Genomic DNA, 57,259 nt, shown 5'->3' on the forward strand with positions numbered 1-57,259 from the left:
CGGGGGAGCCCAGGACCCGGCCGCGGCCGGGGCGGGAATGATGGGCGGCATGGGCATGATGGGCGGCGGAGCGGCAGGCGGCGGGCAGGGATCCGGCGAAGACCAGCAGCGCACGTCCAGCGGATACCGCGTCGACGGCGGCCTGTTCGACACCGCGACGACGACGGGCAGCCGGATCAGCGGGTCGCTCGACGACGACGGCGTCATCGGCTTCCGCTAGCGGTCAGGGGAGGGGATCAGTGAATCCTGAGGAGGATCTCGCCAGACTCCGGCACAAGCTGGCCGGGCTGGAACGCGAGAACGGCGACCGGATGTACCTGGTCGACAACCGGGCGAGCAAGGCGCTCGAGGAGACCAAGGCGGCGGGCGACAAGCTCAAGCAGGAGACGAGCGCGGCGTTGTCCGCGCGGCTCGAGCAGAAGCGGCGCGCGCAGGCGGCGGGCGGCTGGGCGACCGAGTCGACCCTCGGCGACAAGGTCGAAGACGACGGCGACTTCGGGTTCGAAGAGGACGAGACGGAGAACGAACGCCGGGCCGGGTACCGGACGGCCGACGAGCCGCCGATCTCCTTCCGGCCGCCGGTGCCCGCGCCGCAAGCTCCTCCGCCGCCACCCCCGGCTCCGGTTCCCGAGGAACGCCCGGCCGGCCGGCATCGCCGGGCGGCCGCGCGGGGTGACGACGACGATTTCGCCAACACCGACTGGCTGGCGACCTGAGCCGTCAGGTTCGCAGCGTCACGATGGCCCGTTCGACGCCGTGGAAGACGGCGTGCGTCTTGTATCGCACGTCTTCCACGACGTGGTCGGGCGTCAGGATCTCCGCGAGGGCGTGCAGCGCCACTTCGCCCTCGGCGACCGCGACTCGCGAGCCGGGGCAGGTGTGCCGTCCGAGACCGAACGCGAGTTCGGCGCCAGGGCCGAGGGGGATGGCGAGTTTGTCCCCGGTCGTGAAACCTCTGCCCGCCAGGGAAAACGGCGCGATCACGCGGCGGGCGGCGAAGCGGGTCGGCGCGATCTCGTGGATCAGGCCGCGGACGTCGTCGAGGGCGTCCGGGCGGCGTAGGAGTTCGAGGCCGGCGAGGGCGAGGAAGTTCATGGAGTTCTCGTACGCCGCGTGGGCGAGCATCACCGGCGTGATCATCAGTTCGTCTTCGGTGATCCGGCCCGCTTCGTGCGCTTCGCGGAGCAGCGCCAGCCCGCCGCCTTCGACGGCTGTCGCCTTGAGGAAGAACATCGCGACCCTGAGCGCCGCGGTGTCGGCTCCGGCCGGGCTGCCCGACCAGACGTCCAGGTTCGCGGCCGTCTCGGACAGGTTCGTCAGCAGCTTCTCGCCGAGCGGCTCGACCGCGCCGAGTACCGCCTCGGTCACCCTCGCCGCCGCCGGCCTGGCGAAATCGGCCACCAGGTCGAACCGGCCGAGCGACTTTAGCCCCCTAATCGTGACGCGGAGGTCGGTGAGCACCCCGTCCGGCAGGGGCTCCACCAGGGCGATGACCTCCTTGACGACGGCGCGCAGCCGTCGGTGGTCCGCGCCGTCCATCAGCAGGAGGTTCGGGGTCTCGGCGGCGGCCCCACCGGGGTTCGAGCTGAGCTCGCGGTCGCGAAGGGCCTTGACGCGGTCCGCCGGATCGTCCAGCACGAAGAAGTCGTCCACGTTCGTATGATGCCCATGCCGCGGCCGGAGAAGGTGCCAGTGTCCACAAAAGAAGTGCCCGAGGAAGTGCTGAGGACCCCGCTCGTGTGGCGCCTGCTCGAACGCGCCGACGTCGAGCGCCCGGCCTACACGCACCTCGACTGCTCGAACCGGCACGAGCTCGTCGAAGACACGCTGACCTGGGCCGAACTCCTCGTCCAGGTCCGCGCGGTCGCGGCGAAGCTGCGCGAGCTGATCCGGCCTGGAGACCGCGTCGCGATCACGGCGCGGCAGGATCTCTCGTACGTCGTCGCGTTCTTCGGCGCGCTGTACGCCGGAGCCGTCGCGGTGCCGTTGTCCGCACCGGACGTCCGCGCGCACCGCGAACGGCTCGTCGGGGTCCTCAACGATTGCGACGCCGACATCTGGCTCACCTCGGAAGCGCTGGTCGAGCGGCTCGGGGAGTTCGCCGCGGCCGAGGCGGTTCCGGCGCCGCGCGAGATCGTCGCCGTCGACACCCTGCCGCTGGATCCGGCGGACCGGTCCCAGCCCGCGGCGGTTTCGCCCGAGGACCCCGCCTACCTGCAGTACACGTCCGGTACGACGCGCTCACCGGCCGGTGTGATCATCACGCATCGGGCCCTTTCGGCGTCGTGCTGGCAGATCTGCGACGCCTACGACGTCGGCGAGCACACCACGTGCGTCGGCTGGATCCCGTTCTTCCACGACATGGGGCTGGCGCAGCTGATCGCGGGGACGATGCACTCCGGCGGCCGGACGGTGTTCATCGCGCCGCTGGAGTTCATCCGGCGCCCGGAGCGCTGGCTGCTGCTGATGTCGGCGTATCCGAACACGCTCACGGCGGCCCCGAACTTCGCGTACGACCTGGTGACCGAGGCCGTGCCCGAGCCGGTGCGCGCCGAGTACGACCTCTCGACGGTGTCGATCGCGCTCAGCGGCAGCGAACCGGTGCGGGCGGCGACCGTCCGTGGTTTTCTCGCCGCCTACGAACCCCACGGCTTCCCGAGGGGCGCGTTGCGGCCCTCCTACGGTCTGGCCGAGGCGACGGTCTACGTCGCCAGCGGCGATTCCGGCGGCCCGGTGGTGACCGAGGTGGACGGCAGGGAGGTCGTCGAGATCGGCTGGCCACGGGGGCAGCGGGTCCGCGTCGTCGCCCCCTCGGATCGCGATTTGCCCCCTAATGTCGACCTGGGCGGGACGGGCGAGATCTGGGTCAAGGGGCCCAACGTGGGGGCAGGGTACTGGCGGCGCCCGGAGCTGACCGCCGAGGTCTTCGACGCCGAACTCGACGGGGAACGCGGCTGGCTCCGCACTGGTGACCTGGGGACGATCCGGGACGGCAGGCTCTCCGTGACCGGGCGGCTGAAGGATCTGATCATCATCGACGGCCGGAACCACAGCCCGCACGACATCGAAGAGACCGTCGCCGCCGCTCACCCCCTTCTCGGGCCCGAGCGGGTCGCCGCGTTTTCGGTCGACCTTGACGACGGCGAGGGTGTCGTCGTGGTCGCCGAGCGTGCGCGGAAGGCGCTCGACTTCGACGAAAGCGAGATCGCGCGGGCGGCCACCCGTGCCGTCGCCGAGCGGCACGACGTGCGGCTCAAGGCCTTCTTCCTGGTGAAACCCGGCGGCCTGCCACGGACCTCCAGCGGCAAGGTCGCCCGTTCCGCGGCCAGAACGCGGTATTGGGCCGCGGATGGGACAGAATCCCCCCATGGCAGCTGACGGGAGCGAGTACGTCGACGAGATCAAGGCCCTCGTCTGCGAGACCTTCGACGTCGATCCGGACACCATCGACGAGAACACGCCCTTCGCCGAGATGGGCGTCGACTCCCGGCGCCGGGTCCGGCTCCTGGCGACGGTCGAGGTGGAGTTCGGGATCGACATCGACCTCGACGAGCTGGACCGCCTGGTCGACATCCGTGGCGCGGCGACCGTTCTCGCCGAGGCCGTCGAGGCGGGCGCGAAACCACGAAAACGCGGTCTACCAGGCTTCTTGCGCCGAAATCGTTTGAGTTAGCAAAGGTGTGAATGTTCCTGCGGCCTCGATGACCGGTGGGTACATTCTTGTGTGCATATGCGATGGCACCTGATGCCGCCGGCGTGCGTCGTAGGTAGGACAACGAGGCGGATACAGCGGGACGAAGGGGGCACCGGTCATGCCGGACGGGGGCTACAAAGCCGATTCAGAGGCGATGCTCACGGCATCGACGTCGTTGGATCGCGCGGCCGAGAACACGACGTCCGAGGCGGGGAAAGTAGGGCCGACCCAGGTACAGCCCGCTGACTTCGGCCGGGTGCACAAGGACTACCAAAAGGGCTACGCCACCGGGATCCTCGCCATTTCCGACGCGATGAAGGGTTACGCGGGCCAGCTCACCCAGCTCGCCGGCGGGGTCAGCACCGCGTCGACCCGCTACTCCTCATCCGACCAGGCGAACGCCGCCGCCGCCAACAAGGCAGGTACCCAGTAATGGCACGGCCCACGCCGCAGCAGATCGCGGAGCTGCAGAAGGATCCGTACATCACCCAGGGGACCAAGGACGCCCTCTGGTTCGGTGGGGAAGAGGCATACAAGAAGGCCATCGCCGAACGCGACGCGAACGCGGCCGGGGACAAGAAGCAGAAGGCCGCCGCCGAAAAGGCGGACAAGGACCTCGACTCGATGGCCCGGCCCGCCGCGGGCGGCTCCACCACCAAATCCGACCAGGTGCTCGACCTCGGGAACCCGGCGCTGGACTTCTTCTCCGAGTGGGCGGACCAGGTCTGGAACAAGATGCCGGACAAGCCGTCCGACATCAATTACAAGACCGACATCTGGGACCGGTTCCACGAGAACCGGGAGATCAATTTCCAGAAAATGTTCGACGAGGTCGAAGATGTCGCCGATGCCAAGAAGGCCGTCGAACAGACCCGGACCGACGCGACTTCGGCGCTGACCACCCTCTTCCACGACTGGAAGGGCGAGGGCGCGACCGCCGCGAAGGTCAAGTACGAGCAGCGGATCCAGCCTGACGCGCAGGAACTCATCGCGCAGATGGACGGTGTCGTCAAGCTGGTGCCGTCGACCATCGACAAGATCTACAGCGCACTGAAGCTGAAGGTCGACGAAACGCTGAAGCTGCGTGTCGACAAGGTCGCCACCGCTCCGCTGTATATCGCGAAGCAGGTCGTCGACATCGCGAACGGCAAGGTCGATTCCAAAGAAAAACTCATGGACGTCGCGTACTGGCTCGACTCCGCGTGTCCTGGCAACAATCTCGCCGAACGGCTGCGTCACGACGACTGCAAGCTGAACGACGAGAACAAGGAATACGCGATCGGCGCCGCGAAGCAGTGGCTGAAGGGATCTTTCGCCACCGAGTTCGGCGAGCGGTACGAGAACTTCAAAAAGCTCTGCAAGAACGCGACCGACACGATCAACACGCAGTACCACGAACTTTCGCGGTTCATGGAGGACTACACGAACCCGTTCCCCGCACCGGGCGCGGCGAAGCCGCCGGCTGAGAAGCCGCCCGGCGAGAAGACGCCAGGCGGGAACCAAACCCCGCCCGGTGGCGGTGGCGGGACGCCGCCCGGTGGCGGCGGTGGCACTCCGCCCGGCGGAGGTGGCGGCACACCGCCGGCGGCGGAAGTCCCGAAGCCCGAGGACAAGCCCGCCGAAGGCACGAACCCGGTCACCGGGAAGCCGCTCGAGCTCGACCCTGAGACCGGCAAGCCGTACCCGATCGACCCGGCGACGGGTGAAGCGATCAAGGACGGCCTGGACGGTCAGGACACCATGACCGTCCAAAAGGGCGACAACAAGATCGAGATGACCGAGCCGGATAAAGACGGCAAAATGGACATCAAGGTCGACGACGGCAAGGGCCACGAGAAGGACTACAAGCTCGACTTCGACGACCCGAAGGGCGAAGGCGGCAAGCCCGGCGAAGAGGGCAAGGACGGTAAGGACGGCGACTTCGGCCCGAAGGGTGCGGTCAAGGAAGGCGAGCCCGGCGCCGACGGCGTCTACCGGCCAGGCCCGGACGGCAAGATCCACATCCAGGACGGCAACCTCAAGATCACCGCCGAGCAGCCGCAGGGCCCGAACGGCCCGACCGTGGTGACGGTCGACGACGGCAAGGGCGAGCCGACCACCTACACCCTCGACGAAAAGGGTGAGAAGAAGGAGCTCAAGCCCGGCGACGTCCTCGACAAGGACGACCTGAAGAACGGTCTCGACGACCGGAATCCCGGCAACCCGCAGCCAGGGCGGATGGACGACGTCCGGCCGATGCCCGCACCGGCCGAGGGCGGGGGCTTCAGCGCTCCCGGCGGTGTCGATGCCGGAGTCGCCGTCGGTGGTGGTCCTGAAGGGACCGCCGTGCCCGCGGGGGCCGAGGCCTCCGGCGGCGGCGGCGCGTCGGGCGCCAGTGGCGAGGGCACCGTGCCGACCGCGAGTGGCGGCGGAGGGGGCAGCTTCGAAGGCGCGCTCGGCGGGCTCGGCGACGGTGGTTCGGCGGGGGCGCTGAACGAAGCGGGTTCACTGGAAGCCGGCATGCAGACCGGCGGTGGTGCGCAGCCCGCCGGGGCCGAAGGTGGTCTCGGGATGGCGCCCGGCGGTATGGATCCGGCGCCCGCTGGTGCCGGCGCCGGTGCTGCGGGGGCGTCCGCCGGAATGGGCGGCATGATGGGTGGAATGGGTGCCATGGGTGGCGCCGCGGGCGGCGGTGGCGGGGGCGACACGCAACGCGGGTCGAGCCAGTACCGCGTCGAGGGCGGCATTTTCGAGACCAGTGGCGCGGGCGGCCGGATCAGCGGGTCGCTCGACGACGAGGGCGGCGACCGTTCGATCAGTTACGAGCGATGATCGATAGCCGGGGAACGAGGGAGGACCGATGAGCGCTGTTGACCGGTTGGCGGCCGCCATGTCCAGGCAGGACGCCGCCATCACGGAGCAGTTGGAGCAGCGCGGGCTGCGGGAGCGGCATCTCGCCGACGCCAAGGCCCAGGCGGTGGAGACCATGCAGAAGGACGCCGCCGTCCACGACAAGTACGCCGCCCACATGCAGGAACTGGGGAAGCGGAGCAAGGAGGCGGGCGGCTGGCTGACCGGCAAGACGACCGCCGACCGCAGCCACACGATCGGTTTCGACATCGAGGACGACGACAAGCCGGACGCGCGGTTCGCCGAGTTCGCCGCCCGGCCCGCTCCCGACGCCTCGCGTGCGGCGCCTCCGCTTCCGCCGCCCCCTCCGGTCGCTCCGGGTGTGCCCGGAATGCCGGCGACGGTGGACGTGCCGCCTGCGGTGCCGCCGGCCGTCCCGGGTGCCGGGGCGCCCGACGCGGCTGGTGCGCCTGCTGCGCCTGCTCGTCGTCGAGGTCGTCATGCCCGCGACGACAAGGGTTTCGACGACGACGACTTCTCGAACAACTCGTGGATGGTCGACTGATCCACTTCGGCGCACTTGGGGCCCGGTTCACCAGAACCGGGCCCTTCTCTTTGCCCACTTCCCTGCCCGTGCGTGTCGACTTTCGCGGGCTAACCGTGCTCCGGTGCCGCGGGGCTCGGTCGGGTGCGTGTCGACTTTCGCCCCCTAATCGCGACGCGTAGGCATGCTAAGTAGCCGGGGCAGGTGGCGGGTCGGATCGCGGTTAGCCCGCTAAACGCGAGGCGGTGCGGCAGCGGGTCAGGCGGCGGGTTCGTCCTGGAGCTCGATCGGGGCGCGCTTGACGTCGGCGTCCAGCAGTGGCTGGTACTTGGTCGTCCCGGCCAGGTGGGTGAGGAAGAACGCGGTGAACAGCGCCCTCGTCAGTTGCTGCGTCCCGCGGTGCGGCTTCCCGTGCAGCAGGAGCTGGCTCCAGTGCCTGCCCTCGGTGACGCCGAGGTGCGACGACTTCCCGAGCGTCCGCAGCTGCACCGGCCCGCCCCACGCGTCCGCGATGGCCTCCGCGTGCCCCACCGGCGGCGCCACCAGATCCTCGCCCGCCGCGAGGTGCAGGCCGGGCACGGTCACCGACCGTGCGGACACCGTCGCCGGCGGCAACGTCTGCGCGGGAGTGATGGTCGCGACAGCCTGGACCCGCGGCCGATCGGAGCCTTCCTCCGCCGCCTGCGCGGCAGCGAGGACCGCCGAACCGCCGCCGGTCGAGTGCCCGGCGAGGCCGAGCTTCGCGGGGTCGACGCTGATGCCGTCCGGCCCGAGGCGGACCGTCGTGATCAGGTCGAGAGTGGTGAGCAGGTCGCCGGCCAGCAGCCGGTGCGACGGCAGCGGTCCGCGCTGGGTGGCCGGGGCCGCCGCGACGATGCCCCAGCTCGCGAGATGCCTGAGCAGGTGCCGGTAGCTCCCGGTGGGCTGCAACCACCCATGCCCGAACGCGATCGCGGGCAGACCGAGCCCCGAGCGGGGCGTGAACACGACACCGGGGAGCCCGACCAGGGCGAGGTTGCCGCGCAGAACCTCGTGCGGACCTGGGTGGGACAGCTCCGCGAGCAGCTGCTTGGGCTTGCTGGCCATGCTCGTGACCTTACTGCCCGCACCCTCGTCCGGCCCGCGCGCCGCCCCGCGGGTCGACTTTCGCGGGCTAACCGTGACGCCGAGCTCGCGTTTAGCCCGCTAAACGCAGGTGCGGGCGCCCGGGCGAAGGGCCTGAAGTTCCCTCGTTAGGCTGGTGGCCGTGTGTGGAATCGTGGGATACGTCGGACACCGCCCGGCCCTGGACGTCGTCATCGGCGGACTGCGCAGGATGGAATACCGCGGCTATGACTCGGCGGGTGTCGCCGTCCTCGACGGCGTCGGGGCGCTGAACGTCGAGCGCAAGGCAGGCCGCCTGGCCAACCTGGAGACCCAGCTCGACACCGTCGGCAGGGACGCCTTCACCGGCACGGCCGGGATGGGCCACACCCGCTGGGCCACCCACGGCGCCCCGGTCGACCGCAACTCGCACCCGCATCGCGACGCCTCCCATCAGGTCGCCGTCGTGCACAACGGCATCATCGAGAACTTCGCCGCCCTGCGCGCCGAACTCGAGGCCGACGGCATCGAGATGGCGAGCGACACCGACTCCGAGACCGCCGCGCACCTCATCTCCCGCGCCTACACCGAGGGCGACACGAAGGGCGACTTCCCGGCCAGCGTCGCCGCGGTCTGCCGTCGTCTCGAAGGCGCGTTCACCCTGGTCGTGACCATCGCCGACCAGCCGGACACCATCGTCGCCGCCCGCCGTTCCTCGCCGCTGGTCGTCGGTGTCGGCGAGGGTGAGCACTTCGTCGCCTCCGATGTCGCCGCGTTCATCGAGCACACGCGTGAGGCGGTCGAGCTCGGCCAGGACCAGCTCGTCGTGATCACCCGAGAGGGTTACGAGGTCACCGACTTCCACGGCGACGCCGCCCAGGCCAAGCCGTTCACCGTCGACTGGGACCTTTCGGCCGCGGAAAAGGGCGGCCACGAGTACTTCATGCTCAAGGAGATCGAGGAGCAGCCCGAGGCGCTGGCGAACACGTTGCGCGGCCACTTCGACGGCGGCCGGATCATCCTCGACGAGCAGCGCATCTCCGACCAGGACCTGCGTGACGTCGACAAGGTCTTCGTCGTCGCCTGCGGTTCCGCGTACCACTCCGGCCTGGTCGCCAAGTACGCGATCGAGCACTGGTGCCGCCTCCCGGTCGAGGTCGAGCTGGCCAGCGAGTTCCGCTATCGCGACCCGGTGCTGGATCGCGCGACCCTGGTCGTCGCCGTCTCCCAGTCGGGCGAGACCGCGGACACCCTTGAGGCCGTCCGCCACGCTCGTGAGCAGAAGGCCCGCGTCCTGGCCGTCTGCAACACCAACGGCGCGCAGATCCCGCGCGAATCCGACGCCGTCCTCTACACGCACGCCGGTCCGGAGATCGGCGTTGCCTCGACCAAGGCGTTCCTCGCGCAGATCGCGGCCAACTACCTGGTCGGCCTGGCGCTGGCGCAGGCCCGCGGCACCAAGTACCCGGACGAGGTCGCCCGCGAGTTCGCCGAACTCGAAGCCATGCCCGCCGCGGTGCAGAAGGTTCTGTCCACTGTGGACCAGGTCCGTGACCTCGGCCGCCGGATCGCCGACTCGAAGGCCGTGCTGTTCCTCGGCCGTCACGTCGGTTTCCCGGTCGCCCTCGAAGGCGCGCTGAAGCTCAAGGAACTGGCGTACATGCACGCCGAGGGTTTCGCCGCCGGCGAGCTCAAGCATGGCCCGATCGCGCTGATCGAAGAAGGCCTTCCCGTCGTCGTGGTGATGCCGTCGCCCAAGGGCCGCGCCGTCCTGCACTCGAAGCTGGTGTCGAACATCAGCGAGATCCAGGCACGCGGCGCCCGCACGATCGTGATCGCGGAAGAAGGCGACGAGACCGTTCGCCCGTTCGCCGACGAGCTGATCGAGATCCCGGCCGTGCCCACGCTGCTGCAGCCGCTGGTTTCGACGGTGCCGCTGCAGGTGCTGGCCGCGGAGATCGCCCGCACGCGCGGGTACGACGTAGACAAGCCGCGTAACCTGGCGAAGTCGGTCACCGTCGAGTAAGGACCGGAGGCGTCGTGCAGGGAATCTGGACCACGGAACGGATTCGCGCGGCGGAGGACAGGCTGCTCGCCGTCACGCCCGACGGCGAGCTCATGCGACGCGCGGCCTTCGGCCTGTCGGTGCATGCCGCCGAGATGCTCGCCGAACACACGGGGTCGGTGTCCGGGCGGCGGGTGACGTTGCTGGTCGGTTCGGGCGACAACGGCGGTGACGCCTTGTGGGCCGGTGCGTTCTTGCGCCGTCGCAATGTGGCCGTCTCCGCGATCTTGCTGAAGCCAGAACGCGCGCACGGCCAGGGTTTGGCCGCGTTGAAGCGATCCGGCGGCAAGGTTGTGTCCGTTGAGGACGGTCCACAGTGGATTCAAAGGGCCGACCTCGTTGTCGACGGGATCGTCGGTATTTCGGCGCGAGGGCCCTTGCGGGCGGACGCCGCCGCGCTGCTGGAGCACGTGAGTTCGCCGGTGCTGGCCGTCGATCTGCCGAGCGGGGTGGATCCGGACACCGGCGCCGTCGACGGTCCTGCCATCGTCGCCGACCGCACGGTCACCTTCGGCGCCCTCAAGCCCGTGCACGCCCTCGCGCCCGCGTCGTGCGGCGAAGTCGCCCTGGTGGACATCGGGCTGCGGCCGGAGCTCGGCGAACCCGATCTGGAGCGGCTCGACACGGCCGATGTCGCCGCGGCGTGGCCCGTCCCCGGGCCGGGCGACGACAAGTACAGCCAAGGCGTGGTCGGGGTGGCCGCGGGATCCGCGACCTACCCCGGGGCGGCTGTGCTCGCGGCCGGTGCCGCCGTGCGGGCGACGTCCGGGCTGGTGCGCTACGCCGGGCACGCCGCCGACGTGGTCCGCGGGCGGTGGCCCGAAGTGATCGCGACGGGCTCGGTGACGGACGCCGGCCGGGTGCAGGCGTGGGTCGTCGGGCCGGGGATCGGCACCGGCAACGAGGGCCGGGACGTGCTGCGGTTCGTGCTCGGCCGGGGGGTGCCGGTGTGCGCGGACGCCGACGCGACGACGATCATCGCGCATTCGCCCGACGTGCTCGACGCGCGCGATCCGGACACGCCGCTCGTGCTGACGCCGCACGCCGGGGAGTTCGAGCGGCTGATGGGTTCGCCGCCGGGGGCGGACCGGGTCGCGGCGGCGCGGTCGGCCGCGCGGAAGTACGACGCCGTCGTGCTCCTGAAGGGGCACTGCACCGTGGTCGCGGCGCCGGACGGGCGCGCGCTGGTGAACACGCCGCGAGGGTCGTGGCTCGCGACGGCCGGTTCGGGCGACGTTCTGTCCGGTCTGGTCGGCTCGCTGCTCGCCGCCGGGCTCGATCCGTGGCTGGCGGCAGGGGTCGCCGCGCACGTCCATTCGCTCGCCGGCTCGCTCGCCGCTGACGGCGCTCCGACCTCGGCTTCCGGCATCCTCGACGCCGTCCCCGATGCCGTCCGGGCCGTCCGCTCGCACACCCTCTGACCAGGGCCCCGTGTCGACTTTAGCCCCCTAATCGTGCTCTGACGGCGCCCGCCCGCAGAGCACGATTAGGGGGCGAAACGCAAGTGCGTCGGCGCGGGCGGCAGGTGAGGAAAAGTGGGAGAGTTATCGAGTTACGTGTTAACTCGGGGCGAATAATCTGGTAAGAAGCAGGTGTGAGCGCCGACACCCACCCCGCCGGGACCGCGATGTCCCAGGTCGTGAACGGTGTCGCCCATGTCTAAGACCAGGCCATCGGACGCCGCCGTCGAGCACCGGCGCCAGGAGATCCTCGACCACGTCATCGCCACCGGTGAGGTCCGCATCGACGACCTCACCACCCGGTTCGGCGTCAGCCTGATGACGATGCACCGCGACCTCGACGACCTCGCCGAGCGCGGCCTCCTCCGCAAACTGCGCGGCAAGGTCGAGGCCTACCCGGCGACGACCATGGAGTCGGCCGCCCGCTTCCGCGACACCTTCAACCAGACCGCGAAGGAAGCGCTGGGCGAGGCCGCCGCGGCGCACGTCCAGTCCGGCCAGACGGTCTTCGTCGACGACTCGACGACGCTCTTCCCGCTCGTCCGCCGCCTCGGCGCGATCGAAGACCTGACAGTCATCACCAACTCGCTCGAAGCCGCCCGCATCCTCGGCCCGGCCAAGAGCGTCGAAGTCGTTCTCGCCGGCGGCCGCTATCACCACGAGTTCGACTCGTGCGCCGGGCCGGACGTCCTCGCGTTCCTCGAGCGCACCCACGCCGACATCGGGTTCGTCTCGGTCGCCGCGGTCGCGGTCGGCCGCCTGTTCCACCCCGTCCAGGACTACGCCGCGCTCAAGAAGACCGCGCTGCGCACCGCCAGCCACAACGTCCTGGTCGTCGACAACTCCAAGTTCGGCCGCACCGCCACGTTCGCGCACGGCGACATCGGCGACTACGACCTCCTGATCACCGACGACCTGACACCGACCGAGGAGATCGAGGCCGCCCTGAACGCGGGAACGGCCATCGAACAGGTCGAGTGCGACCCAGAGGGGCCGGAATATGAAATCTGACCTGGTCGCCGGAATCGACTCGTCGACCCAGTCGACGAAGGTCGTCGTCTGCGACGCGGCCACCGGCGAGATCGTCCGTACCGGCCGTGCTTCGCACCCCGACGGCACCGAAGTCGCCCCCTCTGCGTGGTGGGACGCGTTGCGCGAGGCCACCGATGGCCTGCTCGACGGGGTCGGTGCGATCGGCGTCGGCGGTCAGCAGCACGGCATGGTCACCCTCGACGAGGACGGCGAGGTCGTCCGGCCCGCGTTGCTGTGGAACGACACTCGGTCCGCGAAGGCGGCCGAAGACCTCGGAAGTGAACTCGGCGCCGAGAACTGGGCGAAGTCCGTCGGCTCGGTCCCGGTCGCCAGCTTCACCGTCACGAAACTGCGCTGGATGGCGGAGAACGAGCCCGAGCTGGCCGATCGCGTCGCCAAAGTCCTGCTCCCGCACGACTGGCTGACGTGGCGCCTGCTGGGCCAGGGCGCCGAGCCGGTCACCGACCGCGGCGACGCGTCCGGCACCGGCTACTTCTCGCCCGCCGGCGGCACCTACCGCCAGGACCTCCTCGCGCACGCCTTCGGTGGCCGCACCCCCTCGCTGCCCAAGCTCCTCGGCCCCGCCGAGGCCGCGGGGCACACGCCGGACGGGATCCTGGTCTCGGCCGGAACCGGCGACAACATGGCCGCCGCACTTGGCCTCGAACTCGTCCCCGGCGACGTCGTGGTCTCGCTGGGCACCAGCGGCACCGTCTTCGGCGTCTCCGAGACCGCGAGCGCCGACCCCACCGGCATCGTCGCCGGATTCGCCGACGCCACCGGCCGGTTCCTGCCGCTCGCCTGCACCCTCAACGCCGCCCGCGTGCTCACCGCCACGGCCGCGATGCTCGGCGTCGAACTCGCGGAGTTCGACAAGCTGGCACTCGCCGCCGCTCCTGGCTCCGGCGGCCTCACCTTCCTGCCCTACCTCGACGGTGAGCGGACGCCGAACCTCCCGGACGCCAAGGGCACGCTCTTCGGCCTGACCCGCGCGAACATGACGCCGGAGAACCTCGCCCGTGCCGCCGTCGAAGGCATGCTGTGCGGTCTCGCCGCCGGTCTCGACGCCCTGCGTGAACAGGGGCTCGAGGTCCGCCGCGTGCTCCTGATCGGTGGCGGCGCGCAGTCGGCCGCCGTCCGCGCGGTCGCGCCGGTCGTGTTCGGCGTGCCCGTCGTCATCCCCGAAGTCGCCGAGTACGTCGCGGTCGGCGCCGCGCGGCAGGCGGCCTGGGCCCTCGCTTCCAGCAAGGAACCTCCCCGCTGGCAGGAAGACCACGGCAAGACCCGGCTCGAGCTGGCCGAACCGACCGAGGCGGACCGCGCCGAGGGATACCGGATCCAGCAACGGCATCTCGAGGCCCGCGAACTCGGGCACGGCATTCCCGCGAAACCGAAAGAGGACTGAACCGATGGCCACGATCACCTACGACAAGGCGACCCGGCGCTACGCCGGTTCCGAGCGGCCCGCCGTGGACGCACTCGAACTCGAGATCGCCGACGGCGAATTCCTCGTGCTGGTCGGGCCTTCCGGCTGCGGCAAGTCCACCAGCCTGCGGATGCTCGCCGGTCTCGAGGACATCGACGAGGGCGCCGTCTGGATCGGCGACCGCGACGTCACGCAGCTGCCGCCGCGCGCCCGCGACATCGCGATGGTGTTCCAGAACTACGCGCTGTACCCGCACATGACCGTCGGCCAGAACATGGGCTTCGCGCTGAAGATCGCCGGCCGTCCGGCGTCGGAGATCAAGCAGAAGGTGCTCGACGCGGCCAAGCTGCTCGACATCGAGCAGTACCTCGACCGCAAGCCGAAGGCGCTCTCCGGTGGTCAGCGCCAGCGTGTCGCGATGGGCCGCGCCATCGTGCGTGAGCCGCAGGTCTTCCTGATGGACGAGCCGCTGTCGAACCTCGACGCTAAGCTGCGTGTTTCGACGCGTACGCAGATCGCCGCCCTGCAGCGCCGTCTCGGTGTCACCACCGTGTACGTCACCCACGACCAGGTCGAGGCCATGACGATGGGCGACCGGGTCGCCGTCCTCTCGGACGGTCTCCTGCAGCAGTGCGACACCCCGCGCGCGCTGTACGACAAGCCCGCAAACGCTTTCGTCGCCGGGTTCATCGGCTCGCCCGCGATGAACCTCGTCACCGCGAAGCTCACCGCGGACGGTGCCGAGCTCGGCGGTGCGCGGGTGCCGCTGTCCCGCGAGATCCTCGCCAAGGCCGACGGTGACACGGTCACCCTCGGCTTCCGGCCCGAGTCGCTCGAAGTGACCACCAGCGAGGACGGCACCGTGCCGGTCAAGGTCGACCTCGTCGAGGAACTCGGCTCGGACGCGTACGTCTACGGCAAGCTCGCCGAGACCGACGCCGAAGGCACGAAGTCCAACGTCGTCACCCGGGTCGACCCGCGCAAGCCGCCGGTCATGGGCGACACCCTGCACCTGCGGATCCGTCCCGACGAGCTGCACGTGTTCTCCGCCACTGACGGGGCGCGCCTGTCCTGAGCCCGGTTCGTGGGAAACTGGTGGTCGTTATGACCGCCAGTTTCCCGCGTGCCGAGGTCGTCATCGACCTGTCCGCCATCCGGCACAACGTCGCCCTGCTCGATTCCCGCGCCCCCGGGGCCCAGACCATGGCGGTGGTCAAGGCCGACGGCTACGGGCACGGAGCGCTTGAGGCCGGGCGGGCCGCCATCGAAGGCGGGGCGACCTGGCTGGGAACCTGCTCTCTCGGTGAAGCGATCGCGCTGCGCCGCGCGGGGATCGGTGTCCGGCTCTTCAGCTGGCTCGACACTCCCGAAGCCGACTTCGCGGAAGCCGTCGCCGAAGACATCGACGTCGCCGTCAGCTCCCTCGACGAACTCGCTCGCGTGGCCGATGGCGCGCGCCGGGCGCGCGACTTTAGCCCCCTAATCGCGACGGCGCGGGTGCACCTGAAGATCGACACCGGACTCTCCCGAAATGGCTGCCCACCTGCGGAATGGCCCGCGTTGGTCCAGGCAGCGGCGGCCGCGAAGCCGCTCGTCGAGGTCGTCGCGATCTGGTCGCATCTCGCCTGCGCCGACGAGCCGGGCCACCCCTCCATCGACGCGCAGGCCAAACGGTTCGACGAGGCCTACGACATCGCCCGCGCGGCCGGGCTGGAGCCGATGCGCCACCTCGCGAACTCCGCCGCCGTGCTGACCAGGCCGGACCTGCACTTCGACCTCGTACGCCCGGGGATCGCGATCTACGGGCTGAACCCGGTGCCCGCGGCCGAAGACCTGCGCCCGGCGATGACCTTCAAATCGTCGGTCGTCCTCACGAAGCGGATCGCGTCCGGCGAATCCGTCTCCTACGGCCACACGTGGACCGCCGAGCGCGACACCACCCTCGCCCTGGTCCCCGTCGGATACGCCGACGGCGTGCCGCGGTCGCTGTCCGGCCGCATGGACGTTTGGCTCGGCGGACGCCGTCGCCCGGTCGTCGGCCGCGTCTGCATGGACCAGTTGATCGTCGATTGCGGAGATTACGAGCCCGCCGTCGGGAGCGAAGTGACCCTCTTCGGCCAGGGCACGTTTGGCGAGCCGACAGCCCGGGAATGGGCCGACAAGCTGGGGACGATCGACTACGAGATCGTGACTTCGATGTACCGCCCGCGTATCCGCCGAACGTATCTGGAGGCCGGCTCGTGACACCTTCACGAAGACTGCTGGCCATCGTCGGCGGGGTCGGGGCGGTCGCCACCGGCACCGCCGCCGCGATCGCCGTCGCCGCACAGCAGCGGCGGCAGAGTGAGGATCCGTTCGTGGACGAGCCGTTGGGGGATCTTGAACCGGACCGGACCTCGACCGTGGCGGCCGAAGACGGCACGCCGCTCGCGGTCGAGGAGATCGATCCGGCGGATGGGGGCGAACCGGAGCTGACCGTCGTCGGCGTGCACGGGTTCGCGTTGTCGAAGCGCTGCTGGCATTTCCAGCGGCGAGACCTCGCGTCGCTGAAGCTGCCGCGGGTGCGTCAGATCTATTTCGACCACCGCGGGCACGGGCAATCCGGTGCCGCGACCGCCGAGAACAGCACCATCGAACAGCTGGCACGCGACCTCGACATGGTCGTGCGTTCGGTGGCGCCGGAGGGACCCATCGTGCTGATGGGGCACTCGATGGGCGGCATGGTGATCATGGAGCTCGCCTCCGAGCATCCCGAGCTGTTCGACGACCGCGTGTGCGGCGTCGCGTTCATCGCGACGGCCGCGGGCGAGGTCGGCGCGCGAGGGCTGCCGAGGTCGCTCCTTTCGAAGTACAACCCGCTCACCCGGGGTGTCGGCGGGCTGGCGGGCTGGCAGCCCGGCCTGGTCGAGTTCGTGCGGGCGGCGGGCGGGCAGCTGACCCGGCAGGCCGTCCGACGGCTGGCTTTCGGCAGCCGGGACGTGTCGCCGCGGCTCGTCGACTTCATGCTGGAAATGCTCGAAGTGACGCCGGTGCGCGGCCTCGTGAACTTCGTCGACACCCTGGGCAGCCACAACCGGTATGCGGCACTCGCCGGCTTGAAGCACGCGCACGTGCTGGTCGTCGGCGGGGATTCCGACCGGTTCACGCCGATCGCGCACGCCGAGCGGATCGCGGCGGAACTGCCGGACGCGGAGCTGGTGCGCGTGCGCGGCGCGGGACACATGGTGCAGCTGGAACAGCCTGAGCTGGTGAACAGCCATCTGATCGATTTGCTACAACGGTGCACGGGCACCGATGGTGAAACTTCCGACCGGCGAACCTGGTGGTGGCAGCGCTGATGAACTTCGCTTTCCCGACTCCTGAGTCGACTCTTGCCTTCGGGCGCGCGCTCGGGCGCTCGCTGCGCGCGGGTGATCTGGTGCTGCTCGCCGGGCCGCTCGGGGCGGGCAAGACGACGCTGACCCGCGGCATCGCGGACGGGCTCGGGGTCGGCGGGCGGGTCAGCTCGCCGACGTTCGTGCTGGCCCGGGTCCATCCGGCGGGCGAGGCCGGGGTCGCTTTGGTGCACGTTGACGCGTATCGGCTCGGCGGGGATCTATCGCAGCTCGACGACCTGGATCTCGACACCGAGCTGGAGCGATCCGCCCTGGTCGTCGAGTGGGGTGAAGGGACCGCGGAGCGGCTCTCGGACGACTACCTAGTCGTGCGCCTGGATCGTCGCGAGGACGACGTCCGTGAGGTCACCTTGGAGCCGCACGGCACCTGGGCGTCCCGTACGCCCGACCTGCGTTTAGCGGGCTAACCGCGATCTGTGCGGTAGGCGGGCCGGATCGCGGTTAGCCCGCTAAACGCGATCTCACCCGCTCCCGAGCCCCCGCCTGCGCACGTCGACTTTCGCGGGCTAACCGTGACGCGTAGGCATGCTAAGCAATGGGAGTGCCGCGGCGGCCCAGATCGCGATTAGGGGGCTAAAGTCGACCTGCGGGGCCGACCACGGAGCGCGCGATTCCCAGGTCGACCAGGTCTTGGGGGCGTAATCGAAGGCGATCCGCGAGGGCGGGGACTTCGTCGGCGGGCAGCTTGAGGATCGCCGCCGCCGCCTCGGGCGAGGTGACCGAGAAGTACGCGTCGGGCGTCACCCAGGTCGAACCCGGCGCCGCGAACGCGAGCGCGCCACCGGACCCGCCTTCCCCGATCACCAGAGTCGTGATCGGCACGGCAGCGCTCGCGACGGCCTCGAACAATTCCGCGATCGCCGCCCCGGCCCCTGCCCGCTCGGCCGCCGCGTCGTTCGCCGCACCGGGAGTGTCGACGAGCGTGAGCACAGGAATCCCCAGCCGCGACGCGAGCCGCACCAGACGGGCCGCCGTCCGGAATCCCGCGGGCAGCGTCGGCGTCCCGCACTGGGCCGCGTACGCGATCGTCCGGCCGTCTCGCCGTCCGAATCCGCAGAGGACACCGACGTCGACACCTCCGCACCTGTCGCCCGAGATGTCCTCGCGCCACTCGAAGTACCCATCGAGGTACTCGGCTGCCCTGGGGCGATCAGCGGAGCGCGCCGCCTGCACCGCGGCCCAGCCGCTTTCGGGCAATTCCAGCGATCCGTATGCGCCGGGAGGCGCGGCGGCTTCCGACGACGGCGAAGTCAGCAAACGCAACCACCGTTCCAGCACGGCGGCAAGATCGTCAGGCGGCACGATCCGATCGACCTGACCCCACGCGAGCTTCGCTTCCGCCGTGTACGCCTCCGCGGGCGCGTCGGCAGGCCGTACCCGGGAACCGGCGAAACCGACCTGTGCCTCGGGCAACGCGAGAACGACGTCGGCGCTCGCTCCGAGCGTCGCCCAGCCGCCGCCCGTGGTGGGATCGCGCAGCACCGAGATCTGCGGCACCGACCGGGCGCCCGCGGCAGCCCGCGCGATGCGCTGCAACTGCGAAAGCGCGCGCATCCCGTGTTGCATGCGGCTGCCGCCCGTCGCGATCAGCGACACCACCGGCAGCCGGGACGCCACCGCCCGTGCGAACGCCGCCTCGACGCGATCACCGGTCCGCTGACCGATCGACCCTCCCAGGAAGCCGAACTCGAAGGCGATCACGACCGCTTCGACCTCGCCGATCCTGGCTGTCCCACAAAGAACGGACTCGTCCTCGCCTGACCGCTCCGCGGCGGCTTCGCGTGCCACGCGGTAGCCCGGCCAGTCGATCGGCCCGTCGTCCGGCTCCGCGGACCGCGGAACGTCCAGATCCACGAAACCGGTCGCGATCTCCTTGATGACGGACCGCGCGGAGGGCCTGCTCACCCGAGCGCCCGCTTCATGACCTTGCCCATGTCATTGCGTGGCAACGCTTCCAGATAGCGGACCACCCGAGGCCGCTTGTGCGGCGACAACAAGCGAGCCACGTGGTCGGCCAGCTCCGACTCCGTCGGGCGTTCCCCGTCGGGCACCACCCACGCCACGATGCGCTCACCGAGGTCGTCGTCCGGCTCGCCGGTGACCGCGACCTCCGCGACCTGGGGATGCTCCATGAGCGCGTTCTCGATTTCGCCCGCGCCGATCTTGTAGCCGCCGCTCTTGATCAGGTCTGTCGCCTTCCGGCCGACGATCTTCACGTATCCGGCCGCGTCGCGCGTCGCCATGTCGCCGGTCCGGAACCAGCCGTCGTCGAAGGCGGCTTCTGTCGCGTCGGGACGGTTGAGGTACTCGGTGAACAGGTTCGGCCCGCGAACCTGGATCTCACCGACAGTGTCGGTCTCTTCGACAGGCTTACCGGCCTCGTCCACGAGACGCAGGTCGACGCCGCTCAGCGGTACGCCGACGGTGCCGGGGACACGCTCGCCGTCGGCGCGGACGCTGGTGTTCATCAGCGTCTCGGTCATCCCGTAGCGCTCGATAACGCGCTGGCCGGTCGCCGCGGTGATGCGCTGGTGGTCGTGGACGGGCAGCGCCGCCGACCCGGAGACGAGCAGCCGGGCGCTCCGCAGCGCCTCGGCGAGCGATGGGTTGTCACCGACTTCGCCCGCGATGCGGTGGTACATGGTCGGGACGCCGAACAGCATGGTCGCCCCGGTCGCGAGCTCGCGTGCGACGCCTTCCGTGGAGAACCGGCCGAGATGCCGGACCGAGCCGCCGCGCCGAAGCGGCCCGAGGATGCCGAGAATCAGGCCGTGCACGTGGAAGAGCGGAAGGCCGTGCACCAGGACGTCTTCGGCGGTCCATTCCCAGGCGTCCTCGAGCACGTCGAGGGTGGCCGAGATCGCGCGGCGGGGAAGGACGACGCCCTTGGGCGGGCCGGTGGTGCCGGAGGTGTAGACGATCAGCGCCGGGGCTTCGGCGTCCGGTTCCGCGGGGAAATCGACGGGTGCACCTTCGAGAGTGATGTCGCGGCGCGGCAGGCCGGCGAGACCGGCGGGCAGCTCGACGTCCGGTTCGGCGAGCACGAGGACGGGTTCGCTGTCGGCGAGGATATGCGCGAGTTCGCGCTCGCCGATCTTCGGATTGAGCGGGATGGCGGGAACGCCGGCGAGCAGTGCGGCGATCACGGCGACGCTGGTGTGGACCGTCGGCGTCGCCCAGACGGCGACGCGGCCGCTCGGCAGGTCGCGGGCGAGGGTGCCGGCGATGGCGGCGAGGTCGGCGTATGTCAGGGAGATATCGCCGAAGCGGAGGGCCTCTTTGCCGGAGCCGCCGCTCGTGAGTGTGGGGAACAACCGATCGGGCACCGCGTGACCTCCTGCTCGACTCCACCGGCCGGGGCGCGTGGATCCGAAAGCCCCCCGCTGGACCGTACCGCGCGGCCCTCCTACCCCTCTGCGACCTGCTTCACACCGCCCCCGGATCGCGGTTAGCCCGCGAATGTCGCTCCGCCTGCAGCGGCCCTCGGAGAGTGACATTCGCGGGCTAACCGTGCTCAGTTGGTGGGGCCACGGGACCGGAGGGGGCTGGGTGACGGGAGCGACATTCGCGGGCTAACCGCGATCCGGTCGCGGGGGAGCAGCTGCGGGACCGGGTCGCGTTCAGCCCCCTAATCGTGGCGCGGGGCGCTGGTCGTAGGCTGGGTAACCGTGCTGGTACTGGCCATCGACACCTCGACCCCGGCGGTCACCGCGGGCCTCGTCGCCCTGGACGGCGACGCGCTCGAATCCCGCGGCGACCGCGTCACGGTCGACCCCCGCGCGCACGGCGAGCTGATCACGCCCCACGCCCTCGAAGCGGTCAAGGCCGCAGGCGTCACGCTTCGCGACCTCGACGCCATCGTCTGCGGCGTCGGCCCCGGCCCCTTCACCGGCCTTCGCGCCGGCATGGCCACCGCCGCCTCGCTCGCCCACGCCCTCGGCATCCCGGCCTACCCGGTCTGCAGCCTCGACGCGATCGCCGCCGAAGTCCCCTCCGGCGAAGCGCCCTTCCTCGTCCTCACCGACGCGAGGCGCCGCGAGGTCTACTGGGCCGCGTACGCCGCCGACGGCTCCCGCACCGACGGTCCGCACGTCCAGCGCCCGGCCGACCTCGACACCACGGTCAAGGTCGCGGCGGGCGACGGCGCACTGCTCTACGCCGACGCCCTCGGCGTCCAGCCGATGGAGCCGCGTTTCCCGTCACCTATCGGACTGGTCAAGGCCGCTCGCGAGGACTTCGGAAGCGAGCCCGCCCCGCTTACCCCCCTCTACCTCCGCCGCCCGGACGCCGTCGAACCGGCCGCGCGCAAGAAGGTGACCACGCCGTGAGGCTGGAACCCTTACGCCGCAAGGACATCCCCCGCTGTGTCGAGATCGAGAAGATCCTCTTTCCCGGGGATTCGCCGTGGAGCGCCTACGCCTTCCACGCGGAACTCGACGCCGGCGGCCACTATCTCGTCGCGCGCCCGGACGAAAGCGACGAGGTCATCGGGTACGCCGGCCTCGCCATCGTCGGCCGCCGCGGCGATTACGAGACGAGCATCCACACGATCGGCGTCGACCCGGCATGGCAGCGCAACGGGGTCGGCACCGCGCTCCTGAAGGCGCTCCTCGACCGCGCGGACGAACTCGTCGCGCCGGTGTTCCTCGAGGTCCGCACCGACAACGAAGCGGCGATCGCGCTCTACGAGCGGCACGGTTTCGAACGCGTCGGCCTCCGGAAGCGCTACTACCAGCCTTCCGGCGCCGACGCCTACACGATGGCCCGCCCGCGGGCCCAGGTCCGAGACGAGGTGGCGGGCTGATGCCACGCATCATCATGGGCATCGAGAGTTCGTGCGACGAGACCGGCGTCGGCCTCGTCCGCCTGCACGACGACAACACGGTCGAACTCCTCGCCGACGAGGTCGCTTCCAGCGTCGACCAGCACGCCCGCTTCGGCGGCGTCGTCCCCGAGGTCGCCAGCCGCGCCCATTTGGAGGCGATGGTCCCGACCGTCGAGCGCGCCTTCGACAAGGCCGGGCTGAAACTGTCCGATGTGGACGCCATCGCGGTGACCGCCGGACCCGGCCTCGCCGGCGCGCTGCTGGTCGGCGTCGCCGCGGCCAAGGCGTACGCCGCCGCGCTCGACATCCCGCTCTACGGCGTCAACCATCTGGCCGGGCATATCGCGGTCGACACCCTCCAGCACGGGCCGTTGCCCGAACGCTGCCTCGCCCTGCTCGTCTCCGGCGGGCACACGCAATTGCTTCTGGTGGACGACATCGCGTCCAAGATCACCGAACTCGGGTCCACTGTGGACGACGCGGCGGGCGAGGCATACGACAAGGTCGCCCGCGTCCTCGGCCTGCCCTACCCCGGCGGCCCGCCCATCGACAAGGCCGCCAAGAACGGCGACGGCGCGGCCATCGCGTTCCCCCGGGGAATGACCGGGCCGCGTGACGCCAAGTTCGATTTCTCCTTCTCCGGCTTGAAAACCGCCGTCGCGCGGTGGGTGGAAGGCGCCGAGCGCCGCGGCGAGGAGATCCCCGTCGACGATGTCGCGGCGTCGTTCCAGGAGGCCGTCGCCGACGTTCTCACCATGAAGGCGATCCGTGCGGCCAAGGAACACGGCGTGGACACGCTGGTCATTTCCGGTGGTGTGGCGGCGAATTCCCGGTTGTCCGAACTCGCCGCCGAGCGCTGCGCGGAGGCCGGGATCCAGCTGCGGGTCCCGCGGCCGCGACTGTGCACGGACAACGGCGCGATGATCGCCGCGCTCGGCGCGCATGTGGTCGCCGCCGGACGTCCGCGGACGGCGCTCGACTTCTCCGCCAACCCGGCGCTTCCGGTCCAGATCGTCTCGATCTAACGCGATTCGGCGACCGTGCGCTGTGCCGGGGCCAGGTTGAGGAGTTCTTCCAATGCCGCCACCGTCAAGGCGGCGGCATTGCCGTCACCGTAAGGGTTTCCGGTATGCGTCGGCCGGAGATCGCCGCGCAGGATTCTGGCCGCGGTGTCGGCGATGAGCGCGGTGTCCGTCCCGACCAGCCAGGCGCAGCCCGCCTCGATGGCCTCACGTCGCTCGGTGACGTCACGGAGCACGAGGACCGGCGTGCCGAAGGTGGGCGCTTCCTCTTGGATACCACCGGAATCGGTCAGGACGAGTTCGGCCAGCCGCAGCGCGCGCACGAGATCGGGATACTCGAGCGGCTCGGTGATCGTCACCCGTGGCGTGCCACCGAGCGCGGTCATGACCTGTTCCCGTACGGCCGGATTCGGATGCACCGGGAACAGCACCTGGACGTCGGTGTGTTCCGCGACGATCAGCTCGATCGCCGCGAGTGTGCGGCTCAACGGCTCGCCCCAGGATTCGCGCCGGTGCGATGTCACCAGGACCAGGCGTTCGTTCGCCTCGGCGATCTCCATCTCCAGCAACGCCAGCGCGGTGTCCCTCGCCGGCAGGTCGCGTTCGGCGATCGCGATCACGGCGTCGACGACGGTGTTGCCGGTGACCGCGATACGTTGCCGCGCAACACCTTCCGTGCGCAGCGCGGCCGCCGCGCCCGGCGTCGGCGCGAGGTGCAGGGCGGTGATGCGCGAGATCATCTGCCGGGTGCCCTCTTCGGGAAACGGCGCCGCGAGGTCGTGTGTGCGCAGACCCGCTTCGAGATGAACGACCGGGATTCCCAGCCAGAAAGCGGCGAGCGCGCCCGCCAGGCCGGTGGTCGTGTCGCCTTGGACGACGACAGCGGCGGGCGCGACCTGACGGAGCAAGCGATCGAGCGCGGGCAGCAGCCCGGAAACCAGTTCCGCCTGCGTGCCCGTGGTTCGTGGCGGGGTGTCGAGCCAGGCGTCGACCGGCAGGCCGAACGGGATCAGCGCCTGCTCCACCATGCCCTGATGCTGTCCACTGTGGACGACAAAAGGCCGTAGGCGCGGGTGCTCCGCCAGCGCCAGTGCCAGCGGCGCTAGCTTGACCGCCTCCGGCCGGGTCCCGGCCAGCAACATCACATCCACGCGTTCGCGCTCCTCATCCACGATTTCGAGTGTCCCGGAATGTCTCCGGTGACGGCCGCCGGCGTGCGAGGGGCCCACGCCGGCGGCCGTTCTTCCGGGGAGCGTCAGCCCCCCACCTTGCCGAGCCGTTTCGTGCGGCGGTAGCCGGCGACGACCGCGATGGTTCCGAGAACCAGCAGGATCACCCCGACCGCCAGCCACCAGCCGACATCGGCCCCGGTGGCGGCGAGGGCACCCACCCCGCCACCGGCGACGCCGACTCCGGCGCCAGGCAACTTGTACATCTCGACCTCACTTCACCCTGGTCAGGCGGTGGTCGCCGGACGCCGCTTGCGGGCGACGCGGATACCGACCGGAACGGCGATGGCACCGAGCAGGCCGAGACCGATCCACAGTCCCGTGCCGGAAGCCAGCGGCACCGGCAGACCGGCCGGACCACAGGTGGCCGACGAGACGATCACGTCGCCGGAGCCGAGCGGGTTGAGCGCCTGGCCCAGCAACTTCACGTGGATCGCGTTGACGGTCAGGCTGCCGTCGTTGTTCTTGATCTGTTCGTTCAGGATGATCGTCGCGACGTTGACGTTGCCGAGACCGACCTTCACCTGGGTGTTCGGTGCCGGGGTCGAGTCGACCGCGCCCGCGCTGCCGAGGTTCGCGCCGACCAGGGTCGTCGCGCCCTGCACACCCTTCTGTGTCGCGGTGCAAGTGGCTTCGACGACCTTGACGCCGACATCGCCGAGGGCGCCCTTGAGCAGCGGCAAGCCGACATCGGCGGTGCTGGCCTTGGCCGTCACGGCGCCGGAGTTGTCGTCACGCTTGGCTTCGGTGTTGATCGCGCCCGCGGTGAGCACACCGGTGAGGTTGGCCTTCGCGAGGCTGTTGGTGGTCGGCCCGGAGGTCCTCGCTTCGGCGAGCGGCCCGGCCTTCACCGCGTCGAGGCCGAGGAGCTTCACATCGACCTTGACGCCATACGCGGAGCCGTCACCGGGGGCCGCCGAGGCGGGCACCGCACCGGCGAGAGCCACGCTCGCCACCACAGCGGCGAGCAGTCCGCCTCGTCGCAAGAGGTGCGTGTTCTTCAACTGGTCCTCCGAATTGATTCGTGGGGTGTTCTCTCATCTGCGGTCGGCGCATGGGCACGACCGTTGCGGACGAATCCTCAGCTGGCCTGACTCGGCTCGCGGATCGTCTATCGGCGAGTGTTTCTTAAATTGCACAGAAAACTGCGAGGATCACTAGATCAGGTGGTCTTGTGGACATTTCCCGCAGGTCACCGAGAACATCACTCGTTCGGCCTAGTCAGTTTCTCCACGATCGTGCCGAAAGGCCCCTTGATCATGTTGGAAATGTCAACCCCGGTCGAAAGGCATGGTTCCCGCTGACTTACTCTCGTCGGCGAGGTCCCTGTCCGCTTCGCCGAATCCATCGTCTGCTGCGTCTTTCCTGAGAGGGTCACCGTGGCCGTTGCGAGCGCTCCTTTGCCGAGTTCCAGCCGGTTTCCGCTGCGTATGGCGGTGCTGGCGGTGGTCGCCGTCGCGGCGGGCCTGGTGCTGGCCGAACGGCTGTACCGGGTTTTCGAGGTGCAGCTCGCGGGCCTGATACTGAGGGTTATCACCACATCGGGTGTCTTCGTCGCCGGTGAACGCGAGACTGTCTACTTTGGGTTGTCGAGCGATACTCCACTCGGGTTGAGAATGACGCCGGAATGCTCGTCGGCATTCATGTTGCTACCGCTTTTGTTGGTGACGGCCGTCATGTTGTATTTCCGTCCGAGAAATGCGAAGAGACTCTTCTCTTCGTTGGCGATCTCCGCGATCGTGGTCATTCTTGTCAATCAGATGAGGGTTTTGGCGATCGTCGGGCTCGTGCAGATGCTGGGTATCGACGAAGGTTATTACTGGGGTCACACTTTGCTGGGTTCGATGGTGAGCGTCCTCGGCGGCGCGATCGCCCTCGTGCTGTTCGTGTGGCTGAGCACCCGGAAGTCCCGGGCCGAGCGCGAGGCCGTCTGATGGGCGGCGGCTCGGTCAAGATCCTGCTCGCGATCACCCAGGCGTTCGCGCTCACCATGAGTGTCGCGTTCATCGTGTACGTGGTCGTGATCGTCGTGCCGTACCTGCGGCGCAAACCCGCGCCCGTCGGTGACGCCGCCGACTTCACCTGGCACTTCTTCGTTCCGTGCCGGGACGAGCAGACCGTCATCCGTGAGACGGTGCGCTACCTGCGTTCGACGTTCCGGCACGCGCATGTCTGGGTCGTCGACGACGACTCCGAGGACCGCACCGCCAGGGTGGTGCGCTCGATCTGGCGGCGTAACGGCGGTTTCGACCCGTACCTGCACCTCGTTCCCCGGCGCCGTCCGGAGGCGAGGACGGGCAAGGGTGACGCCCTCAACGCCGCGTACCAGGCGCTCAACGACTGGATGGGCCCGGACGCGAGCCGTGACGACGTGGTCGTCGTGGTCGTCGACGCGGACGGCCGTCCGGCGGAGAACTGCCTCGACGTGTGCGCCGCGGACCATCTCTTCGGCGACGAGACGATCGGCGCGGTGCAACTCGACGTCTGGATGGGCAACGCCGCCAGCCGTCCGCCGGGCAGGAACTGGTTTTCGCGCGCATTCGGGCTGAAGCTCGCGCAGATGCAGGACCTCGAGTTCCGTACGGCCATCGCGGCGATCCAGACCTCACGCGGGTTCACCGGCACGATCTCCATGGGCGGCAACGGTCAGTTCACGCGACTGTCCGCATTGGACTCGATCGCGGGCGACGACGAGCAGCCGTGGCGCGGTTCGCTGCTGGAGGATTTCGAACTCGGCGTCCACCTGCTGACCGCGGGCTGGCGGACCGGCTACACGCCGGATTCCCACGTGAAGCAGGAAGGGCTCTACAGTCTGCGGCGATTCCTGGTGCAGCGCACGCGCTGGGGCCAGGGCACGATGCAGTGTTCGCGGTATCTGCGGCGGATCTGGGACTCGCCGCATGTGAGCACGCTGGGCGCGGCGGAGATGATGTACTACCTCGCGCAGCCGTGGATGCAGCTGCTCGGCTCGCTGCTGTACCCGATCCCGTTCATCCTGCTGCTGTTCACCACGGCGGGGGATCCGGCGCAGGTGTGGACGTGGTTCGCCGACGACGGCGCGTGGATCCTGTTCGCGATCTATGGTTCGTTCGGGCTTCTGCCGTTCATCGTGTGGGGCCCGATCTATCAGTTCAAATGCCTGAAGAGCCGCAATCTCCTGCGCGGGCTCGGGATGGGCTTCGCTTACGCGCTGTACATCTACACGTTCTACATCACGTCGTGGCGGGCGCTGTTCCGCCTGGTACGCGGGCGGAACGGCTGGTCGAAGACGCGGCGGAACACGGAGCACGCTCCCGGGGTCAAGGTCGCACTGGACTCCTGACCCAGCCCCGCCCAGATCGCCTTTAGCGGGCTAAACGCGATGCGGGCGGGACCGGGAGGAGGGTCAGAAGGCGGGCAGGATCCGGACGTCGTCCGCCTTCACGAAGGCGATCCGGTGTCCGAACTGGATCTGGACATACCGCGTCTTGCCCTTGACGACCACGTGGTTCGCCGGGTCGAACGTCGTCGCCCAGTAGTACTCGGAACCGAGGACGTTGCCGAGCGAGTACCGCTGCCCCGCCGAGAACGTGTACGGCAGCGGGACGACCTGCTGCACCGGCACGTTCGCCGGGTAGGCCTCCGCCTCGGGATACGCGCGTCCGAACACCGGCACGGTCGCCAGACCGGGCTTCGGCGTGACGACCAGGCCGAACGCCGGGCTCGTCGTGCGCTGGTCGCGGAACCAGCCCTTCTGCCCGAGGTACCAGATCGCCGTCCAGCCGTCACGCTGTTCGGCGACCACGTACCGCTGGCCGGTCTCCGCCCGGCTGCCGATGTCGGAAACGGCCATCGTGCTGGCCGAACCGTCCGGGCGCAGCCCGATGTCCTTCAGTAGCGGTGCCGACTCGTTCGGCTCGCTGCGCAGCACGACAGATCCGGAACCCCTTGCCGGACAAGGCTTCCCGGCGGTCTCGCAGCCCGTGAACGCGGGCTGGTTCGTGGCGAAGTCCGGCGTGATGGTCACCAGCGGCGAACCCGGACGGCCGAAACCGGACAGCGGAGCGCCCATCAGGTCGAAGTAGTGCGCCCAGTCCCAGTACGGGCCCGGATCCCAGTGCATGCCCTTGATGGTCGAGGGGATCGTGCCCGGGACGTTGTCGTGGCCGAGGATGTGCGCGCGGTCGAGCGGGATGTCGTACTTCCGCGCGAGGTAGCCGACGAGCTTCGCGGAGGTGCGGTACATCGCCTCCGTGTACCAAGTGCCCTTCGCGGCGAAGCCCTCATGTTCGATGCCGACGGACTTCGCGTTGACGTACCAGTTGCCCGCGTGCCAGGCGACGTCCTTGGTCGGGACGTGCTGCGCGATCTGGCCGTCCGACGAACGGATCGTGTAGTGCCAGCTCACGTAGGTCGGGTCCTGGACGAGGTCCATCGCCGTGTCCCAGTAGCCCTCGGTGTCGTGGATGATGATGTATTCGACCTTTTGGCTCGTCGGCCGGTCCGCCTTGTCGTGGTTGCCGTAGTCGTTGTTCGGCAACTCCTGGTATGGCGCCGGGACCGAAAGGCACGAGACCTTCTTCGGGCACTCCGTCTTCGAGGTGTCAACCTGCTCGCGGGCCGGGCTCACCGGCGTCGCGGCGAGAGTGACGGTCTGACCGTCGTCGGTCTTGCGGCTGACGCCCTTGGCGATGGTGTCGAAGACTTCGTCGGCGAAGGAGCGCGCTCCCGCCGTGTCCTTCGCGCCGCTGTAGCGCGCGACGGCGTCGTACCAGTCCTTGCCGCCGGTTTCGCGCTGGTACTTCGCCAGCAGGGCGGCGCCACCGCGGATGTTCTGCGTGGTGTTCGTGCGCAGCGTCGCGACGTCCTGGCCGATGAGCGCGGACGCCTCGTCGATCGTCTGCAGGCCCGGTGGGGGCGGCTTCGGCGCCGGCGTCGCCGGGAGTTTCGCCTGGCGGGCGTCGTCGCCGCGCGGATCCTCCTCGCCTTCGTCGTGATGCGTGCCGGTGCCCGCCTCGCGCAGGTCGGTCAGGTGCATCGGGCCGTAGCCGGCGGACGTGCTCGGGGTGCCGGCGTTGAAGTCCCAGCGTGACTCCAAGAAGGAGACGCCGAGCAGGACGCTCTCGGGGACGCCGAACTCCTGCGCGGCGGCCGCGAAGTCCCGCTGACGCTGCTGATCCGCGGGGGCGGCTTCGGCGGGGACGGCGGCGAGGAGTCCGGCGGCGAGGGTGAGGACCGCGAGTCCGGCTGTCCGTTTGGGCCGGCGCCGGCGCGGTTCGAGCGCAATGGAATGGAAGGGACGCGGCATGGGCGTAAACCCCCAGTGACTAGGTCTGCTGTACAGGACCGACCCCAATGGTCGGAACCTAACCAGAAACCCGTCTCTTCCGTAAGGTCCCTCCGGATCGCGATTAGGGGGCTGAACGCAAGTCGGTGGCATGGTGGGGGGATGGCTGGGGTGAAGGAGCTTCTGCAGGAGAAGGACCATGTCTTCCTCGACTTCGACGGTCCGGTGTGCGACGTGTTCGCCGAACTGGCAGCGAGCGAGGTGGCCGACAGGCTCAAGAAACTCGTCGGGCCGGACCTGCCGGACGAGGTGAGCGCCGCGGTCGATCCGTTCGACGTGCTCCGGTACGCGGCGTCATGCGGTCCGAACGCCGCGCATGTCGTCGAGCGGCAGCTCGCCCGGCTGGAGAACGAGGCCGTCTCGTCGATCTCACCCGCTCCCGGCATCGCGGAGGTGCTGGACGAGTGGGTCGCGCAGGGGTTCACGGTGACGATCGTCAGCAACAACTCCACCGATTCGATCCGGTCCTTTCTCACGCTGCACGACCTCGCCTCGCACGTCCGCCGGATCAGCGCGCGGATCACCGGCGACCCCGCACACCTGAAGCCGCGTCCGGCCCTCCTCGATGCCGCCGTGAGAGCTCTCGGGACCTCGCCCGCCCGATGCGTGATGGTCGGCGACTCCGCCGCGGACGTCCTGGCCGCTCGCGCTGCGGGAGTCGCTTCGGTCGCTCTCGCGACGACATCGGCGAAGCGCAAGACCCTCGCCGCTCTCGCCCCTGATGCCCTGGTCGGCTCCCTCGCGCACTTGCGTTTCGCGGGCTAACCGCGACCTGGGTGCCCAGGCCGCCCACTTGCGTTTCGCGGGCTAACCGCGATCCGGCGGCAGGCGCCCGGTGGCGCGGAAGGCCATCGGGATCGACCACCCCAACGTCGCACCGCTCAGCAGCGGCCTGGTCCTCCCCGGAACAAAACGGCCGGTCAGGCGCTCGGGAAGATCATTTTCGCAGCGTGAGCGGACCCTCCTTGCGAAGCTGGCACTCACATGGCTAGAGTGCTAATTGCACGGCCCGAACACGCCCCGGCACCCGCGACGGCGGGGGTGGTAGGAGCCGTAATACATCCTGCCAACGCTTTCGACGACCGTGGAGGTCAACCCGGTGAGCGTGAACATCAAGCCGCTCGAGGACAAGATCGTTGTCCAGACGAGTGAGGCCGAGGAGACGACCGCTTCCGGCCTCGTCATCCCCGACACCGCCAAGGAGAAGCCCCAGGAGGGCAAGGTTCTGGCCGTGGGCCCGGGCCGCATCGACGACAAGGGCAACCGCGTTCCGCTGGACGTGGCTGTCGGCGACGTCGTCATCTACTCCAAGTACGGCGGCACCGAAGTGAAGTACAACGGTGAGGACTACTTGATCCTCTCCGCCCGCGACGTGCTGGCCGTCATCAACTGACGTCCGCTCTCAGCGCATGACGCCCCGGGCCCCGCATTGCCGGGGAACGGGGCGTTCGTGTTTTCCGAGCTTTAGAACTGGAAGGTAAGCGGAACACGCCATGCCCAAGCAGATCAGTTTCGACGAGGACGCTCGTCGCGCGCTCGAGCGCGGGGTGAACAAGCTCGCCGACGCGGTCAAGGTCACCCTCGGCCCGCGCGGTCGCCACGTCGTGCTCGACAAGAAGTTCGGTGGCCCGACCATCACCCTCGACGGCGTCACCGTCGCTCGTGAGATCGAGCTCGACGACCCGTTCGAGAACCTCGGCGCGCAGCTCGCCAAGAGTGTCGCCACCAAGACCAACGATGTCGCCGGTGACGGCACCACGACGGCGACCGTGCTCGCCCAGTCGCTGGTGAAGGTCGGCCTGCGCAACGTCGCCGCCGGTGCCAACCCGACGGCCATCGGCCGCGGCATCGAGGCCGCCGCGGAGAAGGTCATCGCGGTCCTCAAGGAGAAGGCGACCCCGGTCAAGGGCCGCGACAACATCGCCCAGGTCGGCACCGTCACCTCGCGTGACGCGGCCATCGGCGCCCTGCTCGGCGAGGCCGTCGAGCGCGTCGGCGAAGACGGCGTCATCACGATCGAGGAGTCGTCCACGCTGGCGACCGAGCTCGTGATCACCGAGGGTGTGCAGTTCGACAAGGGTTTCCTGTCGGCGCACTTCGCGACCAACCCGGAGGAGCAGAAGGCGATCCTCGAGGACGCCTACATCCTCCTGGTCCGCGAGAAGATCTCGGCACTCGCCGACCTGCTCCCGGTGCTGGAGAAGGTCGTCGAGGCCAAGAAGCCGCTGCTGATCATCGCCGAGGACGTCGACGGCGAGGCGCTGTCGACCCTCGTGGTGAACTCGCTGCGCAAGACGATCACCGCCGTCGCGGTCAAGGCGCCGTTCTTCGGCGACCGCCGCAAGGCGTTCCTGGACGACCTCGCGGTCATCACGGGCGGTGAGGTCATCTCGGCCGAGATCGGGCACAAGCTGTCCGAGACCACGCTCGCCCAGCTGGGCAACGCCCGCCGGATCGTCGTCACCAAGGACGACACCACGCTCGTCGACGGTGCCGGCACCAAGGACGACATCGCCGGGCGCATTTCGCAGATCCGCAAGGAGATCGAGAACACCGACTCCGACTGGGACCGCGAGAAGCTGCAGGAGCGGCTGGCGAAGCTCGGCGGCGGTGTCGCCGTGATCAAGGTCGGCGCGGCCACCGAGACCGAGCTGAACGAGCGCAAGCACCGCATCGAGGACGCCGTGGCTTCGACCAAGGCGGCCGTCGAAGAGGGCATCCTGCCCGGCGGTGGCTCGGCTCTGGTCCACGCCGTCAAGGAGCTCGAGGGTGGCCTCGGCCTTGAAGGCGACGAAGCGACCGGTGTCCGCATCGTCCGCGACGCGCTGTCCGCCCCGCTGTTCTGGATCGCGACCAACGCGGGCCACGAGGGTGCGGTCATCGTGAACAAGGTCCAGGAGCAGAGCTGGGGGCACGGTTTCAACGCCGCCACCGGCGAGCTGACCGACCTGCTGGCCGCCGGCATCGTCGACCCGGTCAAGGTGACCCGGTCCGCGGTGGCGAACGCCGCCTCCATCGCCCGGCTCGTGCTCACGACGGAGAGCTCCATCGTCGAGAAGCCGGCCGACGAGGAGCCCGCCGCGGCCGGTCACGGCCACGCGCACTAGCTCCACCGTTCCACCCGAAGCGGGGCGGTACTCCACTCGGAGTACCGCCCCGCTTTCTTGTGCTTGGGCCCCTCCAGGTCGCGTTTCGCGGGCTAACCGCGATCTGGGTCCCGGGGCGAGGGGAGCGACTTTCGCGGGCTAACCGTGATCCGGTCCCGGGGGAGCGTGGGGCGGCGGCGGGAGCGACTTTCGCGGGCTAACCGCGACGCGCACGGGCTCGGACACGCGGAAGGGCGGCACCCCACCCGGATGCCGCCCTTCCGCGTCGCCGACTCGGCCGGATCAGCCGTTCGACATGCTCAATGTGCGCTTGTCCGCCTTGATGATGTGCTCGCGTTCCGACTCCGACAGCCCGCCCCAGATCCCGTACGGCTCGTGCACGGCGAGCGCGTGGGTCCGGCACATGGCCAACACCGGGCAAGCCAGGCACACGGCTTTGGCCCTCGCCTCGCGGCGGGCTCTCGCCGGCCCGCGCTCGCCGTCAGGGTGAAAGAAGGACGCGCTGTCCATGCCTCGGCACGACCCTTCGAGTTGCCAATCCCATACATCGGCGTTGGGCCCCGGGAGCCTGCGTGTGTCCGCCATCCTGACCGCCTCCGTCATCCGGTCGAAGCGTTTACCTGCTCTGCTGCGCTGCGGATACTCCATTCGGTGCAACGGCCGTAACGTTAGAAGCGCGCCAATACTTGTTCAAGAGATTCAAGACGATTCAGCCGTTAGGCATCCCCCGGATGTGTGAGCGGCACTTTCCGTTCCGGTTGCCCCGCCCTCGCCCTGCCTGGATATTGGGTCGAGTGGGATCTCGGATCAGCAGTGAAGAACCCACCCTGCCGGTGGCCTCGGTCGCTCGCCGGCTCGGGGTCGCACCGTCCACCCTGCGAACCTGGGACCGCAGATACGGCGTGGGACCGAGCCGGCACACCAACGGCCGCCACCGCCGCTACGGCAGCTCCGACATCGGCCGCCTCGAACTGATGCAGCGCGCGTTGCTCCGCGGTGCCTCGACGGCCGAAGCGGCGAAGTACGCGCTCGAGCAGATGCCCCGGACAGCGCCGGAGAACCCGGAAACCCCCTTGGTCCGAGTGGAGGAACAGGCCACCGCGCCGCCCGCGGAGGATCACGACGTCCCGTCCCGGCTCGCCAGGCGCTTGAGCACGGCCGCGCTCGCGATGGACTTCGGCGCGGTCCAGCGGATGCTCGCCGACACGATCCGCGAACTCGGCGTCCTGCCCGCCTGGACAGGCGTCCTGTCGCCGGTCCTGACCGCCCTCGGCGCACGCTGGCGCGGAGTCAGCGCCGGTGCCGAAGTCGAGTACCTGCTCGCCGAATGTGTGTACGCCGCCCTCATCCGCGCGACGCCGGTGCTCCGCGAGCCGCGCAACCAGCGGCCGGTCCTGCTGGCCTGCGTGCCGGACGAACGCGACAACCTGCCGATGTACGCGCTCGCCGCCGCGCTCGCCGGCCGCCGGATCGGGGCCCAGCTGTTCGGCACCTCGCTGCCCGCCGAGGTGCTGGCGGTGACCGTCCGCCGCAGCGTCCCGGCCGCGGTGGTGCTGTGGTCGGGGCGGAACGCGACAGCGGATCCGCGCCTGTTCGCCAGGGTGTCCCGCGGCCGCCAGCGCAGCAGGCTCTTCGCCTGCGGTCCCGGCTGGGATCCGGCGGTGCTCCCGGACAAGATCGAACTACTCGGTGAGCTGACGACGGCCGCCGACCGGATCGAGCATGTTCTTGTCGGTGCGAGGCGCTAGAAAGGACGGATGGAAGCGTCCTTGCGGTCCGCCGCGTTCGGCGACGGCGTGCTGCCGCCGTCGCCCTTCGGGGTGCCCGCGTCGCCTCGCGGACGGCTGCTCGCCGCGATCGGGCTCGGCGCCCGCGGCCGGTACGCGGTGGCGGCCACCCTGCTGACCGGTTTGCGGGCGAGCAAGGAGCCGGTGCTCGCGTCGCTGGCGGCGAGCACGCTGGCGTCGCATCGACGCCAGCTCGGCGGGCACGCGGCGGCACTCGTCCTCGACGGTGAGGCGCTCGCGCTGGTGATCGGGGAGCCGCGAGATGAACCCGACCCCGATGGCCTGGACGCGGAGGGGGCCCGTGCGGACGCGCTGCTCGGTCTGGCGGCCGACAACCTCGGGCGCGGCAGACTGGCCGCCGCCCGGCGGCTGGTGGCCCGCGCGGAGGCGCACACCGGCAACTGGCGGAGCCGGACCAGGGCCGGTTGGGTGGCCGCGGAAATCGAACTGGCGAGTAACATTTCCGAGGCGGCGATCACACCTGCGGAAATGGCGCTCGAAACGGCGCGGGCCCAGGGCGCCTGCCGACATGTCGTCAAATCACAGCTCGTACTCGGTGTGGCGTTGGTGAATGGGAGTTCCACTGAGCGGGAGCGCGCGAAGACGCTGGTCAGGAGTGCTCGGGAAACCGCCGAGAAATACGAATTCAATTCACTTTTATGGGTGGCATGCCTGGTCGAGGCCGACTTGGCGACGGGACACGCCGATGAGTATCGATTCAGAAGTGCCGAACTGTTGCACGCAGTGTTACGGCGCGCAGATCCTTGCGGGAGGCGGCTCGCCCGGGAATCCCCGTGGGTTCCCGCCGGGGGCGTCTAGCCTGTTGGAGGGCCCATTCCGGCAACCGGGCTAAGAACTTTCAAAAAAAGCCACCGGATCGTGTCAAGGTTCGGGCTAAAGCGTCCGATAGGGGAAGTGGAATGTCACCCGGCTGCAGGAAGGAAACCCCGTGACGACGGTCTTGATCTGCGACGACCGACGCAGTGTCCGCGAAGGGCTCACTCGAGTGATGTCCGCGGTCCCAGGGGTCAGTCGCATCGACTGCGTAGCGCACGGTGACGAGCTGCTGGCCCGGTACTCCCGTCAGCCGGTCGACGTCGTGCTGGTCGGTACCCAGCGCGCTGTCCCGACTGGCGTCGAAGCCACCAGGCGGCTCGTCTCGGCGAACCCCCAAGCGAACGTGATCGTGTTCGGCGCCCCGGACGACGCCGGCAGCATCGCCGCCGCCATCGCCGGCGGAGCGCGCGGCTACCTGCGCTGGGACGCCTCGCGTCCCGAGCTGGTCGCCGCACTGGCGCATACGCTCGCCAGCACCTCGGTGCCGGCGCCGCGCCAACCGTCCGACCCTGGCGTCCAGCTCACCGAGCGCGAGCTTCAGGTGCTCCGTGGGATGAGCCAGGGCAAGAGCAATGGACAGATCGGCCGCGAGCTGTACCTGTCCGAAGACACCGTGAAGACCCATGCGCGGCGCTTGTTCCGCAAGCTCGGCGTGCGGGATCGCGCTCAGGCTGTCGCCCACGGATTCCGTCGTGGACTCGTTTCCTGACAACGCTTTCCTGATTTCGCTGGTGTGACAGCGGCAACGGGTGACAACGGGCCGGGGGCATGCCCCTGGCCCGTACCTGTGTTCCCTGTCACGCTTCGCACTTTTATGTTCACTGCTCGGGCACTCTGGCCCGAGCGCGTCCGCCTCCGGGCGGACCGTCGTACCCCACTGTGTTCCGGCTCGTTGAAGGTTCGACTACGAGCGAAGGGAACCAGGAAGTAGACCCCGGTTTTCAGCGCGCTCGCCGGATGGGCGGCGCGCCGGTGGCGGCCGTCAGCGAAGGCGGCGGGCCCGGGGCGGTACGGTAGCTGTCACCGGTAGTGGTCTCCGAAGTCACACGCCGGACTCTTTGCACGCCTATACGTAACACTGGGACTGTTGTCTGCGATGGCCAATGTGGGGGACGGACTGGATGAGCCGGTCGCCGCTGCTGTTGAGGGTGATCCTCAAGCGGTCGAGCGGTTGCTGGCGGCCATCCGTCCTTTGGTAGTGCGGTACTGCCGCGCTCGGGTTGGCAGGCAGGAGCGTTCGTTCGCTTCCGCAGACGACGTTGCTCAGGAGGTGTGTCTCGCGGTGCTCACGGCATTGCCTTCGTACCGTGATCAGGGCCGCCCGTTCCTGGCCTTCGTCTACGGGATCGCCCAGCACAAGGTGGCCGACGCGCATCGCGCCGCGGCCCGCAACCGTGCCGAACCGGTCGCCGAAGTCCCCGACGAGATCGAGGGCGGCGTCGGTCCTGAGCAGCGCGCCCTCCAAGGCGAGTTGAACGAGCGCATGTCGCAGCTGCTGCGCGTCCTTCCCGATAAACAGCGTGAGATCGTGGTTCTGCGTGTCGTAGTGGGATTGTCCGCCGAAGAAACGGCCGAAGCCGTGGGGTCCACCCCCGGCGCCGTCCGGGTGGCCCAGCATCGCGCCCTCGCGCGCCTACGTAAGGTTCTGGCCGCTGAGGAGGTGATCTGAGTGACCGATCGCGACCATCGGTTCTCCCCCGGGACCGATCGTGAACTGACGGCTTTCGAAAGAGGGCTGACGTCCTCCGAGGCCGAGTTCGCCGCTGATCTGTCGGCCGTGCAGGCCGACGACGCGCTGCTCGACGCTCTCGGTGGCTCGGACCCGAAAATGGCCGACGACCTCGGCGATCAGGAACTCAACGCGCTGCTGCTGGCTTGGCGGCGCGACATAGACAGTGAGCCGCTGGCGGAACTGGTGGACGTCGATACCGCCGTCACCACCGTGAAGACAGCCGCGCTCGCCCGTAAACACGGGGGAAGACGCCGGCTGCTGGTCCCGGTGGCCGCCGCCGCGGCCGTCCTGGCCATCGCCTTCGCCGGTACCGGTCTCGCCGCGAAGGACGCGCAGCCTGGTGACACGCTCTGGGGCCTGACCAAGGTGCTTTACGCCGACCACGCCCGGTCGGTCGAGGCCGCCGCCGCGGCCAAACTCGATCTGGAGAAGGCCAACCTCGCGCTCGCCGGTGGGCGCCTCGACGACGCGCGCAAGGCGCTCGACGAGGCACAGGCCGCGCTGAGCCAGGTGACCGACGAAGAGAATCGCGATCAGCTGCTCGAGCAGCACCGCCAGCTGAGCGCGCAGCTGCAGAACCCCACGCAGCCGACGTTGCCTCCGGATCAGCAGTCTCCTACGCAGACTCCGGTGGCGACCACCCCGCCGCCCACTCCGCAGCCGACCGGTTCGCCGACGTCGCTGCCCGGAGGCGGCACTCCCGGCACGAGTCTGCCGGGCACCACGACACCCACGCCCACTCCGCCGACCTCGTCGAGTGAGCCACCGCCGCCCACCACGTCGACGACGCAGCCGGCCTCGGGTAACGATCCCGGCGGCTCGCGCAACGAGCCGACCCCGGGTGCCGGAGCGCAGGCGCCCGGCGTCGTCGAGACCACGTAGGACCCCGAGAACGCCGAAAGGGCCTGGTGAGAACACCCTCACCAGGCCCTTTCGCGTGTGGCTCAGATCGCCTTTAGCGGGCTAAACGCGACGCGTTTAGCCCGCTAAAGGCGCTCAGTAGGCGCTTTCGTTGGCCGTGACACCGTCCGCGAAGCCGCGGCAGTAGTCCCAGCTCACGTAGTCACCGGGGTTCGGATCGAACGCGGGCTCGTGCGGCCGCATCCGGCCGTCGGCGAGCAGCTGCTCGAGACTGGCGCGCAGCAGATGCCAGTCGTGGTAGTGCGGTTCGTCGCATTCTCCGCAGTCGACCACGATCCCGCGTACTCCGCGTGGTTCGAGAAGCGCCTGGTAGACAGCGAGATCGGAGAGGTCGGCCAGCAGCTCGGTGCGTTCCTCGTCGCTGATCGGCTCGTCCAGCCGGTCGGCGTCGTCGATGAACGCGCGGGCCGGGTCCTCCGGGTCATCCGCGAACGGGTCTGGGGGCAACGCATCATGCGGCACGCCTGCACGCTACCGGGCGCCCACCCGGGCCGGGCGGCCGCCCGGCCCGGATATCATGAGGGGCAGGCCCTCGCCGTGATGCCACCAGCCACGGCGGCCCCCATTAGTCACCGCTAGGAAGGCCGTTCGCCTGCTATGACCAGCGACAGCGTCACCGCCCCCGTCCCGAGCAAGTTCGCCATGCTCGGGCTGACCTTCGACGACGTGCTGCTGCTGCCGGCCGAGTCCGACGTGGTGCCCAGTGCGGTCAGCACCCGCACCCGGCTCTCCCGCAACGTCACCCTCAACATCCCGCTGGTCTCCGCCGCCATGGACACGGTCACCGAAGGCCGGATGGCGATCGCGATGGCGCGCCAGGGCGGGATGGGCGTGCTGCAGCGCAACCTGCCGATCGACGACCAGGCGTCCGCCGTCGAGGTCGTGAAGCGCTCCGAGGCGGGCATGGTGACCGATCCGGTCACTTGTTCGCCGGAGGACACCCTCGCCGAGGTCGACGCGCTGTGCGCCCGGTTCCGGATCTCCGGCGTGCCGGTGACGGACGCCGCCGGCACGCTCGTGGGCATCATCACCAACCGCGACATGCGGTTCGAGGTCGACCACACCCGTGCCGTGCACGAGGTGATGACGAAGCTGCCGCTGGTCACCGCGCAGGTCGGAGTCACCGCGGAGGCCGCGCTGGGGCTGCTGCGCCGTCACAAGATCGAGAAGCTGCCGATCGTCGACGGCGCGGGCAAGCTCCGCGGCCTGATCACGGTCAAGGACTTCGTCAAGACCGAGCAGTACCCGAACGCCACCAAGGACACCAACGGCAGGCTGATCGTCGGTGCCGCCGTCGGTGTCGGGCCGGACGGGCACAAGCGTGCGATGGCGCTGGCCGACGCCGGGGTCGACGTACTGATGGTCGACACCGCGCACGGGCACTCCCGCGCCGTCGTGGAAACGGTCGCGCTGCTGAAGAAGGAACTGGGCGACACCGTCGACATCGTGGGCGGCAACGTGGCGACCCGGGCCGGTGCGCAGGCGCTGGTGGAGGCGGGCGCCGACGGGATCAAGGTCGGTGTCGGCCCGGGCTCCATCTGCACCACCCGCATCGTCGCCGGGGTCGGTGTGCCCCAGATCTCCGCGATCTACGAGGCCGACCAGGCGGCCCGCCCGGCGGGCATCCCGGTGATCGGCGACGGCGGCATCCAGTACTCGGGTGACATCGCGAAGGCGCTCGCCGCGGGCGCGTCCACCGTGATGCTCGGCAGCCTGCTCGCGGGCACCGCCGAATCGCCCGGCGACCTGATCCTGGTCAACGGCAAGCAGTTCAAGACCTATCGCGGGATGGGCTCGCTGGGTGCCATGCAGTCGCGTGGACAGGCGAAGTCCTACTCGAAGGACCGCTACGCGCAGGACGACGTGCTGAGCGAGGACAAGCTGGTCCCGGAAGGCATCGAAGGGCGTATCCCGTTCCGTGGGCCGCTCGCGAACGTCGTCCACCAGCTGGTGGGCGGCCTGCGGTCGGGGATGGGCTACGCGGGCGCGTCGACGATCCCCGAGCTGCAGGAGGCGCAGCTGGTGCGGATCACGGCGGCCGGGCTCAAGGAGAGCCACCCGCACGACATCACGATGACCGTCGAGGCACCCAACTACACCACCCGGTAGTCCGCCCTTCCGGACACTTACGCAGCCGGTTCCGTTCCCAGGAGACTTGGTCCGCCGATCAAGTCTCCTGGGAGGAATCGGATGTCTTCTTCGCTGACCGTTTCGCGGCGCACCGTGGTGGCCGTGTTCGCCGCCGCGATCCTCGGGCTGGGCGGCGGGGTGGCGGCTTCGGCCGCGCCTCTTTCCAGCGCTGCCGAACCCCAGGCGTCGCCGGGGGAGCCGTGGAAGCGCACCGAGTTGTACTTCGGCGCGACGAAGCCGGGTGGCGGTGAGGTGAGTGACGCGGAGTTCACGGCGTTCTCGGACAAAGTCGTCACCCCAGCGTTCCCGGACGGGTTCACCGAGCTGGCCGGTCGCGGCCAGTGGCGCGGGTCGGACGGGGTGATCACACGGGAGAAGTCCAGGGTGATCATCGTCGTGTACCCCTTCAGCGACCGCGACGCGAACCGCGAGATCGAGGAGATCCGGAGCGCCTACAAGGAGGCGTTCTCGCAGGAATCCGTGCTCCGGACCGACTCGGTGGAGAAGGTCTCCTTCTGACCCTCCTGCCCCAGCCGCCCCACCGGAGCGACTTTAGCGGGCTAAAGGTGAAACAGGTGGGGCACGTGGGGCTGGTGTGACTTCGGGGCCGCTTCGGGAGCCCCGTGCGCAGGTCACCCACGCGGCCTAGCGACAATGGGGTGTAACGGTCGTCGGTGAGAAGGGACTTGACGTGCGGGATCTGGTCGAGATCGGCATGGGCCGCACCGCGCGGCGGGCGTATGACCTCGATGACGTGGAGATCGTGCCGTCGCGGCGCACCCGGTCGTCGTCGGTCGTGTCCACCGCCTGGCAGATCGACGCGTACCGCTTCGAGTTGCCGCTGGTCACGCACCCCACCGACGCGATCGTGTCGCCGGGCACCGCGGTGGCCGTCGGCGAGCTCGGCGGGCTGGGCGTCCTCAACGCCGAGGGGCTCTGGGCGCGGCACCCGAACGTCGAGGACGCGATCTTCCGGCTCGTCCGGGCCGCGGAGGACACCGAGGACCCGACCGCGATCGTGCGGGAGCTGCAGGAGCTGCACTCCGCCCCGATCCGGCTCGACCTGCTGACCGAGGCGATCAAGACGGTCCGCGAATCCGGGGTCACCGTCGCGGCGCGGGTCAGCCCGCAGCACGCTGCCGAACTCACGCCGGACCTGCTGGCGGCGGGCGTCGAGATCCTGGTCGTGCAGGGCACGATCATCTCCGCCGAGCACGTCCAGCGCGACGCCGAGCCGCTGGACCTGAAGGACTTCATCGGACGGCTCGACGTCCCGGTGATCGCGGGCGGTGTCAGCGACTACCGGACCGCGATGCACCTGATGCGCACCGGCGCGGCCGGCGTCATCGTCGGCCACGGGGCCAGCCGTGGCGTGACGAGCACCGACAGTGTCCTCGGGATCGGGACGCCGATGGCGACCGCGATCGTCGACGCCGCGGCCGCGCGTCGTGACTACCTCGACGAGACCGGCGGCCGGTACGTGCACGTACTCGCCGACGGCGGGATGAGCGTGTCGGGCGACATCGCCAAGGCCATCGCCTGCGGTGCCGACGCGGTCATGCTCGGTGCGCCGCTGGCCGCCGCCTCCGAGGCGCCTGGGCAGGGCCTCTACTGGACGTCGGCCGCCGCGCACCCGTCGCTGCCGCGTTCGCGCGTCGCGCTGGGGCCGGACTACGCCGTCGACCTCAAGACGCTCCTCTTCGGACCGTCCTCGGACGCTGAAGGCGTCGTGAACCTCTTCGGGGCGCTTCGCCGCGCGATGGCGAAGACGGGCTACTCGGACCTGAAGGAGTTCCAGCGGGTCGGCCTGACCGTGCGCCGCTGACCTGCCACTTCGCCCGCCACGGATCGCGTTTAGCCCGCTAAAGGCGATCCGGGGGCGTACTACTTCGGCGAAGTGAAGTGACCTGAGAGGGCTGGATGACCGCGGTGGTCGTCCAGCCCTCTTCTTCGTGCGGCCGGATCGCGGTTAGCCCGCGAAACGCGCCTAGGTCCCGCTAGTGCCCCAGCTGCCCCACCAGTCACACGAGCCCCGTCAGTTTCACCTTTAGCCCGCTAAAGTCGCGCGGCTCGGGGGACCGGGGGCGTTCGTGCGTCCGGGTGGAAGGTGACTGGCCGGTAACTTACCTCTGGTCAGGAAGGGTGGGCGGGGTTACAGTCGAGGGTGTGACTGCCAGTAACACCACCACTGAAGACGTCTTCGACTACGACGTGATCGTCGTCGGCTCCGGGTTCGGCGGCAGTGTCGCTGCCCTTCGCCTGACCGAGAAGGGCTACCGCGTAGCCGTCATCGAGGCGGGTCGGCGTTTCGCCGACGACGAGTTCGCGAAGACGTCCTGGGACCTTCGCCGCTACGTCTGGGCGCCCCAGGTCGGCTGCTTCGGCATCCAGCGCATCCACATGCTCAAGGACGTCATGGTGCTGGCCGGCGCGGGCGTCGGCGGCGGGTCGCTGGTGTACGCGAACACGCTGTACCGCCCGCTGAAGCCGTTCTACGTCGACCCGCAGTGGTCCCACATCACCGACTGGGAGTCCGAACTCGGTCCGCACTACGACCAGGCCAGCCGCATGCTGGGGGTCGTCACGAACCCCAGCGTCACGCCGTCGGACGTCGTCATGAAGGGCGTCGCCGAGGACATGGGCGTGCCGGAGTCGTATCACCCGACACCCGTCGGCGTCTTCTTCGGCAAGCCGGGGGAGCGCGCCGAGGACCCGTACTTCGGCGGCGCCGGCCCGGCGCGCACCGGCTGCACCGAATGCGGCGCCTGTATGACCGGCTGCCGCGTCGGCGCCAAGAACACGCTGGTCAAGAACTATCTCTACCTCGCGGAGAAGGACGGCGCGAAGGTCATCCCCCTCACCACCGCGAGCGCGATTAGCCCGCTAAACGCAGGTGGGTACGAGGTGAGCATCAAGAAGACCGGGACCACCTCGCGCAAGTTCCGGCACAAGCTGACGGCCGCGCAGGTGGTGCTCGCCGCCGGGACGTGGGGCACGCAGAACCTGCTCCACAGCATGCGCGACACCGCCAAGCTGCCGAAGCTCTCACCGCGCCTCGGCGAGCTGACCCGCACCAACTCCGAGGCCATCATCGGCGCCGCCCGCACCTCGGTCGACGAGGAGCGGAACTTCAGCCGCGGCGTCGCGATCACGTCGTCGATCCACCCCGACGAGAACACCCATATCGAGCCCGTCCGCTACGGCAAGGGCAGCAACGCGATGAGCCTGCTCCAGACCATCGCCACCGAAGGCGATTCGGCGGTCCCGCGCTGGCGCCAGGCTGTGAACTTCATGGTCAAGCACCCCGTCCAGACGGTCCGGCTGCTCAACGGCTACCGCTGGAGCGAGCGCACGGTGATCCTGCTGGTGATGCAGAGCCTCGACAACTCCATCACCACGTACACCAAACGCGGTCTCTTCGGCCGCCGTAAGTACACCTCGAAACAGGGGCACGGCGAGCCGAACCCGAGTTTCATCCCCGCCGGCCACGAGGCCAACCTCCGCACCGCCGAACGCATCGGCGGCATGGCGGGCGGCACCTGGGGCGAGATCTTCGACATCCCGCTGACGGCGCACTTCATCGGCGGGGCCCCGATCGGCACGGCACCGGACAACGGCGTGATCGACCCGTACCACCGGGTCTTCAACTACCCCGGTCTGTCCATTGTGGATGGTTCGGCGATCACCGCGAACCTCGGCGTGAACCCCTCGCTCACCATCACCGCGCAGGCCGAGCGGGCGTTCTCACTGTGGCCCAACAAGGGCGAACAGGACAGCAGGCCGCCGCAGGACTCGCCGTACACGCGGATCGAGCCGATCGCGCCGAAGAATCCCTCGGTTCCGGCGGACGCGCCCGCGGCCCTCCGGCGCTAAATTGGGGAAATGACCGCCGCCGAACGCGCCCACGTCCTGCTGAACCGCGTCCGCGCCCTGCACGACGAATGGGCGCGGGTGGTACGCGAGATCGACGAGGAGGCGGTGCACGCTCCCAGCGCGCTGCCCGGCTGGACGCGGGCGCATCTCCTGTCCCACCTCGCGCGCAACGCCGACGGCCTGGTCAACCTCCTCAGCTGGGCGAAATCAGGGGTCGAGACCCCGATGTACGCCGGTGAGGCGGCAAGAGACGACGACATCGAGAAGGGCGCGTACCGGTCCGCGGAGGAGATCGCCGAAGACGTCGTCGCATCCGCGGCGCGGTTCGTCGAGTTCGCGTCGACGGTGCCGGACGACGCGTGGCCGGTCCGCGTGCGCGCCCGGCAGGGGCGCGAGATCCCGGCCGAGTTCGTGCTCTGGCTCCGGCTCTCGGAGACCGCGATCCATCTGGCCGACCTCGATCTCGGCTACGACTTCGCCCGGGTCGCCGAACTGCTCGGTGACGACTTCGAGATCGTCGTCGGCAACGCCATCGGCATGTACGGCGGCGAGCTGCCCGCCGTCCTGCTGGTCGCCGTCGGCGCCGACGGGACCCGGCACGAGTGGCGGATGGGCACCGGAGAGCCGGTCAAGGTGACCGGCTCCCCGGGTGACGTCCTGGCCTGGATCACCGGCCGCAGCGATGGATCCACTTTGGACGGTGTCGCGCCGTCGCTCCCGAACTGGCTGTGACGACACCGTCCAAAGTGGATCGGATCAGCCGCGGAACGACTCCACGCCGAACAGCTTGGCGATGTCGTCCAGCATGGCGTTCGCACCCTGCAGGCTCACCGACGTGAACCAGGTGGTGTCGTTGACGTCGATCACCTTTCCCTTGAGGGTTCCCCAAAGCGGGTTCGACTGGAACTTCGCCTTGGGGCTCTCGGCCTGCTTGCTCTCGTCGGCGTAGCTGGCGACGAAGATCGCTTCGGCGTCGAGCTTCCCGATCTCCTCCTGGCTCAGGTCGTTGGAGATCTTCGCCTTGTTGTCCGGCTGGCCGGCGGGCCGCTGGAGGCCGGCGTCGGCCATCACCGTCCCGGGGAACGACGCGCTGCTGTAGAGCCGCACCGTGGGTTCACCTTCGACGAAGCGGACGACGGACACGGCTGCGGGCTTGCCGAGCTTCGCCTTGATCGCGTCACCGACCTTGTGCGCGCGGTCCTCATAGGACTTGATCTTCTGCTCCGCCAAGGCTTCCTTGCCCAGGGCCTTGCCGAGCATCCGGATGTTGTCCTTCCAGGTGGCGCCGGTGGTCTGGCTGAACACCGTCGGCGCGACCTTGCTGAACTCGCCGTAGAACTTCTCGTGGCGCACCTTCGCGGACACGATCAGGTCCGGTTTGATGTCGTACAACTTCTCGATGTCCGGGCTTTCGAGCGCGCCGATCTCCTTGGCGCCTTCGGCGTATTTGCGGTCGTCGCCCAGGTAGTCGGGAAGCTTGTCGTAGTTGCGGTACTTGGTGTACGCCACGACCTTCGTTTCGAGCGCCAGCGTCGCGTCGACGTAGCTGGAGTCGAGCGCCGCGACCGTGGTGGGCTGCTTGTCGATCGTGGTCGACCCCATCACGTGCTCGATGGTGCGCGGGAATCCACTTTGGCCGGTGCCGGTGGAGGCGGCTTCCTGTTCTCCGCCACCGCATGCGGAGAGGGCCAGGCAAGCGGTCACGGCGAGGGTGAGGACTGCGCGCCGGGGTGGGGTCATGGGTGACTCTTTCTGTGCGGTTAGGCTTTCCTAACCGGAGCATAGGATGGCGGATGTCCACAGTGGAAGTTCGTGTTGGGAAGGCGACAGCGGGAGTCCTGCTCGTCGCGCTTCTGGCTGTGATCTGCGTCGCCAGCATCGCCCTCGGTGCGCGATCGATTCCCCTCGGTGTCGTTTGGGACGCGCTGTTCCATCCCACGGCCGCGCCGGATCACCTGATCGTCCGCTCCTTGCGGGTGCCGCGCACGCTGCTCGGCGTGCTGGCCGGGCTCGCACTCGGCGCCGCCGGAGCACTCATGCAGGGCCACACCCGCAACCCGCTGGCCGACCCCGGCCTGCTCGGCGTCACCCAGGGCGCGGCGTTCGCGGTCGTGCTCGCCGTCGTCGTGTTCGGCATCGACGACCTGTACACGTTCATCTGGTTCGGCTTCGCGGGCGCCCTCGTCGCGAGCGCCGTGGTGTTCCTGCTCGGCGCGGTCGGCGGCCGCGGCGCGACCCCGGTGACGCTCGCGCTGGCCGGTGCCGCGGTGAGCGCCCTGCTCAACGGCGTCATCTCCGCCATCGTGCTCGGCGACGACCGCGGGATGGAGACCTACCGTTTCTGGCACGTCGGCTCGATCGCCGGCCGTGACCCCGCGATGATCGGCCAGATCGCGCCGTTCGTGGCGGCGGGCCTGCTCCTCGCGGTCATCAACACGCCGGGGATGAACACGCTGGCGCTCGGCGACGACGTCGCGGTGGCGCTCGGGCGGCGGGTCGGGCGGACGCGGCTGCTCGGAGTCGTCGCCATCACGCTGCTGACCGGCGCCGCCGTCGCCGCCTGCGGGCCGATCGCGTTCCTCGGCCTGCTGGTCCCGCATTTCGCGCGGGCGATCAGCGGCCCCGACTACCGCTGGCTGGTGCCGTTTTCGGCGGTGCTCGGCGCGATCCTGCTGCTGGCCGCGGATCTGCTCGGCCGCGTCGTCGCCTCGGACAGCCTGGAGGTCGGCATCATGCTCGCCGTCCTTGGCGTGCCGGTGTTCGTCCACTTGGTCCGCAAGAAGGGCTTGGCACGGATATGACGGCTCCCAAGGTGATCACGGCGGGCCGGGCGGCCTGGACGGTCCGGCCGAGGACGCTCGCCGTCGTGACCCTCGCGGCGATCGCGCTGGTGCTGGTCGCCGCGCTGAACATCGGCATCGGCACCTCCCACATCGGTCTCGCCGACGTCCTGAAGACCCTGTTCGGCGGCGGCACCGCGCGGGAACGCGGGATCATCTTCGATCTCCGGATGCCGCGCACGCTGACCGGGATCGGCGTCGGCGCGGCACTCGGGCTGTCCGGTGCGCTGTTCCAGACCATCGCCAGGAACCCGCTGGCCAGCCCGGACATCCTCGGCATCACCTGGGGCGCGGGCGTCGGCGCGGTCGGCGTGATCGTCGCCGGTGGCGCGGGCGGCCAGGTCAGCGGCCTGGCGAGCACGCTGGGCGTACCGCTCGCCGGACTGGCGGGCGGCGTGATCGCGGGGATCCTGCTGTACGCCCTTTCCTGGCGGCGCGGGATCGACGGCTACCGGCTCGTCCTGATCGGCATCGCGCTGTCGGCCGTCGGCTACAACCTCGTGTACTGGCTGCTGACCGTCGGCGACGTCGACAACGCGGCGCGGGCGACGACGTGGATCGTGGGCAGCCTCGCCGACGTCGGCTGGGAGTCGGTCGGCCCGGTCCTGCTCACGCTGGCCGTGCTCGCGCCGGTCACGCTGATCGCCGGGCACACCATCGGCGGGCTGCAGTTCGGCGACGACACCGCGCGCGGCCTCGGCATCCGGGTCGACGCCGCCCGAGGGACCCTGCTGCTGCTCGCCGCGGCGCTGGCCGCCGTCGCCACCGCGGCCGCCGGGCCGATCACCTTCGTCGCGCTGGCCACCCCGCAGATCGCGCTCAGGCTCGTCCGCTCGGCACAGCCGCCGCTGGTCGGCTCGATGGTCCTCGGCGCGCTGCTGACCGTGGGCGCGGACTTCGTCGTCCGGGTGACGCCGGGCCTGTCCGGACTCCCGGTCGGCGTGCTGACGGCGATCCTCGGCGCCCCCTACCTGATCTTCCTGTTCGTCCGCAGCCGTAAGGAGGAGCGCGCGTGAACGCGAGACTGCGTGCCCGGGAACTGGAACTCGGTTACGGCGAAACACCCGTCGTGACCGGGCTCGACCTCGACGTCCTCGACGGGACGGTCACCGCGATCATCGGGCCCAACGGCTGCGGCAAATCGACGCTGCTGCGCGCGCTGGCGAGGTTGCTCAAACCACGTCAGGGCGCTGTCCTGCTCGACGGGGAGCGGATCGACAAACTGCCGACCCGTGAGGTCGCCAAGATCATCGGCCTGCTGCCGCAAACGCCGTCCGCGCCGGAAGGGCTGACCGTGTCCGACCTGGTCCGGCGGGGACGGCATCCGCATCAGAGCTGGTACCGGCAGTGGTCCTCCTCCGACGACGAGGCGATCGAGCGGGCCCTGCGGCTGACCGGGATGGAGGAGCACGCCGGCCGGGTCGTCGACCAGCTTTCCGGTGGTCAGCGGCAGCGGGCGTGGATCTCGATGACGCTGGCCCAGGAGACCGGGCTGCTCCTGCTCGACGAGCCCATCACCTACCTCGACCTCGCGCACCAGATCGACGTGCTGGATCTGGTGTACCGGCTGCACGAGGAACGCGGGACCACGGTGGTGATGGTGCTGCACGACCTGAATCTCGCCGCCAGGTACGCGGACACGCTGGTCGCCATGCGCGACGGCCGGATCGTCGCGCAGGGCCCGCCCGCGGAGGTCCTCACCGAGCCGCTCCTCGACGAGATCTTCGGTTTGTCGGCGAAGGTCATGTCGGATCCGGTGTCCGGTACGCCGCTGGTCGTACCCGTGAGCGCCCACCTTCGGGGGTAGAGCCGCAACCTGCCCGCCTCACGGGCGTCTAACGGGCATGAAGTTGGGGCGAAGGACCTTCCTCAAGCTCGCCGGTGCGACAGCGGCCGGGGCGGCCGCGACGGCGTGCTCGGCCGCGCCTCCCGCGTCGGCGCCCAGCTCGGCGCCGGGAACGTCGTTGCCGCCGAGCAGCAGTGTCGCGCCGCCGTCCGGTCCGCCGGACTGGGCCGCGTTGCGGAAGAAGGTTTCCCTGCTCCTGCCGGGGGATTCCGGTTACGACAACGCCAAACGCGTGTTCAATCCGGCCTTCGACGGGCGCGAACCCGCCGCGATCGCCCTCTGCGCCAAGCCGGAAGACGTGCAGGCCGCCGTTTCCGCCGCGGCGCGGCGGGTCCCGATCGCCGCGCGCAGTGGTGGCCACAGCTACGGTGGCTACTCGGTTCCCGATGGCGGCTTGATGATCGACCTCGGTGGAATGTCCTCAGTGGACGTCCAAGGTGAACAGGTCGTGATCGGCGCGGGCGCGAAGCTCAAGGACGTCTACGCGAAACTCGGCGCCGCGGGCCGGTGCCTGCCCGCGGGTTCCTGTCCCACTGTCGGGATCGCCGGGCTGACACTCGGTGGCGGGATCGGTGTCCTCGCCCGAAAATACGGCCTTACCTGTGATCACCTGGTGTCCGCGCGGATCGTCACGGCGGACGGGAAGCTGCGGACCGCGTCGGCGGATTCCGAGCCGGACTTGTTCTGGGCGCTACGGGGTGGGGGAGGCGGCAACTTCGGCGTCGTCACCTCGTTCACCTTTCGTACCGATCCGGCGCCCTCGATCGTTTCGGTGTTCTCCTTGCGTTTCCCGGCGGGCAGCGCGAATGACGTCCTCGCCCAGTGGCAGCGCTGGCTTCCCGAAGCGCCGCCGGAGCTGTGGGCGAACGTCGTGCTCTCGGGCGGATCCCCGGTAGGGTGCCGGGTTTCCGGTTGCTATGTAGGGGATTCCGCTTCCTTGACCACGGAACTTTCGCGGCTGACCGACAAGAGCGGTGCCACGCAGACCATGAAGCAGCTCGACTATCTCGGCGCGATGAAGTACTTCTCCGGCAGTGAGAATCGACAGTCCTTTGTGGCCTCTTCGCGGATACTCGGTGAACCGGCCGATCCGTCCAAGCTGACGTCCGCGCTTTCCGGGAGGCGTGGAATGGACGTCCTGATCGACGGTCTCGGCGGAGCCGTGGCCGAAATCGCCCCGGGCGACACCGCCTTCTGGCACCGCAAGGCCATCGGCAGTGTGCAGATCTACAGTCAGGCGGATCCCCGTAACCGTTCCGCGGCAACGGATTCCGTGGCCGAGGTGGTGACGGGGATCGGGCTGGGCGGGGGCTACGTCAACTACATCGACCCCGCCCTGCCCGACTGGATGACGGCCTACTACGGCGACAACGCCACCCGTCTCAAGCAGGTGGCGAAGACCTACGACCCGGACAAGGTGTTCGGGTTCGCGCAGGGCATCACTCCCGGCTAGAGATCGATGCCGGTGAAGACGGTGACCCGTTCTTCGGTGAGGTCGTGCATCGCGGCGAGAACGCCTTCCCGGCCGACACCTGAGCCCTTGACGCCGCCGTACGGCATCTGGTCCGCGCGGTAGGACGGGACATCGCCGATGATCACGCCGCCGACCTCCAGTTCGGTCGACGCGTAGAAGGCGAGATGCACGTCGCGGGTGAACACCCCGGCCTGGAGGCCGTAGGCGGATTCGTTGACCGACGCGAAAGCCTCGTCGACACCCTCTACAATGGACACGGCGAGTACCGGACCGAAGATCTCCTCCGCCCAGGCCTTTGTGGACGGTGGCACGTCGGTGAGCACGGTCGGCTCCACCGTCGCGCCGTCCCGCTTGCCGCCGGTGAGGAGCTTCGCGCCCGCGGCGACGGCTTCGTCGATCCAGGCCACGATCCGCTCCGCGGCGGCCTCGTCGACGACCGGGCCCACGTCGGTGTTCTTGTCGTACGGGTCGCCGGTCCGCTGGGATTTCACGGCTTCCACCAGCGCCGGCACGAATTCGCCCGCGACCTCGCGTTCGACGATCACCCGCTGCACCGCGATGCACGACTGCCCGGCCTGGTAGTTGCCGAAGGTCGCGATGCGCTCCGCCGCACCCTCGGGATCCGGCCAGTCGCGCAGCACGACGGCGGCCGCGTTGCCGCCGAGTTCGAGTACGACGTGCTTGCGCGGCGCGGCATCCGCCAGCGACCAGCCGACCGGGCCCGAACCGGTGAACGACACGACCGGCAGCCGGGGATCCGCGACCAGTGCGGAAGTCTCCTCGTTGCCGAGCGGCAGCACCGAGAACGCGCCTTCCGGCAGCTCCGTCTCGGCCAGGATCTCGCCGAGGATCAGCGCGGCCAGCGGAGTGCGCGGCGCGGGTTTGACGATGATCGGCGCACCGACCGCGAGCGCCGGGGCGACCTTGTGCGCCACCAGGTTCAGCGGGAAGTTGAACGGCGCGATACCCAGGACGGGGCCGCGCGGGACGCGGCGGGTGAGCGCCAGCCTGCCTTCGCCCGCCGGGTCGGTGTCCAGTCGCTGCAGGTCACCGCTGAACCGGCGGGCCTCCTCGGCGGCGATCCGGAACACCGACACCGCGCGCCGCACCTCGGCGTCGGCCCATTTGAGCGGTTTGCCGTTCTCGGCGGTGATGACCTCGGCGATCTCCTCGGCCCGGCCGGCGATGACCCGCGAAACGTGGTCGAGCGCCGCGGCGCGGCTGTGCGCCGACGAACGCCGGAACTCCTTCGCGACGCCCGCCGCCGCGCTCACCGCTCGTTCGACCTGCTCCGGACCGGGCACCGCGACGGTCGCGACTTCGCTTCCGTCGTACGGATGGTGCACGGTGAGCGTCGAAGCGCCCTGCTCGGCGCGGCCGGCGATCCAGGCGGGGCGCGGCTCCGGGGTGATCATGTCCATGGATGACAAGGTATTCCAGTCAGGGCTTGACGAGCACCTTGAGCGCCTCGCGGTCGGCCATCGCGCGGTAGCCGTCGGGGACCTCTTCGAGCCCGATGGTCCGGTCGAACACCTTGCCCGGCTGGTACCTGCCTTCGACGACGTCGTCGAGCAGTTCGGGGATGTAATGGCGCGCGGGGGCGACGCCGCCGGTGACGGTGATGTTGCGGCGGAACAGCGGCGGGCCGATCGGGCCCTCGTCGTACTGCGGCACGCCGACGCGGCTGATCGTGCCGCCCGGGCGGACCGCGCCGACACCCATCTCGAAGGCGGGCTTCGTGCCGACGCATTCGAGGACGGTGTGCGTGCCTTCGCCGTTCGTCAGCTCGCGGACCTTCTCGATGCCTTCGTCGCCGCGTTCGGAGACGACGTCGGTCGCGCCGAACTCGCGGCCGAGGTCCGTGCGTGCCTGGTGGCGGCCCATCAGGATGATCCGCTCGGCGCCGAGACGCTTCGCGGCGAGGACGGCGGAGAGCCCGACGGCGCCGTCGCCGATGACGGTGACGGTGGTGCGCTCGTTCACGCCCGCCTTGACCGCGGCGTGGTGGCCGGTCGGGAAGACGTCGGAGAGGGTGAGGAGCGACGCGAGCAGGTCGTCGTCCTCGGTGTGCGGCAGTTTCACGAGGGTGCCGTCGGCCTGCGGGACGCGGACGGCCTCGCCCTGGCCGGCGTCGACGCCCTTCGCGCCCCAGAAGCCGCCGTGCAGACACGAGGTGTGGAGGCCTTCGCGGCAGAACTGGCACGTGTTGTCGGAGTACACGAAGGGCGCGACGACCAGGTCGCCCGTCTTGAGCGTGGTGACGTCGGAGCCGACGGCCTCGATGACGCCGAGGAATTCGTGACCGATCCGGACGCCGCGGTCGCGGGCGGGCATGCTGCCGTACGGCCAGAGGTCGCTGCCGCAGATGCACGAGCGGACGACGCGGAGGAGGGCGTCGGTCGGTTCGCTCAGTTTCGGGTCCGGGACGGTCTCGACGCGTACGTCGCCGGCGCCGTAGATGACAGTCGCTCGCAAGACGGGGTCCTTTCCTCGACTGGGCCCAGTATGGGCGCGTCGCGTTTAGCCCGCTAAACGCGACGCGGGCCGCGCGTCGCGATTAGGGGGCGGAACGCGACCCGAGGGAGGGAGCGCGTTTAGCAGGCTAATCGCGACGTGGGGCGAGGGAGCGCGATTAGGGGGCGGAACGCGACGTGGGGAGGGAGCGCAATTAGCGGGCTGAACGCGACGTGGCCTGTGTGTCGCGTTTAGTCGGCTAAAGGCGACGCGCGTGGAGGTCGCGCAGGAGGAGGATCTCGGCGCCGTGGTGGATGGCCTCCCGGTTGATGTGCAGGACGAGGGTCGCGAGCGGGTATTCGGAGTACGGGCCTTCAGCCGGGCCGCACGGCCTCGCGAGGTCTTCGGCGGTCAGACCGCGGACGCCGTCACGCCAGCGCGCGTAGGCGTCGTCGAGCTGCTCCAGCGCTTCTTTGGCCGAGCCCGCGTAGGTGAACGTCAGGTAGTCGGCGGGCGGGCCGTCGAAGTGCGACGCGTTCCGCATCGCGAAGACGCCCACGATGATGTGGGCGAGGCGCCAGGCGATCGTCGTCACCGGCGGCGGTGACGGCTCCGGGTACGCCCAGTCGATGGTGAAGCGGCCTTCCTCACCCGGCCGCACCGACCAGCAGCCCTCGACGGGCTCCCAGAAGTATTCGTCGTCGGTGAGCGTGTCCAGCCGCGGCCTGAGGTGCTGTGTCCAGTGCCAGTCGAGCTGTTCGGACAGTTCCTTGCTCCAGTCGATGCCCATGCCTTCGACGGTAGGCCGCCTGGCGGTCAGCGACTGTCCTGAATCGTGTGGGGGTTGGCGGCGGGGTGACCGGGCCCACCTGGGACGATGGTGGGGAAGCGTGCTGCTCTGATCAGGAGGTCTCAGGTGCCCAGTCCCACCGGTCCGGTACTCGTCGTGGACTTCGGGGCGCAGTACGCGCAACTGATCGCGCGCCGTGTGCGGGAGGCGCAGGTCTACTCCGAGGTCGTCCCGCATACGGCCACCGCCGAGGACATCCTCGCGAAGGACCCTTCCGCGATCATCCTTTCGGGTGGTCCGTCCAGCGTGTACGCGGAGAACGCCCCCGCGCTCGCCCCCGGGCTGGTCGACGCGGGCGTGCCGATCCTCGGCATCTGCTACGGCCACCAGGTGCTGGCGCAGGCGCTCGGCGGCACGGTCGAGCCGACCGGGATCCGCGAGTTCGGCCGCACCGAGGTCCGCGTCGCCGGCGATGGCGGCGTCCTGCACGCCGGCCTCCCGAACCACCAGCCCGCCTGGATGAGCCACAACGACAGCGTCACCAAGGCCCCTGAAGGCGCCACCGTGACCGCGTCCAGCGACGGTGCCGCCGTCGCCGGGTTCGAAGACGTCGAGCGACGCTTCGCCGGTGTCCAGTACCACCCCGAGGTGCACCACTCGCCGCACGGCCAGGAGGTGCTTCGCCGCTTCCTGCACGACATCGCCGGCATCCGGCCGCAGTGGACGACGTCGTCCATCGTCGACGACCAGGTCAAGCGGATCGCCGAGCAGGTCGGCGACGGCCGCGCGATCTGCGGGCTCTCCGGCGGTGTCGACTCCGCCGTGGCGGCGGCGCTGGTCCAGCGCGCCATCGGCGACCGGCTGACCTGCGTGTTCGTCGACCACGGCCTCCTGCGCTCGGGCGAGCGCACCCAGGTCGAGCGCGATTTCGTCGCCGCGACCGGGGTCAACCTCGTCACCGTCGACGCCCGTGAGCGGTTCCTCGACGCGCTGGCCGGGGTCACCGACCCCGAGGAGAAGCGCAAGATCATCGGCCGCGAGTTCATCCGCGTGTTCGAGCAGGCCGAGCGGGATCTCAAGGCCGAGGGCGACTACAAGTTCCTGGTCCAGGGGACGCTGTACCCGGACGTCGTCGAGTCCGGCGGCGGCGAGGGCACGGCGAACATCAAGAGCCACCACAACGTCGGCGGACTGCCCGACGACCTGCAGTTCGAGTTGGTCGAGCCGCTGCGCCTGCTGTTCAAGGACGAGGTGCGCCGCGTCGGACTGGAGCTCGGGCTGCCGGAGACGATCGTGCAGCGGCAGCCGTTCCCCGGGCCGGGGCTCGGCATCCGGATCATCGGCGCCGTCGATGCCGAGCGGCTCGAGACGCTGCGTGCGGCGGACGCCATCGCGCGCGAGGAACTCACCGCGGCCGGACTGGACGGCGAGATCTGGCAGTGCCCGGTGGTGCTGCTGGCCGACGTCCGCAGTGTCGGCGTCCAGGGTGACGGGCGGACCTACGGACACCCGATCGTGCTGCGGCCGGTGTCGTCCGAGGACGCGATGACCGCGGACTGGACGCGGCTGCCCTACGAGGTGCTGGAGCGGATCTCGACCCGCATCACGAACGAGGTCGCCGAGGTGAACCGCGTGGTCCTGGACGTCACCTCCAAGCCGCCGGGCACCATCGAGTGGGAGTGACCCGCTCCGCCCCGACTTGCGTTTAGCCCCCAGATCGCGATCTGGAGGGCCTTGGGCGAGCGGAGCGACTTTCGCCCCCTAATTGCGATCTGGAGGGGCCCGGGGCACCTGGCCGACCCAGGTCGACTTTCGCCCCCTAATCGCGATCCGGTGGGCCTCGGGCACCTGGGCGACCGGATCACGATCAGGGGGCGAAAGTCGCTCCCTCCAGCAGGTGGGGGAGGCAAAGGCGAAGGCCCCGGCGAGGGGCCGGGGCCTTCAGAGGGAGTGAGTCGTGAGCGGGGCCGCTAGCGGCGGCTCTTGCGCAGCGAAGCGGCGAGCAGCAGGACGCCGACGAAGATCGCCCCGCCCGCCATGACCCACCGGAAGTCGAACTGCGGGAGCCACGAGGAGCCGTCCGAGAGGACGTAACCCGACACCAGCAGCGTCGCGATCCCGACGATCAGGGTGAAGACGTCCACTCCGCGTTTCGCCGGCTGAGTCGTCTGGCTCTGCGAACTGTCGTAGTCGTACTCAGCCACGACGCACCTCCACGTTTCCGACGCCGTTCTTGACCTGCAGGACGATCTTCTGGCTGCCGTTGCCCGGCGCCGTGAAGTCGACCGCGTCCACGCCGAGTCCCGAGCGGGACTGGCCGAGACAGTCGACGTCACCCGCCCCGGTCTCGCAAGTGACCTTCACTTCGGCGTTCATCGGCACGAGCACCGTCGAGTTGCCCGCCCCAGTGGTGACCTTCGTGGTCACCGAGCTGCCCGCGGGCAACTTGGTCAGGTCGAGGTCGACGTTCCCGGCAGAGCGGTGATACTCCGGCTGCACTTCGGACGCCTGGCTCGGCGTCGCGCTCAGATCGCCGACGCCGCCCCTCACGTCGAAGTTCTCGAACGGGATCGTGGTGAGCGCCATCCCGACGATCGCCAGCGGCACCGCCAGCCCGATCAGCCCGCGGCCGCCTCGCACGAACGCGCCGGCGACCAGCCCGATGCCGACCACGCCCAGGGTGAGCCCGACGACGTGCTGCATGGAGAACCACGGTTCTCCGTCGAGGCCCAGGACGGTGCCCACACCGCCGACCAGCACGGCCACCCCGAAGGTCGCAACGCCGATCTTCGACTTCCGGCCGCGAGGCATCGGCGGCGCGGGAGGCGGCGGAGGAGACTGCGGCGGCAGACCGCCGGACGGCGAAGCGTTCGGCAGATCCCAGGCGGACGGGTCGGCCGCGAGCGGGTCCCAGCCGCCCTCGGTCGCCGTCGTCGACGAGGAAGAGGCGGTCGATGCCGAGGTCGACGCCGACGCCATCGAGAACGCGGCGGTCGGATACTCCGGAGCGGGCATCGTCGGCCGGTTGAACTGTCCGCGGCTGCGGTGCAGCAGGTACAGCGCGACGGCCATCAGCGCGAAACCGATCAGCCCGGTGCCGTCGGTCATCCAGCCGCCGCTCAAGGTCCAGGTGAGCCCCGGGAACAGCAGGACCAGCAGCAGCACCGCGAACGCCGGCGAACTCGACGCGCGGCCCCGGCCGATCAGGCCTTCGAACGCGGAAACGCGGTCGCCCTCCTGCGGCAGGAACAGCCAGCCCAGCAGATAGACGAAGAAACCGAACCCGCCGAACACGGTCGCGGCGACCAGCGCGACGCGGACCACGGTCGGGTCGATGCCGTACCGGTAGCCGATCCCCGCGGCGACACCGGCGAACTTACGGCCGTGCGCCGGGCGGACCGGCCTGCTCCGCCAGAAATCCTTGACGGTCTCTTCGAAGCCGGCCGCGGGGCCGCGCTTCGGTGTGTGTGTCTCACTCCCACTCATGCCACAAAGAATGCGCTCCGGCGGGGACGGCCACATCCGGGATCGTCCCTGA

At 69.6% G+C, this 57,259-nt stretch carries 54 protein-coding genes (1 of these 54 running past the window's edge); 38 read left to right on the forward strand and 16 right to left on the reverse strand.

The features are described from left to right. Together L324_RS27350 and L324_RS27355 are read left to right on the forward strand one after the other, a co-directional pair. On the forward strand, positions 1-220 hold the 3' end of the coding sequence (locus L324_RS27350) for a hypothetical protein (RefSeq protein ID WP_037314758.1). The gene continues 2,246 nt to the left of window position 1, outside the view; the window shows 220 of its 2,466 coding nt (coding positions 2,247-2,466); the start codon falls outside the window, past its left edge; it ends in the stop codon at positions 218-220. Positions 221-239: 19 nt separating this feature from the next. Further along, positions 240-716, forward strand: coding sequence for a hypothetical protein (locus L324_RS27355; protein WP_037314761.1), 477 nt, complete (start codon positions 240-242; stop codon positions 714-716). Between the two features lie 4 nt (positions 717-720). Here the strand turns inward: L324_RS27355 and L324_RS27360 are convergent, their stop codons facing one another. Next, complete coding sequence (locus L324_RS27360) at positions 721-1,653, reverse strand: cytochrome P450 family protein (RefSeq protein ID WP_037314764.1); 933 nt, start codon at positions 1,651-1,653, stop codon at positions 721-723. Between the two features lie 15 nt (positions 1,654-1,668). Between L324_RS27360 and L324_RS27365 the strand changes: the two genes are divergently transcribed. The 5 genes from L324_RS27365 (at position 1,669) to L324_RS27385 (ending at position 7,088) form a co-directional block, all read left to right on the forward strand. Then, positions 1,669-3,378, forward strand: coding sequence for a fatty acyl-AMP ligase (locus tag L324_RS27365; RefSeq protein WP_051174129.1), 1,710 nt, complete (start codon positions 1,669-1,671; stop codon positions 3,376-3,378). Next, positions 3,368-3,673, forward strand: a complete 306-nt coding sequence (locus tag L324_RS27370; protein ID WP_020633351.1) for an acyl carrier protein — start codon at positions 3,368-3,370, stop codon at positions 3,671-3,673. Before L324_RS27365 ends, L324_RS27370 begins: the two co-directional genes overlap by 11 nt. 139 nt (positions 3,674-3,812) lie before the next feature. Continuing rightward, a complete protein-coding gene (locus L324_RS27375) occupies positions 3,813-4,127 on the forward strand; it encodes a hypothetical protein (protein WP_037314767.1) in 315 nt (104 codons plus the stop codon). Then, positions 4,127-6,505: a WXG100 family type VII secretion target gene (locus L324_RS43730; protein WP_037314770.1), complete on the forward strand. Its 2,379-nt coding sequence runs from the start codon at positions 4,127-4,129 to the stop codon at positions 6,503-6,505. The genes L324_RS27375 and L324_RS43730 overlap by 1 nt, the downstream gene beginning before the upstream one ends. 28 nt (positions 6,506-6,533) lie before the next feature. Then, positions 6,534-7,088 carry a hypothetical protein gene (locus L324_RS27385; protein ID WP_037314773.1) on the forward strand — a complete coding sequence of 185 codons (555 nt, stop codon included), beginning with the start codon at positions 6,534-6,536 and terminating at the stop codon, positions 7,086-7,088. A gap of 237 nt (positions 7,089-7,325) precedes the next feature. Here the strand turns inward: L324_RS27385 and L324_RS27390 are convergent, their stop codons facing one another. Beyond that, a complete protein-coding gene (locus L324_RS27390; protein ID WP_037314777.1) occupies positions 7,326-8,153 on the reverse strand; it encodes a dienelactone hydrolase family protein in 828 nt (275 codons plus the stop codon). A gap of 160 nt (positions 8,154-8,313) precedes the next feature. Between L324_RS27390 and glmS the strand changes: the two genes are divergently transcribed. The 8 genes from glmS (at position 8,314) to tsaE (ending at position 17,935) form a co-directional block, all read left to right on the forward strand. Further along, a complete protein-coding gene (glmS, locus tag L324_RS27395; protein WP_037314991.1) occupies positions 8,314-10,176 on the forward strand; it encodes a glutamine--fructose-6-phosphate transaminase (isomerizing) in 1,863 nt (620 codons plus the stop codon). Between the two features lie 14 nt (positions 10,177-10,190). Then, positions 10,191-11,636, forward strand: a complete 1,446-nt coding sequence (locus L324_RS27400; RefSeq protein ID WP_037314780.1) for a bifunctional ADP-dependent NAD(P)H-hydrate dehydratase/NAD(P)H-hydrate epimerase — start codon at positions 10,191-10,193, stop codon at positions 11,634-11,636. 234 nt (positions 11,637-11,870) lie between these two features. Further along, on the forward strand, positions 11,871-12,686 hold the full coding sequence (locus L324_RS27405; RefSeq protein WP_037314783.1) for a DeoR/GlpR family DNA-binding transcription regulator: 816 nt from the start codon (positions 11,871-11,873) through the stop codon (positions 12,684-12,686). Next, positions 12,676-14,112 (forward strand): xylulokinase, encoded by a 1,437-nt coding sequence (gene xylB, locus L324_RS27410; protein ID WP_037314785.1) that lies wholly within the window; start codon positions 12,676-12,678, stop codon positions 14,110-14,112. Before L324_RS27405 ends, xylB begins: the two co-directional genes overlap by 11 nt. A gap of 4 nt (positions 14,113-14,116) precedes the next feature. Beyond that, positions 14,117-15,208 carry an ABC transporter ATP-binding protein gene (locus L324_RS27415; RefSeq protein WP_037314787.1) on the forward strand — a complete coding sequence of 364 codons (1,092 nt, stop codon included), beginning with the start codon at positions 14,117-14,119 and terminating at the stop codon, positions 15,206-15,208. 29 nt (positions 15,209-15,237) lie between these two features. Next, positions 15,238-16,377 (forward strand): alanine racemase, encoded by a 1,140-nt coding sequence (gene alr / locus L324_RS27420; RefSeq protein WP_037314789.1) that lies wholly within the window; start codon positions 15,238-15,240, stop codon positions 16,375-16,377. Continuing rightward, positions 16,374-17,471 carry an alpha/beta fold hydrolase gene (locus L324_RS27425; RefSeq protein WP_037314791.1) on the forward strand — a complete coding sequence of 366 codons (1,098 nt, stop codon included), beginning with the start codon at positions 16,374-16,376 and terminating at the stop codon, positions 17,469-17,471. The genes alr and L324_RS27425 overlap by 4 nt, the downstream gene beginning before the upstream one ends. Further along, positions 17,471-17,935 (forward strand): tRNA (adenosine(37)-N6)-threonylcarbamoyltransferase complex ATPase subunit type 1 TsaE, encoded by a 465-nt coding sequence (gene tsaE / locus L324_RS27430; RefSeq protein ID WP_037314996.1) that lies wholly within the window; start codon positions 17,471-17,473, stop codon positions 17,933-17,935. The genes L324_RS27425 and tsaE overlap by 1 nt, the downstream gene beginning before the upstream one ends. Positions 17,936-18,101: 166 nt before the next feature. Here the strand turns inward: tsaE and L324_RS27435 are convergent, their stop codons facing one another. Together L324_RS27435 and L324_RS27440 are read right to left on the reverse strand one after the other, a co-directional pair. Then, complete coding sequence (locus tag L324_RS27435) at positions 18,102-19,433, reverse strand: carboxyl transferase domain-containing protein (protein ID WP_037314793.1); 1,332 nt, start codon at positions 19,431-19,433, stop codon at positions 18,102-18,104. After that, complete coding sequence (locus tag L324_RS27440; protein ID WP_037314795.1) at positions 19,430-20,854, reverse strand: acyl-CoA synthetase; 1,425 nt, start codon at positions 20,852-20,854, stop codon at positions 19,430-19,432. Before L324_RS27440 ends, L324_RS27435 begins: the two co-directional genes overlap by 4 nt. A 342-nt stretch (positions 20,855-21,196) precedes the next feature. On the opposite strand from L324_RS27440, the gene tsaB reads away from it, so the two are divergent. The 3 genes from tsaB to tsaD are packed head-to-tail and all read left to right on the forward strand — an operon-like array spanning position 21,197 to position 23,378. Next, the gene (gene tsaB / locus L324_RS27445) at positions 21,197-21,856 is read left to right on the forward strand and encodes a tRNA (adenosine(37)-N6)-threonylcarbamoyltransferase complex dimerization subunit type 1 TsaB (RefSeq protein WP_037314797.1); all 660 of its coding nucleotides are present in this window, start codon (positions 21,197-21,199) and stop codon (positions 21,854-21,856) included. After that, the gene (gene rimI, locus L324_RS27450; RefSeq protein ID WP_037314799.1) at positions 21,853-22,332 is read left to right on the forward strand and encodes a ribosomal protein S18-alanine N-acetyltransferase; all 480 of its coding nucleotides are present in this window, start codon (positions 21,853-21,855) and stop codon (positions 22,330-22,332) included. The genes tsaB and rimI overlap by 4 nt, the downstream gene beginning before the upstream one ends. Further along, positions 22,332-23,378 (forward strand): tRNA (adenosine(37)-N6)-threonylcarbamoyltransferase complex transferase subunit TsaD, encoded by a 1,047-nt coding sequence (gene tsaD / locus L324_RS27455; protein WP_037314801.1) that lies wholly within the window; start codon positions 22,332-22,334, stop codon positions 23,376-23,378. Before rimI ends, tsaD begins: the two co-directional genes overlap by 1 nt. Here tsaD and wecB read toward each other — a convergent pair. From wecB to L324_RS27470, 3 genes are all read right to left on the reverse strand, one after another. Continuing rightward, a complete protein-coding gene (gene wecB, locus L324_RS27460) occupies positions 23,375-24,526 on the reverse strand; it encodes a non-hydrolyzing UDP-N-acetylglucosamine 2-epimerase (protein WP_037315000.1) in 1,152 nt (383 codons plus the stop codon). The genes tsaD and wecB overlap by 4 nt on opposite strands. A gap of 104 nt (positions 24,527-24,630) precedes the next feature. Beyond that, positions 24,631-24,810: an LAXTG motif-containing small protein gene (locus tag L324_RS27465; protein ID WP_037314803.1), complete on the reverse strand. Its 180-nt coding sequence runs from the start codon at positions 24,808-24,810 to the stop codon at positions 24,631-24,633. Between the two features lie 21 nt (positions 24,811-24,831). Then, positions 24,832-25,608 carry a choice-of-anchor protein CoaP gene (locus tag L324_RS27470; protein ID WP_037314805.1) on the reverse strand — a complete coding sequence of 259 codons (777 nt, stop codon included), beginning with the start codon at positions 25,606-25,608 and terminating at the stop codon, positions 24,832-24,834. Positions 25,609-26,034: 426 nt separating this feature from the next. Between L324_RS27470 and xrtP the strand changes: the two genes are divergently transcribed. Continuing rightward, positions 26,035-26,538, forward strand: coding sequence for an exosortase P (gene xrtP / locus L324_RS27475; protein WP_037314808.1), 504 nt, complete (start codon positions 26,035-26,037; stop codon positions 26,536-26,538). After that, positions 26,538-27,926, forward strand: a complete 1,389-nt coding sequence (locus L324_RS27480) for an XrtP-associated glycosyltransferase (RefSeq protein ID WP_037314811.1) — start codon at positions 26,538-26,540, stop codon at positions 27,924-27,926. The genes xrtP and L324_RS27480 overlap by 1 nt, the downstream gene beginning before the upstream one ends. A gap of 63 nt (positions 27,927-27,989) precedes the next feature. Here the strand turns inward: L324_RS27480 and L324_RS27485 are convergent, their stop codons facing one another. After that, a complete protein-coding gene (locus tag L324_RS27485) occupies positions 27,990-29,891 on the reverse strand; it encodes an N-acetylmuramoyl-L-alanine amidase (protein WP_037314814.1) in 1,902 nt (633 codons plus the stop codon). 141 nt (positions 29,892-30,032) lie between these two features. Between L324_RS27485 and L324_RS27490 the strand changes: the two genes are divergently transcribed. From L324_RS27490 to groL, 3 genes are all read left to right on the forward strand, one after another. After that, entirely contained in the window at positions 30,033-30,695 is a 663-nt protein-coding gene (locus L324_RS27490; protein ID WP_037314817.1) for an HAD family hydrolase, read from the forward strand. 334 nt (positions 30,696-31,029) lie between these two features. Further along, positions 31,030-31,323, forward strand: a complete 294-nt coding sequence (gene groES, locus L324_RS27495) for a co-chaperone GroES (protein ID WP_009072407.1) — start codon at positions 31,030-31,032, stop codon at positions 31,321-31,323. 100 nt (positions 31,324-31,423) lie between these two features. Continuing rightward, on the forward strand, positions 31,424-33,037 hold the full coding sequence (gene groL / locus L324_RS27500) for a chaperonin GroEL (protein ID WP_037314820.1): 1,614 nt from the start codon (positions 31,424-31,426) through the stop codon (positions 33,035-33,037). A 282-nt stretch (positions 33,038-33,319) separates the two neighbouring features. On the opposite strand, the gene L324_RS27505 is transcribed toward groL, so the two are convergent. After that, positions 33,320-33,640, reverse strand: a complete 321-nt coding sequence (locus L324_RS27505) for a WhiB family transcriptional regulator (RefSeq protein WP_081736491.1) — start codon at positions 33,638-33,640, stop codon at positions 33,320-33,322. Between the two features lie 230 nt (positions 33,641-33,870). On the opposite strand from L324_RS27505, the gene L324_RS27510 reads away from it, so the two are divergent. The 5 genes from L324_RS27510 to L324_RS27530 all read left to right on the forward strand — a co-directional run bounded on the left by L324_RS27510 (position 33,871) and on the right by L324_RS27530 (position 38,275). Beyond that, on the forward strand, positions 33,871-34,785 hold the full coding sequence (locus tag L324_RS27510) for a MerR family transcriptional regulator (RefSeq protein ID WP_173426409.1): 915 nt from the start codon (positions 33,871-33,873) through the stop codon (positions 34,783-34,785). A gap of 9 nt (positions 34,786-34,794) precedes the next feature. Next, positions 34,795-35,643, forward strand: a complete 849-nt coding sequence (locus L324_RS27515) for a hypothetical protein (RefSeq protein WP_037314825.1) — start codon at positions 34,795-34,797, stop codon at positions 35,641-35,643. Between the two features lie 130 nt (positions 35,644-35,773). Continuing rightward, entirely contained in the window at positions 35,774-36,370 is a 597-nt protein-coding gene (locus tag L324_RS27520; RefSeq protein WP_003073605.1) for a response regulator transcription factor, read from the forward strand. Positions 36,371-36,757: 387 nt separating this feature from the next. After that, positions 36,758-37,330, forward strand: a complete 573-nt coding sequence (locus L324_RS27525) for a sigma-70 family RNA polymerase sigma factor (RefSeq protein ID WP_037314832.1) — start codon at positions 36,758-36,760, stop codon at positions 37,328-37,330. Further along, positions 37,331-38,275: an anti-sigma-D factor RsdA gene (locus L324_RS27530; RefSeq protein WP_037314836.1), complete on the forward strand. Its 945-nt coding sequence runs from the start codon at positions 37,331-37,333 to the stop codon at positions 38,273-38,275. It abuts the gene before it with no gap. A gap of 114 nt (positions 38,276-38,389) precedes the next feature. Here L324_RS27530 and L324_RS27535 read toward each other — a convergent pair whose 3' ends face one another. Next, complete coding sequence (locus L324_RS27535) at positions 38,390-38,776, reverse strand: DUF5319 domain-containing protein (protein ID WP_037314839.1); 387 nt, start codon at positions 38,774-38,776, stop codon at positions 38,390-38,392. Positions 38,777-38,911: 135 nt separating this feature from the next. Here L324_RS27535 and guaB point away from each other — a divergent pair, with 135 nt between their 5' ends. The 5 genes from guaB to L324_RS27560 all read left to right on the forward strand — a co-directional run bounded on the left by guaB (position 38,912) and on the right by L324_RS27560 (position 45,049). Then, positions 38,912-40,423: an IMP dehydrogenase gene (guaB, locus tag L324_RS27540; RefSeq protein ID WP_037314842.1), complete on the forward strand. Its 1,512-nt coding sequence runs from the start codon at positions 38,912-38,914 to the stop codon at positions 40,421-40,423. Positions 40,424-40,504: 81 nt separating this feature from the next. Then, the gene (locus L324_RS27545) at positions 40,505-40,963 is read left to right on the forward strand and encodes a DUF3574 domain-containing protein (RefSeq protein WP_037314845.1); all 459 of its coding nucleotides are present in this window, start codon (positions 40,505-40,507) and stop codon (positions 40,961-40,963) included. 172 nt (positions 40,964-41,135) lie between these two features. Continuing rightward, complete coding sequence (locus L324_RS27550) at positions 41,136-42,269, forward strand: GuaB3 family IMP dehydrogenase-related protein (protein WP_037314848.1); 1,134 nt, start codon at positions 41,136-41,138, stop codon at positions 42,267-42,269. Between the two features lie 341 nt (positions 42,270-42,610). Next, complete coding sequence (locus L324_RS27555; protein ID WP_037314851.1) at positions 42,611-44,317, forward strand: GMC oxidoreductase; 1,707 nt, start codon at positions 42,611-42,613, stop codon at positions 44,315-44,317. A gap of 9 nt (positions 44,318-44,326) precedes the next feature. After that, a complete protein-coding gene (locus L324_RS27560) occupies positions 44,327-45,049 on the forward strand; it encodes a maleylpyruvate isomerase N-terminal domain-containing protein (protein WP_037314854.1) in 723 nt (240 codons plus the stop codon). A 24-nt stretch (positions 45,050-45,073) separates the two neighbouring features. Here L324_RS27560 and L324_RS27565 read toward each other — a convergent pair whose 3' ends face one another. After that, a complete protein-coding gene (locus tag L324_RS27565; RefSeq protein WP_173426406.1) occupies positions 45,074-46,057 on the reverse strand; it encodes an ABC transporter substrate-binding protein in 984 nt (327 codons plus the stop codon). 53 nt (positions 46,058-46,110) lie between these two features. On the opposite strand from L324_RS27565, the gene L324_RS27570 reads away from it, so the two are divergent. From L324_RS27570 to L324_RS27585, 4 genes are read left to right on the forward strand one after another with little or no spacing between them, the layout of a single operon-like run. Then, entirely contained in the window at positions 46,111-47,118 is a 1,008-nt protein-coding gene (locus L324_RS27570; protein ID WP_051174126.1) for a FecCD family ABC transporter permease, read from the forward strand. Next, positions 47,115-48,173, forward strand: coding sequence for a FecCD family ABC transporter permease (locus L324_RS27575; RefSeq protein WP_037314859.1), 1,059 nt, complete (start codon positions 47,115-47,117; stop codon positions 48,171-48,173). Before L324_RS27570 ends, L324_RS27575 begins: the two co-directional genes overlap by 4 nt. Continuing rightward, positions 48,170-48,964 (forward strand): ABC transporter ATP-binding protein, encoded by a 795-nt coding sequence (locus L324_RS27580; protein ID WP_037314861.1) that lies wholly within the window; start codon positions 48,170-48,172, stop codon positions 48,962-48,964. The genes L324_RS27575 and L324_RS27580 overlap by 4 nt, the downstream gene beginning before the upstream one ends. Positions 48,965-49,001: 37 nt before the next feature. After that, positions 49,002-50,456, forward strand: coding sequence for an FAD-binding oxidoreductase (locus L324_RS27585; protein ID WP_037314864.1), 1,455 nt, complete (start codon positions 49,002-49,004; stop codon positions 50,454-50,456). Here the strand turns inward: L324_RS27585 and L324_RS27590 are convergent. From L324_RS27590 to L324_RS27600, 3 genes are all read right to left on the reverse strand, one after another. Further along, positions 50,453-51,898 carry an aldehyde dehydrogenase family protein gene (locus L324_RS27590; protein WP_037314867.1) on the reverse strand — a complete coding sequence of 482 codons (1,446 nt, stop codon included), beginning with the start codon at positions 51,896-51,898 and terminating at the stop codon, positions 50,453-50,455. The genes L324_RS27585 and L324_RS27590 overlap by 4 nt on opposite strands. Before the next feature lie 19 nt (positions 51,899-51,917). Continuing rightward, positions 51,918-52,952, reverse strand: coding sequence for a zinc-dependent alcohol dehydrogenase family protein (locus L324_RS27595; protein WP_037314870.1), 1,035 nt, complete (start codon positions 52,950-52,952; stop codon positions 51,918-51,920). Between the two features lie 238 nt (positions 52,953-53,190). Beyond that, positions 53,191-53,721, reverse strand: coding sequence for a DinB family protein (locus tag L324_RS27600; protein WP_037314872.1), 531 nt, complete (start codon positions 53,719-53,721; stop codon positions 53,191-53,193). Between the two features lie 126 nt (positions 53,722-53,847). Between L324_RS27600 and guaA the strand changes: the two genes are divergently transcribed. Continuing rightward, positions 53,848-55,404: a glutamine-hydrolyzing GMP synthase gene (guaA, locus tag L324_RS27605; protein WP_037314873.1), complete on the forward strand. Its 1,557-nt coding sequence runs from the start codon at positions 53,848-53,850 to the stop codon at positions 55,402-55,404. Positions 55,405-55,691: 287 nt separating this feature from the next. Here guaA and L324_RS27610 read toward each other — a convergent pair whose 3' ends face one another. Both L324_RS27610 and L324_RS27615 read right to left on the reverse strand, forming a co-directional pair. Beyond that, positions 55,692-55,925, reverse strand: coding sequence for a hypothetical protein (locus L324_RS27610; RefSeq protein WP_037314874.1), 234 nt, complete (start codon positions 55,923-55,925; stop codon positions 55,692-55,694). Continuing rightward, positions 55,918-57,207 carry a PspC domain-containing protein gene (locus L324_RS27615; RefSeq protein ID WP_037314877.1) on the reverse strand — a complete coding sequence of 430 codons (1,290 nt, stop codon included), beginning with the start codon at positions 57,205-57,207 and terminating at the stop codon, positions 55,918-55,920. The genes L324_RS27610 and L324_RS27615 overlap by 8 nt, the downstream gene beginning before the upstream one ends. Positions 57,208-57,259: the final 52 nt, after the last annotated feature.

The organism is Amycolatopsis orientalis DSM 40040 = KCTC 9412 (assembly GCF_000478275.1).
Classification (GTDB): Bacteria; Actinomycetota; Actinomycetes; order Mycobacteriales; family Pseudonocardiaceae; genus Amycolatopsis; species Amycolatopsis orientalis.

Bases quoted from the DNA above. Each gene is read 5' to 3' on its own strand.
- L324_RS27365 (WP_051174129.1), top strand. From the start codon at position 1,669: ATGCCGCGGCCGGAGAAGGTGCCAGTGTCCACAAAAGAAGTGCCCGAG.
- L324_RS27370 (WP_020633351.1), top strand. From the start codon at position 3,368: ATGGCAGCTGACGGGAGCGAGTACGTCGACGAGATCAAGGCCCTCGTC.
- L324_RS27375 (WP_037314767.1), top strand. From the start codon at position 3,813: ATGCCGGACGGGGGCTACAAAGCCGATTCAGAGGCGATGCTCACGGCA.
- L324_RS43730 (WP_037314770.1), top strand. From the start codon at position 4,127: ATGGCACGGCCCACGCCGCAGCAGATCGCGGAGCTGCAGAAGGATCCG.
- L324_RS27385 (WP_037314773.1), top strand. From the start codon at position 6,534: ATGAGCGCTGTTGACCGGTTGGCGGCCGCCATGTCCAGGCAGGACGCC.
- L324_RS27390 (WP_037314777.1), bottom strand. From the start codon at position 8,153: ATGGCCAGCAAGCCCAAGCAGCTGCTCGCGGAGCTGTCCCACCCAGGT.
- L324_RS27405 (WP_037314783.1), top strand. From the start codon at position 11,871: ATGTCTAAGACCAGGCCATCGGACGCCGCCGTCGAGCACCGGCGCCAG.
- xylB (WP_037314785.1), top strand. From the start codon at position 12,676: ATGAAATCTGACCTGGTCGCCGGAATCGACTCGTCGACCCAGTCGACG.
- L324_RS27415 (WP_037314787.1), top strand. From the start codon at position 14,117: ATGGCCACGATCACCTACGACAAGGCGACCCGGCGCTACGCCGGTTCC.
- alr (WP_037314789.1), top strand. From the start codon at position 15,238: ATGACCGCCAGTTTCCCGCGTGCCGAGGTCGTCATCGACCTGTCCGCC.
- tsaE (WP_037314996.1), top strand. From the start codon at position 17,471: ATGAACTTCGCTTTCCCGACTCCTGAGTCGACTCTTGCCTTCGGGCGC.
- tsaD (WP_037314801.1), top strand. From the start codon at position 22,332: ATGCCACGCATCATCATGGGCATCGAGAGTTCGTGCGACGAGACCGGC.
- L324_RS27465 (WP_037314803.1), bottom strand. From the start codon at position 24,810: ATGTACAAGTTGCCTGGCGCCGGAGTCGGCGTCGCCGGTGGCGGGGTG.
- xrtP (WP_037314808.1), top strand. From the start codon at position 26,035: ATGGCGGTGCTGGCGGTGGTCGCCGTCGCGGCGGGCCTGGTGCTGGCC.
- L324_RS27480 (WP_037314811.1), top strand. From the start codon at position 26,538: ATGGGCGGCGGCTCGGTCAAGATCCTGCTCGCGATCACCCAGGCGTTC.
- L324_RS27485 (WP_037314814.1), bottom strand. From the start codon at position 29,891: ATGCCGCGTCCCTTCCATTCCATTGCGCTCGAACCGCGCCGGCGCCGG.
- L324_RS27490 (WP_037314817.1), top strand. From the start codon at position 30,033: ATGGCTGGGGTGAAGGAGCTTCTGCAGGAGAAGGACCATGTCTTCCTC.
- groL (WP_037314820.1), top strand. From the start codon at position 31,424: ATGCCCAAGCAGATCAGTTTCGACGAGGACGCTCGTCGCGCGCTCGAG.
- L324_RS27505 (WP_081736491.1), bottom strand. From the start codon at position 33,640: ATGACGGAGGCGGTCAGGATGGCGGACACACGCAGGCTCCCGGGGCCC.
- L324_RS27515 (WP_037314825.1), top strand. From the start codon at position 34,795: ATGGAAGCGTCCTTGCGGTCCGCCGCGTTCGGCGACGGCGTGCTGCCG.
- L324_RS27525 (WP_037314832.1), top strand. From the start codon at position 36,758: ATGGCCAATGTGGGGGACGGACTGGATGAGCCGGTCGCCGCTGCTGTT.
- guaB (WP_037314842.1), top strand. From the start codon at position 38,912: ATGACCAGCGACAGCGTCACCGCCCCCGTCCCGAGCAAGTTCGCCATG.
- L324_RS27545 (WP_037314845.1), top strand. From the start codon at position 40,505: ATGTCTTCTTCGCTGACCGTTTCGCGGCGCACCGTGGTGGCCGTGTTC.
- L324_RS27560 (WP_037314854.1), top strand. From the start codon at position 44,327: ATGACCGCCGCCGAACGCGCCCACGTCCTGCTGAACCGCGTCCGCGCC.
- L324_RS27565 (WP_173426406.1), bottom strand. From the start codon at position 46,057: ATGACCCCACCCCGGCGCGCAGTCCTCACCCTCGCCGTGACCGCTTGC.
- L324_RS27570 (WP_051174126.1), top strand. From the start codon at position 46,111: ATGTCCACAGTGGAAGTTCGTGTTGGGAAGGCGACAGCGGGAGTCCTG.
- L324_RS27575 (WP_037314859.1), top strand. From the start codon at position 47,115: ATGACGGCTCCCAAGGTGATCACGGCGGGCCGGGCGGCCTGGACGGTC.
- L324_RS27585 (WP_037314864.1), top strand. From the start codon at position 49,002: ATGAAGTTGGGGCGAAGGACCTTCCTCAAGCTCGCCGGTGCGACAGCG.
- L324_RS27590 (WP_037314867.1), bottom strand. From the start codon at position 51,898: ATGGACATGATCACCCCGGAGCCGCGCCCCGCCTGGATCGCCGGCCGC.
- L324_RS27600 (WP_037314872.1), bottom strand. From the start codon at position 53,721: ATGGGCATCGACTGGAGCAAGGAACTGTCCGAACAGCTCGACTGGCAC.
- L324_RS27615 (WP_037314877.1), bottom strand. From the start codon at position 57,207: ATGAGTGGGAGTGAGACACACACACCGAAGCGCGGCCCCGCGGCCGGC.